The 57,671-nt window shown below is 33.3% G+C and carries 53 protein-coding genes (2 of these 53 cut by a window edge); 24 read left to right on the plus strand and 29 right to left on the minus strand.

The window, feature by feature from the left end; translation table 11 throughout:
- Positions 1 to 202: the end of a hypothetical protein gene (locus RM519_RS13065; protein ID WP_311594267.1), read on the plus strand. It extends 836 nt beyond the left edge of the window; the window shows 202 of its 1,038 coding nt (coding positions 837–1,038); its start codon lies beyond the left edge, outside the window; its stop codon occupies positions 200 to 202.
- Positions 203 to 229: 27 nt separating this feature from the next.
- Here RM519_RS13065 and RM519_RS13070 read toward each other — a convergent pair whose 3' ends face one another.
- Both RM519_RS13070 and mfd read right to left on the minus strand, forming a co-directional pair.
- Positions 230 to 1,087: a DMT family transporter gene (locus RM519_RS13070; RefSeq protein WP_311594268.1), complete on the minus strand. Its 858-nt coding sequence runs from the start codon at positions 1,085 to 1,087 to the stop codon at positions 230 to 232.
- Between the two features lie 4 nt (positions 1,088 to 1,091).
- Complete coding sequence (gene mfd / locus RM519_RS13075; protein WP_311594269.1) at positions 1,092 to 4,424, minus strand: transcription-repair coupling factor; 3,333 nt, start codon at positions 4,422 to 4,424, stop codon at positions 1,092 to 1,094.
- 110 nt (positions 4,425 to 4,534) lie between these two features.
- Between mfd and RM519_RS13080 the strand changes: the two genes are divergently transcribed.
- The 3 genes from RM519_RS13080 (at position 4,535) to RM519_RS13090 (ending at position 9,760) form a co-directional block, all read left to right on the plus strand.
- Positions 4,535 to 4,963: a tellurite resistance TerB family protein gene (locus RM519_RS13080; RefSeq protein WP_311594270.1), complete on the plus strand. Its 429-nt coding sequence runs from the start codon at positions 4,535 to 4,537 to the stop codon at positions 4,961 to 4,963.
- A 61-nt stretch (positions 4,964 to 5,024) separates the two neighbouring features.
- On the plus strand, positions 5,025 to 8,180 hold the full coding sequence (locus RM519_RS13085; RefSeq protein ID WP_311594271.1) for a UvrD-helicase domain-containing protein: 3,156 nt from the start codon (positions 5,025 to 5,027) through the stop codon (positions 8,178 to 8,180).
- Between the two features lie 179 nt (positions 8,181 to 8,359).
- Complete coding sequence (locus RM519_RS13090) at positions 8,360 to 9,760, plus strand: OmpA family protein (RefSeq protein WP_311594272.1); 1,401 nt, start codon at positions 8,360 to 8,362, stop codon at positions 9,758 to 9,760.
- 400 nt (positions 9,761 to 10,160) lie between these two features.
- On the opposite strand, the gene RM519_RS13095 is transcribed toward RM519_RS13090, so the two are convergent.
- Genes RM519_RS13095 through RM519_RS13110 form a run of 4 tightly spaced genes read right to left on the minus strand, consistent with a single transcriptional unit; the run spans position 10,161 to position 12,419 of the window.
- The gene (locus tag RM519_RS13095; protein ID WP_311594273.1) at positions 10,161 to 11,093 is read right to left on the minus strand and encodes a DUF3078 domain-containing protein; all 933 of its coding nucleotides are present in this window, start codon (positions 11,091 to 11,093) and stop codon (positions 10,161 to 10,163) included.
- Between the two features lie 57 nt (positions 11,094 to 11,150).
- Positions 11,151 to 11,660: a DUF2480 family protein gene (locus RM519_RS13100; protein ID WP_311594351.1), complete on the minus strand. Its 510-nt coding sequence runs from the start codon at positions 11,658 to 11,660 to the stop codon at positions 11,151 to 11,153.
- 1 nt (position 11,661) lies between these two features.
- Positions 11,662 to 11,982, minus strand: a complete 321-nt coding sequence (locus RM519_RS13105) for an SUF system Fe-S cluster assembly protein (RefSeq protein WP_311594274.1) — start codon at positions 11,980 to 11,982, stop codon at positions 11,662 to 11,664.
- Between the two features lie 11 nt (positions 11,983 to 11,993).
- Positions 11,994 to 12,419: a SufE family protein gene (locus tag RM519_RS13110; RefSeq protein WP_311594275.1), complete on the minus strand. Its 426-nt coding sequence runs from the start codon at positions 12,417 to 12,419 to the stop codon at positions 11,994 to 11,996.
- 95 nt (positions 12,420 to 12,514) lie between these two features.
- Here RM519_RS13110 and RM519_RS13115 point away from each other — a divergent pair, with 95 nt between their 5' ends.
- The 4 genes from RM519_RS13115 to RM519_RS13130 all read left to right on the plus strand — a co-directional run bounded on the left by RM519_RS13115 (position 12,515) and on the right by RM519_RS13130 (position 17,151).
- Positions 12,515 to 13,438, plus strand: a complete 924-nt coding sequence (locus RM519_RS13115; protein ID WP_311594276.1) for a PfkB family carbohydrate kinase — start codon at positions 12,515 to 12,517, stop codon at positions 13,436 to 13,438.
- 79 nt (positions 13,439 to 13,517) lie between these two features.
- Entirely contained in the window at positions 13,518 to 15,416 is a 1,899-nt protein-coding gene (locus RM519_RS13120; protein WP_311594277.1) for an amidophosphoribosyltransferase, read from the plus strand.
- 207 nt (positions 15,417 to 15,623) lie between these two features.
- Positions 15,624 to 16,187 (plus strand): LemA family protein, encoded by a 564-nt coding sequence (locus RM519_RS13125; RefSeq protein WP_311594278.1) that lies wholly within the window; start codon positions 15,624 to 15,626, stop codon positions 16,185 to 16,187.
- 4 nt (positions 16,188 to 16,191) lie between these two features.
- Positions 16,192 to 17,151: a M48 family metallopeptidase gene (locus RM519_RS13130; RefSeq protein WP_311594279.1), complete on the plus strand. Its 960-nt coding sequence runs from the start codon at positions 16,192 to 16,194 to the stop codon at positions 17,149 to 17,151.
- Positions 17,152 to 17,276: 125 nt separating this feature from the next.
- Here RM519_RS13130 and RM519_RS13135 read toward each other — a convergent pair whose 3' ends face one another.
- Both RM519_RS13135 and fbp read right to left on the minus strand, forming a co-directional pair.
- Positions 17,277 to 17,885, minus strand: a complete 609-nt coding sequence (locus RM519_RS13135; RefSeq protein WP_311594280.1) for a superoxide dismutase — start codon at positions 17,883 to 17,885, stop codon at positions 17,277 to 17,279.
- 114 nt (positions 17,886 to 17,999) lie between these two features.
- Positions 18,000 to 19,022, minus strand: coding sequence for a class 1 fructose-bisphosphatase (gene fbp / locus RM519_RS13140; RefSeq protein ID WP_311594281.1), 1,023 nt, complete (start codon positions 19,020 to 19,022; stop codon positions 18,000 to 18,002).
- Positions 19,023 to 19,088: 66 nt separating this feature from the next.
- Between fbp and RM519_RS13145 the strand changes: the two genes are divergently transcribed.
- Genes RM519_RS13145 through RM519_RS13155 form a run of 3 tightly spaced genes read left to right on the plus strand, consistent with a single transcriptional unit; the run spans position 19,089 to position 22,654 of the window.
- On the plus strand, positions 19,089 to 19,565 hold the full coding sequence (locus RM519_RS13145) for a GNAT family N-acetyltransferase (protein WP_432280190.1): 477 nt from the start codon (positions 19,089 to 19,091) through the stop codon (positions 19,563 to 19,565).
- On the plus strand, positions 19,566 to 20,813 hold the full coding sequence (locus RM519_RS13150; RefSeq protein WP_311594283.1) for an aspartate kinase: 1,248 nt from the start codon (positions 19,566 to 19,568) through the stop codon (positions 20,811 to 20,813).
- Positions 20,814 to 20,851: 38 nt separating this feature from the next.
- Positions 20,852 to 22,654, plus strand: a complete 1,803-nt coding sequence (locus RM519_RS13155) for a GNAT family N-acyltransferase (protein WP_311594284.1) — start codon at positions 20,852 to 20,854, stop codon at positions 22,652 to 22,654.
- A 31-nt stretch (positions 22,655 to 22,685) separates the two neighbouring features.
- Here RM519_RS13155 and RM519_RS13160 read toward each other — a convergent pair whose 3' ends face one another.
- The 8 genes from RM519_RS13160 to panB form a co-directional block, all read right to left on the minus strand.
- The gene (locus RM519_RS13160; RefSeq protein WP_311594285.1) at positions 22,686 to 22,964 is read right to left on the minus strand and encodes a TM2 domain-containing protein; all 279 of its coding nucleotides are present in this window, start codon (positions 22,962 to 22,964) and stop codon (positions 22,686 to 22,688) included.
- Positions 22,965 to 23,005: 41 nt separating this feature from the next.
- Positions 23,006 to 23,392 (minus strand): VOC family protein, encoded by a 387-nt coding sequence (locus tag RM519_RS13165; RefSeq protein WP_311594286.1) that lies wholly within the window; start codon positions 23,390 to 23,392, stop codon positions 23,006 to 23,008.
- Positions 23,393 to 23,396: 4 nt separating this feature from the next.
- Positions 23,397 to 23,852 carry a DUF1801 domain-containing protein gene (locus tag RM519_RS13170; RefSeq protein WP_311594287.1) on the minus strand — a complete coding sequence of 152 codons (456 nt, stop codon included), beginning with the start codon at positions 23,850 to 23,852 and terminating at the stop codon, positions 23,397 to 23,399.
- A gap of 4 nt (positions 23,853 to 23,856) precedes the next feature.
- Positions 23,857 to 24,366, minus strand: a complete 510-nt coding sequence (locus tag RM519_RS13175; RefSeq protein WP_311594288.1) for a DUF4199 domain-containing protein — start codon at positions 24,364 to 24,366, stop codon at positions 23,857 to 23,859.
- A gap of 83 nt (positions 24,367 to 24,449) precedes the next feature.
- Entirely contained in the window at positions 24,450 to 24,863 is a 414-nt protein-coding gene (locus tag RM519_RS13180) for a response regulator transcription factor (protein ID WP_311594289.1), read from the minus strand.
- Between the two features lie 9 nt (positions 24,864 to 24,872).
- Positions 24,873 to 25,811 (minus strand): 2-hydroxyacid dehydrogenase, encoded by a 939-nt coding sequence (locus RM519_RS13185; RefSeq protein ID WP_311594290.1) that lies wholly within the window; start codon positions 25,809 to 25,811, stop codon positions 24,873 to 24,875.
- A 3-nt stretch (positions 25,812 to 25,814) separates the two neighbouring features.
- Positions 25,815 to 26,180 carry a cupin domain-containing protein gene (locus tag RM519_RS13190; RefSeq protein WP_311594291.1) on the minus strand — a complete coding sequence of 122 codons (366 nt, stop codon included), beginning with the start codon at positions 26,178 to 26,180 and terminating at the stop codon, positions 25,815 to 25,817.
- Positions 26,181 to 26,191: 11 nt separating this feature from the next.
- Entirely contained in the window at positions 26,192 to 27,010 is an 819-nt protein-coding gene (panB, locus tag RM519_RS13195; protein ID WP_311594292.1) for a 3-methyl-2-oxobutanoate hydroxymethyltransferase, read from the minus strand.
- A 124-nt stretch (positions 27,011 to 27,134) separates the two neighbouring features.
- Between panB and RM519_RS13200 the strand changes: the two genes are divergently transcribed.
- The 3 genes from RM519_RS13200 to RM519_RS13210 all read left to right on the plus strand — a co-directional run bounded on the left by RM519_RS13200 (position 27,135) and on the right by RM519_RS13210 (position 29,652).
- Positions 27,135 to 28,082, plus strand: a complete 948-nt coding sequence (locus RM519_RS13200; RefSeq protein ID WP_311594293.1) for a TolB family protein — start codon at positions 27,135 to 27,137, stop codon at positions 28,080 to 28,082.
- Positions 28,083 to 28,123: 41 nt separating this feature from the next.
- Positions 28,124 to 28,693, plus strand: coding sequence for a sigma-70 family RNA polymerase sigma factor (locus tag RM519_RS13205; protein WP_311594294.1), 570 nt, complete (start codon positions 28,124 to 28,126; stop codon positions 28,691 to 28,693).
- Positions 28,694 to 29,010: 317 nt separating this feature from the next.
- The gene (locus RM519_RS13210; RefSeq protein WP_311594295.1) at positions 29,011 to 29,652 is read left to right on the plus strand and encodes an O-methyltransferase; all 642 of its coding nucleotides are present in this window, start codon (positions 29,011 to 29,013) and stop codon (positions 29,650 to 29,652) included.
- Between the two features lie 17 nt (positions 29,653 to 29,669).
- On the opposite strand, the gene RM519_RS13215 is transcribed toward RM519_RS13210, so the two are convergent.
- Positions 29,670 to 29,948: a Sec-independent protein translocase subunit TatA/TatB gene (locus RM519_RS13215; RefSeq protein WP_311594296.1), complete on the minus strand. Its 279-nt coding sequence runs from the start codon at positions 29,946 to 29,948 to the stop codon at positions 29,670 to 29,672.
- A 95-nt stretch (positions 29,949 to 30,043) separates the two neighbouring features.
- Here RM519_RS13215 and RM519_RS13220 point away from each other — a divergent pair, with 95 nt between their 5' ends.
- Positions 30,044 to 31,312, plus strand: coding sequence for a D-alanyl-D-alanine carboxypeptidase/D-alanyl-D-alanine-endopeptidase (locus tag RM519_RS13220; protein ID WP_311594297.1), 1,269 nt, complete (start codon positions 30,044 to 30,046; stop codon positions 31,310 to 31,312).
- Here the strand turns inward: RM519_RS13220 and RM519_RS13225 are convergent.
- Together RM519_RS13225 and mutS are read right to left on the minus strand one after the other, a co-directional pair.
- Entirely contained in the window at positions 31,309 to 31,770 is a 462-nt protein-coding gene (locus RM519_RS13225) for an RNA methyltransferase (RefSeq protein WP_311594298.1), read from the minus strand. The two genes, RM519_RS13220 and RM519_RS13225, sit on opposite strands and share 4 nt — an antisense overlap.
- A complete protein-coding gene (mutS, locus tag RM519_RS13230; protein WP_311594352.1) occupies positions 31,770 to 34,346 on the minus strand; it encodes a DNA mismatch repair protein MutS in 2,577 nt (858 codons plus the stop codon). Before mutS ends, RM519_RS13225 begins: the two co-directional genes overlap by 1 nt.
- A gap of 259 nt (positions 34,347 to 34,605) precedes the next feature.
- Here mutS and RM519_RS13235 point away from each other — a divergent pair, with 259 nt between their 5' ends.
- Both RM519_RS13235 and RM519_RS13240 read left to right on the plus strand, forming a co-directional pair.
- Positions 34,606 to 35,136, plus strand: coding sequence for an RNA methyltransferase (locus RM519_RS13235; protein ID WP_311594299.1), 531 nt, complete (start codon positions 34,606 to 34,608; stop codon positions 35,134 to 35,136).
- A gap of 27 nt (positions 35,137 to 35,163) precedes the next feature.
- Positions 35,164 to 35,547 (plus strand): hypothetical protein, encoded by a 384-nt coding sequence (locus RM519_RS13240; protein ID WP_311594300.1) that lies wholly within the window; start codon positions 35,164 to 35,166, stop codon positions 35,545 to 35,547.
- A 2-nt stretch (positions 35,548 to 35,549) separates the two neighbouring features.
- Here RM519_RS13240 and RM519_RS13245 read toward each other — a convergent pair whose 3' ends face one another.
- From RM519_RS13245 to RM519_RS13280, 8 genes are all read right to left on the minus strand, one after another.
- Entirely contained in the window at positions 35,550 to 36,299 is a 750-nt protein-coding gene (locus RM519_RS13245; RefSeq protein ID WP_311594301.1) for a pseudouridylate synthase, read from the minus strand.
- A 68-nt stretch (positions 36,300 to 36,367) separates the two neighbouring features.
- A complete protein-coding gene (locus RM519_RS13250) occupies positions 36,368 to 37,537 on the minus strand; it encodes an ABC transporter permease (RefSeq protein ID WP_311594302.1) in 1,170 nt (389 codons plus the stop codon).
- A gap of 9 nt (positions 37,538 to 37,546) precedes the next feature.
- Positions 37,547 to 38,497, minus strand: a complete 951-nt coding sequence (locus tag RM519_RS13255; protein WP_311594303.1) for an HlyD family secretion protein — start codon at positions 38,495 to 38,497, stop codon at positions 37,547 to 37,549.
- An 11-nt stretch (positions 38,498 to 38,508) separates the two neighbouring features.
- Positions 38,509 to 39,930, minus strand: coding sequence for a TolC family protein (locus tag RM519_RS13260; protein ID WP_311594304.1), 1,422 nt, complete (start codon positions 39,928 to 39,930; stop codon positions 38,509 to 38,511).
- A 78-nt stretch (positions 39,931 to 40,008) separates the two neighbouring features.
- Positions 40,009 to 41,361: a magnesium transporter gene (gene mgtE / locus RM519_RS13265; RefSeq protein ID WP_311594305.1), complete on the minus strand. Its 1,353-nt coding sequence runs from the start codon at positions 41,359 to 41,361 to the stop codon at positions 40,009 to 40,011.
- Complete coding sequence (rsmA, locus tag RM519_RS13270) at positions 41,345 to 42,133, minus strand: 16S rRNA (adenine(1518)-N(6)/adenine(1519)-N(6))-dimethyltransferase RsmA (protein ID WP_311594306.1); 789 nt, start codon at positions 42,131 to 42,133, stop codon at positions 41,345 to 41,347. Before rsmA ends, mgtE begins: the two co-directional genes overlap by 17 nt.
- Before the next feature lie 8 nt (positions 42,134 to 42,141).
- Positions 42,142 to 42,459 carry a DUF4286 family protein gene (locus tag RM519_RS13275; protein WP_311594307.1) on the minus strand — a complete coding sequence of 106 codons (318 nt, stop codon included), beginning with the start codon at positions 42,457 to 42,459 and terminating at the stop codon, positions 42,142 to 42,144.
- Between the two features lie 12 nt (positions 42,460 to 42,471).
- The gene (locus RM519_RS13280) at positions 42,472 to 44,250 is read right to left on the minus strand and encodes a tetratricopeptide repeat protein (RefSeq protein WP_311594308.1); all 1,779 of its coding nucleotides are present in this window, start codon (positions 44,248 to 44,250) and stop codon (positions 42,472 to 42,474) included.
- A gap of 137 nt (positions 44,251 to 44,387) precedes the next feature.
- On the opposite strand from RM519_RS13280, the gene RM519_RS13285 reads away from it, so the two are divergent.
- Positions 44,388 to 44,531: a hypothetical protein gene (locus RM519_RS13285; RefSeq protein ID WP_311594309.1), complete on the plus strand. Its 144-nt coding sequence runs from the start codon at positions 44,388 to 44,390 to the stop codon at positions 44,529 to 44,531.
- Here RM519_RS13285 and serS read toward each other — a convergent pair.
- Complete coding sequence (serS, locus tag RM519_RS13290; RefSeq protein WP_311594310.1) at positions 44,524 to 45,798, minus strand: serine--tRNA ligase; 1,275 nt, start codon at positions 45,796 to 45,798, stop codon at positions 44,524 to 44,526. The two genes, RM519_RS13285 and serS, sit on opposite strands and share 8 nt — an antisense overlap.
- Before the next feature lie 34 nt (positions 45,799 to 45,832).
- A complete protein-coding gene (locus RM519_RS13295) occupies positions 45,833 to 46,774 on the minus strand; it encodes a bifunctional riboflavin kinase/FAD synthetase (protein WP_311594311.1) in 942 nt (313 codons plus the stop codon).
- Positions 46,775 to 46,909: 135 nt separating this feature from the next.
- Here RM519_RS13295 and RM519_RS13300 point away from each other — a divergent pair, with 135 nt between their 5' ends.
- From RM519_RS13300 to RM519_RS13325, 6 genes are all read left to right on the plus strand, one after another.
- Entirely contained in the window at positions 46,910 to 49,585 is a 2,676-nt protein-coding gene (locus RM519_RS13300) for a zinc-dependent metalloprotease (RefSeq protein WP_311594312.1), read from the plus strand.
- Positions 49,586 to 49,754: 169 nt separating this feature from the next.
- Entirely contained in the window at positions 49,755 to 52,610 is a 2,856-nt protein-coding gene (locus RM519_RS13305) for a TonB-dependent receptor (RefSeq protein ID WP_311594313.1), read from the plus strand.
- Positions 52,611 to 52,802: 192 nt separating this feature from the next.
- Positions 52,803 to 54,311, plus strand: a complete 1,509-nt coding sequence (atpD, locus tag RM519_RS13310; RefSeq protein WP_311594314.1) for a F0F1 ATP synthase subunit beta — start codon at positions 52,803 to 52,805, stop codon at positions 54,309 to 54,311.
- Positions 54,312 to 54,379: 68 nt separating this feature from the next.
- Entirely contained in the window at positions 54,380 to 54,658 is a 279-nt protein-coding gene (locus tag RM519_RS13315) for a FoF1 ATP synthase subunit delta/epsilon (RefSeq protein ID WP_311594315.1), read from the plus strand.
- 132 nt (positions 54,659 to 54,790) lie between these two features.
- Complete coding sequence (locus RM519_RS13320) at positions 54,791 to 57,313, plus strand: S9 family peptidase (protein WP_311594316.1); 2,523 nt, start codon at positions 54,791 to 54,793, stop codon at positions 57,311 to 57,313.
- Positions 57,314 to 57,613: 300 nt separating this feature from the next.
- Positions 57,614 to 57,671, plus strand: the 5' end (the start) of a protein-coding gene (locus RM519_RS13325) for a fasciclin domain-containing protein (RefSeq protein ID WP_311594317.1). It continues 515 nt past the right edge of the window; only the first 58 of its 573 coding nucleotides appear in the window; its start codon is at positions 57,614 to 57,616; its stop codon lies off the right edge, out of view.

The raw sequence follows: 57,671 nt of genomic DNA on the forward strand, positions 1-57,671 counted from the left end.
TTCGGAAACGAGAATTAATCACTTGTTAGATTGTATGAAAAAGGATTCCATCTCTACGGAGGCAAATATTGATTTATTACGTCAGCAAGTTTTTCGATTCACCAGTGATATTGCATTTAAAAAGAGCAATAACATGGGTGAGATTTTAGAAACAGCAATGGATTTTGTTACGCGTAATTACGAGAGTCTTCGAACCTATTAGATTTATTAATAGTAAGACAATTTCGAATTACTTTTTGGACAGGACACTTTCAACAATTACGGTACCTAGAATTAGTCCGCCACCAATTGCAGTGTTGATAGATGGAATTTCATTCAAAAATAAAAAGGCAATGATAATTCCGAAGATGGGTTGCACACTGCCTATAATACTTGCGGTTGCAGCGCTAAAATTCTTCAAACTTTTTACGAACAAAGTATGCCCTAATGCTGTAGTCATTAATGCGAGTATTAAAACGTAAGGATATTGAGTCGCCAAATTACTATTACTATAAAGAAATAGAGCCGGTAGTGTTACTACTGTTATTATTGCCAACTGATACGTCATGATCATAGATTCGTTGTATTTGGCCGTATATTGTTTGGTTATAAGATTTCTGATAGCATAAAAGAATGCAGATAATAGCCCGAATAGAATGCCTTTTACATGTGAGTTTTCAAAATCTAAATCTGGAGCTAAAATGTAGATTCCTACCAAAATCATACACCCCAATAATACATGAATAGGTTTAAATTTTTCTTTTCCAAATAACGGCTCAAGAAAAGCGGTTATTACAGGAAAGGTAAATAATGAGAGCATTCCAATTGCAACATTTGACATCTTTAAAGCTAAAAAATAAGTTATCCAATGTGCGCCTAAAAAGACTCCTGCAATGAAGAAGGGAAGTCGTTCTTTTTTAGGAAATCGGATTAGAGTTATTTTATTGTATTTACAAAATAAAAACATGGCAATTCCGCCAATGAAGCTTCGCCACCAAATTATCAATGGAATTGGCATCGCAATAAATTTTCCTAAAGGACCTGAGGTGCCAATAAAAAAAGCGGCCATTACAAGAATTAATAAGTTTTTGAGGTGTTGATTTTTCATAATTCTAAATGGAACTAAGCACTTTATATGCTTTTTGTACAGAATCTATATAGATAAATGTGATTAATAATCGAAGGCCATTTTTGGTTTCCTTTTCTTTCATTACACAAGTTTTAGGGTTCTTTTGAACATATTTTAAAACTCGTGTAAAGTATTCTGTTTGATAAAAATCACTTTGTTGATCTGATACAAAATAACCGACCAATCGTTTTCTTTTTAAAATGATACGTTCCAAGCCAATTTCTTTCGCAATCCATTTTATACGAACGCTATTCAATAAATCTTCAACTTGTGATGGAATAGACCCAAAGCGATCGATTAATTGTTTTTCAAAATTTTGAAGCCTTTCTTCTGTATTTATTTCACTTAATGAATTGTATAAACTCAATCTTTCTGAAACAACATCGCAATAATCATCTGGAATTAAAATTTCAAAATCGGTATCAATTTGAACCTCTTTTACAAATTCTTTCGGCTTTTGATCATCTTTATAAAGCGATTTGAATTCATTTTCTTTTAATTCTTCTATAGCTTCATTTAGGATTTTTTGGTAGGTGTCGAATCCAATATCATTCATAAAACCACTTTGTTCACCACCTAATAGGTCTCCAGCACCTCTAATTTCTAAATCTTTCATGGCTATATTGATACCGCTTCCTAAATCTGAGAATAACACTAAGGCCTCAATTCTTTTTCTGGCATCATCGGTCATCATATGGTATGGCGGTGTAATAAAATAACAAAATGCTTTTTTGTTAGAACGTCCGACTCTACCTCGCATTTGGTGTAGGTCCGATAAACCAAAATTGTTTGCGTTATTTATAAAGATAGTGTTAGCGTTTGGAACATCTAAACCACTTTCTATGATAGTTGTAGAGACTAATACATCGAATTCATTATTCATGAATGACAGCATTAATTGTTCTAATTTTTTACCATCCATTTGTCCATGACCGATTCCAATTTTTGCATCAGGAACAAGGCGCTGTAGCATACCGGCAACTTCTTTTATATTTTCTATTCTATTGTGGATAAAGAATATTTGTCCACCACGTGAGATTTCATACTGTACGGCATCTCTAATTGTTTCTTCGTTAAATCGAATTACCTGCGTGTCAATAGGGTGTCGGTTAGGAGGGGGGGTGCTAATAACGGATAAATCTCTAGCAGCCATTAGGCTAAATTGTAAGGTCCTCGGAATTGGTGTTGCCGTTAGTGTTAGGGTATCAACGTTTTCTTTCAGTGTTTTTAATTTATCCTTTACCGCAACTCCAAATTTTTGTTCTTCATCCACAATTAGTAATCCGAGATCTTTAAAAATCACTTTGTTACTAGCCAACTGATGTGTTCCGATTACAATGTCTATTTGGCTATTTTTTAGCCCTTCTAACACTCCATTTCGTTGTTTGGTAGATCTAAACCTGTTAAGGTAATCAATCGTAACTGGAAAGTTTTTTAATCGTTCACTAAAAGTTTTAAAATGTTGAAATGCTAAAATGGTAGTTGGTACTAATATTGCAACTTGCTTTCCGTTATCTACTGCTTTAAATGCCGCTCTTATAGCTACTTCTGTTTTACCAAACCCAACATCACCACAAACTAAGCGATCCATGGGTTGTTCTTTTTCCATGTCTAATTTTACAGCTTCTGTTGCGCTGGACTGGTCTGGAGTATCTTCAAATAAGAAACTAGCCTCCAGTTCGTGTTGCATAAAAGTATCAGGTTGATATTGGAACCCTTTTTGCATTTTTCGTTTTGCATATAATTGAATTAAGTCATACGCAATTTGTTTGACCTTCGTTTTGGTCTTTTGCTTCAATTTTTTCCAAGCACCAGAACCCAATTTGTACATTTTGGGAGCCTTTCCATCCTTACCATTATATTTGGAAATTTTGTGGAGTGAATGGATACTTATGTACAGAACATCTCTGTCTCCATAAATTAATTTTATGGCTTCTTGTTTTTTTCCTTCTACATCAATTTTCTGCAAGCCGCCAAACTTACCTATTCCATGATCTATATGAGTTACAAAATCTCCAATTTCTAAATTGGTCAATTCTTTTAGGGAAATTGCTTGCTTTTTTGCATAACCATTTTTTAATCTAAATTTATGGTAACGTTCAAAAATTTGATGATCTGTATAGCATGCAACTTTGTTGTCGTGATCAACAAAACCTTGGTATAGAGGGAAAACAATAGTGGAGTAATTTACTTCTTCATCTACATCCGCAAAAATATCATCAAATCTTTTTGCTTGCTTTTCGTTGTCGCATAACAAGTAATTTTTGATTCCGACTTTGGTGTTATATTGTAAATTTTCAATAAGTAAGTCGAATTGTTTGTTAAATGCTGGTTGAGGTACTGTATTAAATAAAATTGATTTCTCAAGCGAATTTCCTTTTGAAATTTTAAACTCTCCTAAAACAAAATCTGACAATTGATTTTTTAATAAATAGCCATTTGCAAATAGCACATCTGGTTCTGCATGGTTTATTTCTTTAGATAGATTATCAAAAGCTTCAATGGATTTATTAAATAATTTGTTTAGCCTATCATATAGCAGGTCTAGATCTTTGGTGAAAACTACAGTTTTGGAAGAAATATACTTTAAGAAACTTTCTCTTTGTTCCTCCAGCATTTTATTTTCAACATTTGGCATTATGCTGATTTTCTTTAGTTTTTCGGAAGATAATTGAGTTTCTACATCAAAGGATCTAATGCTATCCACCTCGTCACCAAAAAATTCTATTCTAAAGGGTTCGTCATTAGAAAAAGAAAAAACATCTATTATTCCACCTCGTACAGAAAACTCACCAGGTTCTGTTACAAAATCTGAGCGTTTAAAATTGTATTCATGTAGCATTTCATTTACAAAGTCTAATGATATCTGCTCTCCAACATTTAATTTTAGGGTGCTTTTATCCAATTCCTTTTTAGTAATTACTTTTTCAAATAAGGCATCCGGATAGGTAACAATTACTGCTGGTTTTTTACGCGAATTTATTCTGTTCAAAACTTCTGCTCGTAACAACACATTTGCATTGTCAGTTTCTTCGATTTGATATGGTCTTCGGTATGATCCAGGGTAAAAAAGGACGTTCTTTTCTCCTATTAATTGCTCTAAATCATTTAAATAATAGGCTGCTTCTTCCTTGTCGGAAAAAATAAGAAGTAATGGCTTATCAGCCTTTTTAAATACCGTTGAAATAACAAAAGACAATGAAGATCCGACCAAATTCGCAATCTGAAAATGGTTTTTAGTCGAAGTTATTTGTTGAACAATCTCATTAATTTTTGCAGATTGATCGAGGTTCGAAACAAGTTGTTGTTTGCTCAAAAAAATAGATTTTTTACAAAGATACTTTTTCAATTAAAAATTGACGGCATTCCTAGTAAAATTTATGCCTTTTCATTATATTTGTGTATAACCCTCAAAATAGTTTAATTATGTCAATTTCAGATTTATATTCCAGCGGAATACACAAAAGAGAATTAGGTCATTTTGCTAATATTGTAAAGATGGCTCAATCTGACAATATTGTAACTAATGAGGAGCAAGCTTTAATTGAAAGGATGAAGAGAAGGTTAAATATTACCGACTCCGAGTATGTAAAAGTGATCGAAAATCCGCAAGATTATCCCATGGTTCCTCCATTAGATTATAAAAACAGAATAGAGCATTTGTATAATTTGGTGAAGATGGTATTTGCAGACAGTGAAGTGACGGATGATCAAGTTGGCTTGCTGAATAAAATTACGATTGGTCTTGGTTTTTCAAAAGAGAATTATCAAGAAATAACAAAAGTGGCTATTGAGCAGTTTATGACCAATACCGAGTTAAAAGACTTTAGAACTGCTATTAAAGCAGTAAATTAGAAATAGAATTATTGAGTTGAATGCCGAACGTATGTTCGGCATTTTTTTTAATCAGAATAAATTGATAGAAGGAAAGCAATTTCAAGTATACAATGCTTCGGCGGGAAGTGGTAAAACCTTTACCCTAGTTAAAGAATATCTTAGAATATTATTGACTACCGATGATAAATATAGATTTCAAAATATATTAGCAATTACCTTTACTAATAAAGCCGCTGCAGAAATGAAAGAGCGTGTTTTAGAAAGCCTAAAGGGTATTTCTAGATCCGATACATATTTTATGCTTCAAATAATTGGAGAGGAATCTAATATTCCAAATTCAATTTTAAGAAATAGAGCGAAAAATGTGTTGCAAACTATTTTGCAGAATTACGGGGGGTTTAACATTACTACCATAGATAGTTTTACACATAAAATAATTAGAAGTTTTGCGTTCGATTTAGGTTTGTCTCTAAATTTTGAAGTAGAAATGGATGCTATTGGATTGTTAGATGAAGCTGTTGATGTTCTTATTTCTAAAATTGGAGAAGACAAATCTCTTACGGATGTTTTGATAAATTATTCTTTAGACAAAACGAATGATGATAAATCTTGGGATATTTCTAGAGATTTAAAAGAATTTGCGCGAATATTATTAAATGAAGATCATGCTAAGCAGTTAAGCGCCTTAGAAGAAAAAACGTTAGATGATTATACCAGTTTAAAAGAAAACCTTAGAAAAGAGCAACAAAGAATTCAAAAAAGAGGTGAGGAGATTGGGAATTCAGGGTTGGAGATCATTAATAATATGGGATTAGATTATAAAGATTTTTACTATAGTCTTATCCCTAAGCACTTTTTAAGTTTGGAACGGGACCTTGGAGCCACAAAGTTTTTCGATCAATCTAAATTAAAGGAACGAATTGAGGAGAGAAATTTTTATTCCAAATCAAAACCGGATGATATTAAAACTGCAATTGAATCGATTTTACAACCTTTGCTTGAATTGTATTCAGAATCAGAAGTTTTATATCAGAAATATGTTTTGAATGAATTGGTTTTAAAAAGTTTAATACCAATGGCTGTATTAAAACAAATAAACACTTCTCTAAATGAAATAAAAGATCAGAATAATATTAGATTGAATGCAGAGTTTAATCGATTGATTTCAGATCAGTTAAAAGATGAACCAGCACCTTTCATTTACGAGCGAATTGGAGAAAAATTCAGGTATTACTTTATTGATGAAATGCAGGATACTTCCGAATTGCAATGGCAGAATCTCATTCCGTTAATTGAGAACTCTCTGAGTTCTGAAACAATGGAAGGGTATCCTGGAAAATTGATGCTGGTAGGTGATGCAAAACAGGCTATTTATAGATGGCGAGGAGGAAAGGCTGAACAATTTATTCAATTGACGGAGCAGGATGAGGTTACTGTGTTTCCAGTAGAAAAAGAAGTAAAAAACCTAGCATATAATTATAGAAGTTCTGCGGAGATAGTTCAGTTTAACAATGCTTTCTTTACACATGTTTCTAATTTTTTTAAAAAGGACTCCTACAAACAATTATATGTGTCAGGAAATAATCAAAAGATTACGGATAAAGAAGGAGGATATGTTCAAGTATCTTTTGTAGATGAAACAGTATCTGAAGAAAAGGAGTTGGTGTATCCGAAAAAAGTACTTGAAATAATTGAAAAGTTAAAGTTAGAGATTGAACTTAGTGACATTTGTATTTTGGTTAGGACTAAAAAACAAGGAGTCGCTGTTTCAAAATTCTTGTTAGAGAATGAGGTTCCAATAATCTCTTCTGAAACAATGTTACTAAAGAACAATTCGTTAATCAGTTTTGTAATTGACGTTTTTACGTTTATAAATGAAAGTTTCAATAAAGAGGCTTTAGCTAATGCGCTTTGTTTCTTGAACAATGAACATCTTAATGTAGAAAATACACATTTGTTTTTGTCAGAAAGAATCGAATTATCTGGACAAGATTTATTTGATTCTCTTTTGAAATATAATATCAATTTTAATTTGAAGGAATTCGTAGGGTTGCCATTTTATGATGCTACAGAATATTTAATTCGTTCATTTAATCTGATGGATTATGATTTGGTTTTTATGCAATCTTTGCTAGATATTATTTTAGAATTTAAACAAAATAAAAATTCAGGAATTGGAGATTTCTTGGAATTTTGGAATCGAAAAAAAGATAGTTTTAGCGTCGTGATGCCAGAAGGGCAAAAAGCAGTGCAAATTATGACAATTCACAAGTCAAAGGGCTTAGAATTTCCAGTAGTGATTTTACCGTATGACTTAAACATTTATAGGGAAATTAACCCTAAAATTTGGTATAATAATCTTAGTTCAACTAGCTATTCAGATCTGGAATCTTCGTTAGTAGATTATTCTAAAAAAGTTAGGTATACCAGTACGTATGGGGCTCAGATTTATGAAGACCACCAAAATGAATTAGAATTAGATAATTTAAATTTACTTTATGTTGCCTTAACAAGACCGCAAGAGCGATTATATGTCATTACAAATGCTCAGAAAACATCGAGAGCGTTAAGGGATTCAAAATCATACTCCGATTTGTTTAACGACTTTTTACAAAACCATACAGAAAAGCAGTTAGATAGCAATGAAAGCAATTATGAATTTGGAGAGAAAACAAAGATTCAAATAGAAAACGAAAAAAATAAGGTATCTATTGTTTATCAAGATGAATTAATTTCTTCAAATTGGAAGAATCAAAACATATCCATCGTTACCAAGGCCTCTAATTTGTGGGATACGAAGCAAGAAGCATCTATTGAATATGGAAATTTAATTCACGAAATTTTATCAAAAATTAAAACGGAATCAGATATAGAAGATGTGCTTAAAACATATGCTAGAGAAGGGTTTTTAGATGATGAGTTTGGAGAAAAAGTAAAAGATATAATTGAAGCAGTGGTTAAGCATACTGAATTAAAGAAATACTATTCCGATGATTATGAAATTAAAAATGAACAAGAACTTCTTTCAAATGTGGGAGAGATACAAATTCCGGACAGACTTTGTGTTAAGGGTGGAAATGTTGTAGTTATCGATTATAAAACAGGGGAGCAACTATCAAAACATGAACAGCAAATAAGTAAATATGCATTAACACTCAGGTCATTAGGTTTTGAAATTGAAAGAGAAATATTAGTGTATTTAGGAAAAGAAATAACCGTTAAAGTAGTTTTGTAGTTTTTTAAGACTCTTAAAAAGAGCCTCTTAATTAAGTTAAAAAATTATGAAATCTATAGAATAGCCCTAGTTTTGTTAGATTTTGTTATATAATTTTTTATATTTGTTTTTGATTGTAGGCTTTTAGAGCTTATCTTTGTATTAAAATTAGGAAACAATTAAATTAAAATTTTTTTAAAATGAAACATTTAAGAATAGCTTTATTAGCTTTACTTGTGGTTGCTGGTTTTAGCAACGTAAATGCCCAGGATGAGGACAATCCTTGGGTGATTGGTTTCGGTATTAATGCCGTAGACTTTTATTCTGTTAACAATGCAGATTTAAAGAATATGAATATACCGACAGAAGGTCCTGCGGGAGGAAGTTGGTATGACCAATTCTTCAATGCTGAAGATAATTATAACGTTATCCCTTCATTATCTAGATTGTCTGTTGCTAAGCACCTAAACGGAAACTTTTCATTGGAGTTTGCAGGGTCATTAAACAAAATTTCTAAAATTGGAAAGTATGAGGTAGATGACTTGTCTTATTACGGTGTTGATGCTGGTATTAAGTATAGTTTTGCTGAATTATTAGGTCTTGAAAAATTAGAGCCTTACGGAACAGTTGGTGGAGGTTACACTTGGATGGATTCAAATGGTGCAGGAACTTTAAATGGTGGAGCTGGTTTAAACTACTGGTTTAATGACCATTTAGGTTTAAATGCTCAGGCTAATTATAAGCATGCTTTTGATGATGCTAATGTAGCACAACACTGGCAACATTCTTTTGGATTATTAGTTAAATTCGGAGGTAAAGATGCTGACGGTGACGGAGTATATGATAAGAATGACGCTTGTCCAGATGTATTTGGTTTAGAGGAGTTCAACGGATGCCCTGACACTGACGGTGACGGAATCATTGATTCTGAAGATGCTTGTCCTGACGCTGCAGGAGATGCTGCAAATGATGGTTGTCCAGATTCTGATGGCGACGGTGTAGCTGATAATAAAGATGCATGTCCTGATGCTGCCGGTCCTACTGCAAACAACGGATGCCCATGGGGTGACGCTGATGAAGATGGAATCAACGATAACGAAGATAAGTGTCCAAATGAAGCAGGTCCTGCTTCAAACAACGGATGTCCATTTACGGATACTGATGGCGATGGTATAGCTGATAAAGATGATAATTGTCCAGAGGATGCTGGTTCTGCAGCAAACAACGGATGTCCTGAAGTTCCAGAATCTGTTAAAGAGGCGTTAAGAGCTTATGCTAAGACAATTGTATTTGATACAGGGAAAGAAACAATTAAGGATACTTCTGCGGATGTTTTAGAAAAGATTGTTGCTGTAATGAAAGATTACCCACAAGAGAAGTTTGTTGTTGAAGGTCATACTGACAATGTTGGATCTGAAGCAAACAACCAAAAGTTATCTGAAAGAAGAGCAGAATCTGTTTTAGCTTACTTGCTTTCTAAAGGAGTAAGTAGCGATAATTTAAGTTCTAAGGGTTACGGAGAATCTAACCCTATTCATTCTAATGATACTAGAGAAGGAAGAAGAGCGAACAGAAGAGTTGAAATCAAACACTTCAAATAAGAAAGAATCAATTAGAATTATTCTATAAATAATAAAAGCCGACTGTTTTCAGTCGGCTTTTTTATTTTAACAATAGAGGTCTTTTTAGAGACTCTAATTACCCCCATTAGCTAGTTAGTATTGAATCGGAGATGTTGACTTGTAAGTGTACTATTCTATTTTTATTAAATGGTGTCTTATAAAGAACTGATAAACTTAAACACCAGAGTAAGGTTTTGTTTATATACAGAAATTGAGTGGCCTGTTTGATTTAATCTAGGATGATATTTAGTTCAGTAGAATAATCAGGATGTAGTATTTTTAGATGTTGTTAGAAACTTATATATTATATAAATAGCAAGAGCCCTAGAAACGAGTCTAGGACTCTTTTTACTTTAATGACGTTTCTCTGTCTAAATAATTATAAATTCAAATTAAATCCTAACCCGAAAACTTCTCTAACTTGAAAGCCTTCAAATGAATTATCATCATAAATTGTTTGAACAGTGAAATCAGTAGATAGCCAGTCATTAATTTTCATTTCAATATCTAAAGTGTAATCAATATCAATATTTTGAGGATCTTCCAAATAGTTAGAATATAGCATTATTAAATTTTCCACAGTAATATTTTTGGCAAGAGTAAATGTGTATCCAACTCTAATATTCATACCTAACTCATATAATAAATTGTCTCCAGGGTCTACACCAAAAGTTTCGACATCGTTACTAGATTCATAAAAAACATTGGAAGAATCATCATCATTATATGTCCATATTTCACTAGTTAAGAAGGTTAATTTAGAAGTAATAGGCGCAATATTAACATAAAATCTATCACTTTTTTTCCACAAGAAACCTGGACCAAATTGCCAATACGCAGGTTTAAACAATCCAGATGTCGGATAGTTTTCGTTGTCTTCACCAGGGTTTTGATCTAAAAAATCATCTTCATAATCATATCCATCTGTAAATTGAGTTTTAAAGTTCATAAAAAATGAAAAATTCCAATACTCTTTTTTCATCGCTCTACTTAAAATTGAATTCAATTCAATTCTGTCATCCGATTTCCTAGTACCGTCGTCTTCAGTATTGGTTAAGCCATATCCTAATAACAATTTGTTGTCTAAACTCCAAACATCTTTGGTATAGTTAAAGTTATAATTAACCTTTAAGTTCCCAGCAAAACTGTTATCTCCACCTGCTTGCCAATTAGAAAAAGCAGATTGGTTTATCAATAAAGAAATTTTTCCTGAAGTTCTCCATCCTTGTAGAGAATCAATAGCTTGGTCCGATTGGCTATATCCAATTGCAGAAATACCCATTACTAGAATAAGAGTAATTAGTCGTTTCATTTTAATAGAAATTTTTTTGTTATTACAAATATAACTAATCTATAAAAATAATAAGAACTATTTTTTTGCTTTAAATAAGGGTACAGTAGAGCAAGCTTCACCAAACATAATTGACCTCGCAACGTGTGTTAATCTTGACATTAGTAAAGTATAGGCTGAATCTGGAATAGGTTTGTTAGAACACCCTTTAATAATAACTGGCTTGCCTGTGAATTGTTCTATGGGTAAATTCGAAATTACATTCTGAAAAATACTTGTTTCTAATTGTATTAAATCACCAACAACTACCAATGGTGAATACCTAGAAAGATTAGAAGTAATTAATAAATATGCCCATGATGGTATGATGGCATCAGCGCTACAAGTTAGTGCTACATAACTGTTCTTATATTGACTCCAATCATGACTTTTAACATATGCTCTAAAGTCTTTCTCTTTTAAAATAAGTTCCTCAAAAAGCCAATCTTTAATATCAAAAACAACGCGCTTTCCTTCAGGATAATATTCCTCTAAATCAATAGTAATTAAACTGCTTTCAGTAACTTTGTTTCTAATTTCGCTCATAATTTTACAAAAAACCTAATTCTAACTTGGCTTCTTCGCTCATCATATCTTGAGTCCATGTAGGATCAAAAGTAATTTCTACTTCGCAGTTTTTTACTTCTTCTAAAGTCTTCACTTTTTCTTCTACCTCTACAGGTAAGGTTTCGGCAACCGGGCAGTTAGGAGAAGTTAAAGTCATTAAGATTTTAACATCATTATCTTCGTTAACCATAACATCATAAATTAATCCCAATTCGTAGATGTCTACTGGAATTTCTGGATCAAAAATGCTTTTTAATACAACTACAATCTTATCTCCTAAATCTTGTACATCTTCTTGATTCATACTCTTTATTCTTATTTTGTTAATTTGCTTTGATAGCCTAAAGCATATAGTTTTATTTTTTTAATCATAGAAACCAATCCATTAGCTCTAGTTGGAGATAAATGTTCCTTTAAACCAATAACATTTATAAATTCGGTATCAGCACTTAAAATGTCTGCAGGTTCTTGGTCGGAAAAAACACGCAATAATAACGCTACTATTCCTTTTGTTAGAATGGCATCACTATCTGCTTTAAATACAACTTTATCGCCTTCTAATTGTCCATCAATCCAAACTTTAGATTGGCAACCTTTTATGATATTTTCATCAATTTTTTTTGAAGGATCAATAAGTTGCAAAGATTTTCCTAAATCAATAATATATTCATAGCGTTCCATCCAATCATCAAACACTGAGAATTCATCAATAATTTCTTCTTGTATTTCTTTGATAGTCATTTTTTAAACTTAATTTTGCAAGATTAAATATCGGCACAAAAATAGTCTTTATAATTAATAAAAAAGGTCTTTAGTAGTGCAGAATTAAAAGAAGTATGACAAAATTATTAGCAGTTGGTACAGTGGCGTTTGACGCTATAGAAACACCATTTGGAAAGACGGATAAAATATTAGGCGGCTCAGGAACTTTTGTCGGTTTGGCAGCTTCTAAATTTGGTGTAGAAACAGGAGTCGTTTCTGTTGTTGGAGGAGATTTTCCGCAATCGTATTTGGATATGATGAATACCAACGGTATAAATACTGACGGAGTTGAAATTGTTAAAGAAGGAAAGACATTTTTTTGGAGTGGTAAGTATCATAATGATATGAACTCTAGAGATACTTTGGTAACAGAGTTGAATGTATTGGAGTATTTCCAACCTGTAGTTCCTTCAACTTTTAAAGATTCGGAAATTGTAATGTTAGGTAATTTGCATCCGTTGACACAAGCATCAGTGTTAGATCAGTTAAATGGAACTCCAAAACTAGTTGTATTAGATACCATGAATTTTTGGATGGATATTGCTTTAGATGATTTGCATTCAGTTTTAAAACGTGTGGATGTAATTACTATTAATGATGAAGAAGCACGTCAATTAAGTGGAGAATATTCTTTAGTAAACGCAGCAAAGAAGATTCATACTATGGGTCCTAAATATGTGGTTATTAAAAAAGGAGAGCACGGAGCTTTACTATTTAGCGAAGATTCAATGTTCTATGCACCAGCTTTACCATTAGCAGAGGTTTTTGACCCAACAGGGGCAGGAGATACCTTTGCAGGAGGTTTTTGTGGTTATTTGGCAAAAACGAGAAACATCTCTTTTGAGAATATGAAAAATGCCATAATATACGGTTCTAATTTAGCATCATTCTGTGTTGAAAAATTCGGGACAGAGCGTATGGTAGACTTGAAGAACGAAGAAATTGAAACGCGTTTGCATGCCTTTAAGGAGCTGACGCAGTTCGAAATAGAATCATAATAATTATTTAAAATTCCGCCGCGCGCGGAATTTTTATTTTGAAAAAATATTAAAATACAACAAACACAATACAACAAAAATGAGTGACGCTATTAAACATGAATGTGGAATTGCCGTTTTAAGATTGTTAAAACCTCTTGAATTTTATAAGAAAAAATACGGGAGTTCTTTCTACGGAATTAACAAGATGTATTTATTGATGGAAAAACAGCATAACCGTGGACAGGATGGTGCTGGTTTTGCAAGTGTAAAATTTGATATGGAACCGGGGCAACGTTATATTAGTAGAGTACGTTCTAATCAGCCACAACCGATACAAGATATTTTTGCTCAAATAAATGACCGACTTAATAATGTAATGTTGGAGTACCCTGAAAAGAAGGATGACATTGCATGGCAAAAAGAGAATATGCCGTATTTGGCCGAATTGAATTTAGGGCACGTACGTTATGGAACTTTTGGTAAGAATAGTATTGAGAGCGTTCATCCATTTTTGCGTCAGAATAACTGGAAGCATAAAAATCTAATTGTAGCAGGTAATTTTAACTTGACGAATTCTAACCAAATCATGCAAGAATTGATTGAGTTAGGGCAGCATCCAAAAGAAAATACGGATACTGTTACGGTAATGGAAAAAATTGGTCATTTCTTAGATGATGAGGTGGAGCAAATGTACCAGGAATATAAAAGTAAAGGGGTAGATAAAAAAGCAGCGACCGATTTAATTGCGGCGAACTTAAACGTAGAAAACGTTTTACAACGTGCGGCTAAAAGTTGGGATGGTGGTTATGCAATGGCTGGACTAATTGGACATGGAGATGCATTTGTATTGCGTGATCCAGCGGGAATCAGACCTTGTTATTTTTATAAAGATGATGAAGTTGTTGTTGTGGCATCAGAAAGACCCGTGATTCAGACTGTATTTAATGTTGATATTGAAAATATCAAAGAGCTAGATAGAGGACATGCACTCATCATTAAAAAGAACGGAGACACAAGTGTAAAACCTGTTTTAGAGCAATTACCTAAGAAATCTTGTTCTTTTGAACGTATTTATTTCTCTAGGGGATCTGATGCTGATATTTATCAGGAGCGTAAGAACCTTGGTAAAAATGTATTTCCTCAAATTTTAAAATCGATTAATGATGATGTAGAAAACTCTGTATTTTCATTTATACCGAATACTGCAGAAACATCTTTTTACGGAATGTTTGAAGCAGCTGAAGATTTTTTAAATCAACAAAAAACAAAGACTTTATTAGATGGAAATCATAATTTATCTGCTCAAAAGGTAACAGAAGTTTTATCTGTTAGACCAAGAATGGAAAAGATTGCCGTTAAGGATGTTAAATTGAGAACTTTTATTGCTGATGACAATTCTCGTGACGATTTAGTAGCACACGTATATGATGTTACCTACGGAGTAGTAAAACCAACAGATAACCTTGTTATTATTGATGATAGTATTGTAAGGGGAACGACTTTAAAGAAAAGTATTATTAGAATATTGGATAGATTAAGTCCAAAGAAAATCGTAATTGTTTCTTCTGCTCCTCAAATTCGTTATCCAGATTGTTATGGAATTGACATGGCAAAAATTGGTGATTTTATTGCATTTAAGGCGGCTGTTGAATTGTTAAAAGAAACAAATCAAAGTAATATTATAGATGAGGTTTACGCTAAATGTAAGCAGCAGAAGGAATTAGGGGATGCCGAAATTCAAAATTTTGTAAAAGAAATCTATGTACCATTTACGGATCAGCAGATTTCGGATAAAATTGCAGAGATGCTGAAAACAGAAGAAATCACTTCCGATGTTGAGGTTATTTATCAAACGGTTGATAATTTACACAAGGCATGTCCAGATCATACCGGAGATTGGTATTTTACAGGAGATTATCCGACACCTGGAGGAAATAGAGTTGTAAATTCAGCCTTTATAAATTACTATGAGGGATCTGATGCGCGAGCTTATTAGTTAAAAGAGTAATTAAAAATAAAAAACCCGAACGCATTGTTCGGGTTTTTTATTTTCGAAGAATCATGAATTGAAAAAACATCTAGAAATCAACTCATCATTTCAAATCAACACTTCATCATTCTTATAAATCAATACGGTAAATATTTGCACAAACATTATTTAGAATAAAGTATATTTGAAGAAACAAAATCAAAAATTACTATCATGACTTCAACAATTATTATCATAGCCGTTATTGCAGTAGTGCTTTTAATGCTCATTTCATTTTACAACAAGCTTGTAAAATTACGCAACAACAGAGAAAACGCTTTTGCAGATATCGATGTGCAATTAAAGCAGCGACATGACCTTATTCCGCAGTTAGTTGAAACTGTAAAAGGTTATATGAAACACGAAGAAAAAGTATTAACAAATGTTACTGCTGCAAGAGCAGGTGCCTTAAATGCGGGATCTATCAATGAGAAAATTGCGGCAGAGAATCAATTATCGACTGCTTTAAGCGGTTTGAATATTGCTGTTGAGGCCTATCCGGATTTAAAAGCAAGCACTAATTTTATGCAGTTACAAGAAGAGATTTCTGACGTAGAAAATAAATTATCTGCGGTAAGAAGATTCTTTAATTCTGCTACCAAAGAATACAATAATGCGGTTCAAACATTCCCATCTAATATTATTGCTGGTATGTTCTCATTCAACAAAGAATCTATGTTTGATGTTGGTATTGCAGAAAGAGCAAAATTAGACGAAGCACCTAAAGTTAGTTTTTAATTAAATGAAGTACGTTGGGTTACAATCTCAAATAAGTAGTAATAATTTTAAATCAGTTCTACTACTTATCGCTTTTCCTTTGCTTTTACTGGGACTCGTTTGGTTGTTCTTTTTCTTTACCAATTTTTACTTTGTAGAGGAAGGAAGTGCTACGAGTATTGATACAGTAAATAATGGATTTATCCACACGATTCCTTTTGTTTCAATTGGAGTTTCTATTTGGTTTTTAATTGCTTGGTTTTCACACTCGGCCATGATTCGAAAAGCAACGGGGTCAAAACCATTAGAACGAAAAAACAATAAGCGCATCTATAATTTGGTAGAGAACCTAGCCATGTCTAGGGGAATGAAAACTCCGAAGATCTATATCATAGAAGACGATTCTTTAAATGCTTTTGCTAGTGGGTTAAGTGAAAAAACTTTTGCAGTCACTTTTTCGAGAGGGTTGATTGATAAATTAGATGATGATGAACTGGAAGGAGTTATCGCACATGAATTAACTCATATCATCAATAGAGATGTACGCTTATTAATTATCTCCATCATTTTTGTAGGAATCTTTTCATTTATTACCGAAATCGCTTTTAGAACAGTTTTATATGGCGGTGGAAGAAGTAGTGGTAAAAAAGAAGGAGGCGGTGCTGTATTTATCATTTTGGCATTAGGAGTAGTAGGAATGATATTATCATCTTTTTTCAGGTTTGCATTGTCTAGAAAAAGGGAATATTTAGCCGATGCAGGTGCTGCGGAAATGACTAAAAAACCCTTAGCCTTGGCAAGTGCCTTACGCAAAATTTCTAATGATCCATGGATTGAGGCAGTGAAACGAGAAGATGTAGCACAAATGTTTATAGATCATCCTTCTAAGAAACATAAGAATCGTGGATTGGCAAATGCATTTAATGGCTTGTTTGCAACACATCCGCCAATTAAAAAACGAATTGATATTTTAGAACAATTTTAAACACCCACCTTTTTCCTCCCTGAAGGAAGGATTAATTAGTTATTACCCCCTTGAGGGGATTATAGTGGTGTTTATAACAAAAAACCCGAAGCAATGCTCCGGGTTTTTATTATTTCAACAAGAAATTATTTTCCCGCAGCGTAATTTGCTGATACCTTAGCCCAATCAATTACATTAAAAAATGCATTGATATAGTCTGGTCTACGGTTTTGATAGTTTAGGTAGTAAGCATGCTCCCAAACATCCAATCCTAAAATTGGTTGGTTACCGCAAGTAACTCCTGGCATTGTTGGGTTGTCTTGGTTTGGTGTAGAACAAACTGTAACTCCACCTCCTTTAACAACGCATAACCAAGCCCATCCTGAACCGAATTGGGTAGCAGCAGCGCTTGAAAAAGCATCTTTAAAGGCTTCAAAAGAACCAAACTCAGCATTGATAGCCTCAGCTAACTCTCCTGTTGGCTCTCCTCCTCCATTTGAAGACATTACTTCCCAAAACAAACGGTGATTATAAAATCCTCCTCCATTATTTCTAACAGCTCCATTGCTCATATCTAAGTTAGATAAAATTTCTTCGATAGATTTTCCTTCTAAGTCAGTTCCTGCGACTGCAGCATTTAATTTACTTGTATATCCAGCATGGTGTTTTCCATGGTGAATCTCCATTGTTCTTGCATCTATATGTGGTTCTAACGCATCATAAGCGTATCCTAATTCTGGTAATTCAAAAGCCATAATTTTTGTTTTTTAATGTTGTAAAAAATTTTCTAGGCCAAAGGTACGCAACAAAACTCAATCGTGGAAATTGATTGTTTTTATAAAACTATTAATAAAGTCTATACATAATTATTAATAGTTGGCATCCTCAGGATACATTGCCATAAAGCCTTCAGCATCAGCAACCATATTTTTACTACCACAGAAAAATGGTACTCTTTGGTGTAATTCAGTTGGTTTAATTTCCATGATACGCTTATAACCATCCGTTGCTACTCCATTTGCCTGTTCTGCTAAAAAGGCCATTGGATTACATTCGTATAACAAACGTAACTTTCCTTTTGGAGCTTTAGAACTTGTTGGATATAAATAAACACCTCCTTTAATCATATTTCTATGAAAATCCGATACAAGAGATCCAATATATCTTGATGTATATGGACGATTATCTACTTCTTCTTGACAAAATTTTAAGTAATCTTTTACGCCCTGTGGAAAATGAACATAATTTCCTTCGTTGATAGAATAAATGTTCCCGTCATCAGGAAAGGACATATTTGGATGTGATAAATAGAAAGTTCCTATTGCAGGGTTTAGTGTAAATCCATTAACTCCATGCCCTGTTGTATATACCAACATGGTTGAAGTACCATAAACCACATAACCCGCTGCTACTTGTTTGGTGCCTTCTTGTAAAAAATCTTCTAACTGTACCGGAGTTCCTATCGGTGTAACTCTATGATAAATTGAGAAAATAGTTCCAACAGACACATTTACATCAACATTTGATGATCCATCTAATGGATCAATCAATACTACATATTTATTATTATGCCCTCCATTATTACTTTCAATGGCAACAAAATCATCTTCTTCTTCACTTGCAACACCACAAACAATTTGTCTATTTGTAAGGGTTTGCATAAAGATATCATTGGCGTATACATCTAGTTTTTGTTGGTCTTCTCCTTGAATGTTAGTTTCACCCACAGCACCTAAAATATCAACCAAACCGGCTTTATTTACTTCGTGATTTACTACTTTTGCTGCTAATCGGATCGAATTTATCAATCTGGAAAGTTCCCCAGAAGAGTATTGAAAATGCTTTTGATTGTCAATTATGAATTCTCCTAGCGTGGTGTGTTTTTGAGACATAGCTGCGTTCAAATTTTTTACAAATATCGTTTTTTAGTAAAACATAAAGCTATTTTAAATATGAAAATATCAATACGAAAAGCAATTAAATCTGATGCTGGCTCAATTCTAGATTTAATTCAACATTTAGCCGATTTTGAGAATGAGCCAGATGAAGTAGAAGTAACAAAAGAGGATATTGAAAGAGATGGTTTTGGAACGACCCCTTTATTTAATGTGTTTGTTGCAGAAGTTGACAATGAAGTTGTTGGAATGGCGTTCTATTACTACAGATATTCTACATGGAAGGGGAAAACGATTCATTTAGAAGACTTGATTGTAAGAGAAGATATGCGTAAGAAAAATATAGGAGGTCTTTTGTATCAATCTATAATGAAACAGGCTTTTAATGAAAATGTGAGAAGAGTTGAATGGGTGGTGCTAGATTGGAATACACCAGCGCGAAATTTCTATTTAAACTCTGGTGCAAAAATTTTAGAAGGTTGGGAAACCGTTCAAATGGATAAAAACGGTATTGTAAATTTTGTTGAAGGACTAAATTAAATGAAGGTATTTAAATTTGGAGGCGCATCAGTTAAAGATGCAGATTCTGTTAAAAATGTTGCGAATGTTTTAAAACATGAAAACGCTACTGATGTGTTGATTGTCATTTCAGCAATGGGAAAAATGACCAATGCTTTTGAAAAAGTTGTATTGACCTTTTTTAATGATCCTCCAAAACTTGCGCAAGAAATAGCCTTTGTAAAAGCGTTTCATCAAACGATTATTTCAAATTTATTTGAAAATGAATCACATCCCATTTTTGAAGTATTAGAGGCTGAATTTAAAACACTGAATAATTTTCTTGATGAGAATACATCGAAAGATTACAGTTATGTTTATGATCAGGTTGTAAGTTACGGAGAGGTGTTATCCACCAAAATTGTAAGTGCATATTTAAATGAAATAGGGATAAAGAATAATTGGCTAGATGCTAGATTATTAGTTAGAACAGATACCTATTACCGCTCTGCGAAAGTAAATTGGGAAGAAACGGAATCAGCAATTATAACAAGTGTTTCAACAAATTCAATTAGTATTACACAAGGATTTATTGCAGGAAACAATGGAACAACGACAACTTTAGGAAGAGAAGGTTCCGATTTTACGGCTGCTATTTTTGCCTATTGCTTAAATGCAAAAAGCGTCACCATATGGAAGGACGTGGAAGGAATTTTAAATGCGCATCCGAAGTATTTTTCAAATACTGTATTGTTGAATCAAGTCTCTTATAAGGAAGCAACTGAAATGGCGTTTTACGGAGCATCTGTAATCCATCCTAAAACTTTAAAGCCATTGGAGAATAAATTAATCCCGTTGGTGGTTCGTTCTTTTGACAATTTAAATTCAAATGGAACAACTGTGCAGAAAGGAGAAGACATAGTGCCTAAAACACCTTGCTTTATTCAAAAGAAGCAGCAGATATTGGTATCTATTTCGGCAAAGGATTTCTCGTTTATGGTAGAACATAACATTAGAGATATTTTTCAACAACTACATGGTCATAAGTTAAAAGTAAGCCTGATTCAAAATTCTGCATTGAGTTTCTCGGTATGTTTAGAAGATAAATACGACACGTTCAAACAGTTTTATGAGGAATTAAAAAATGAATTTAAAATCTCCTATAATTCAGATGTAACTTTGTACACCATTCGTCATTTTGATGATGCTTCCATTCATAGAATTGTAAACGGAAAGAAAGTCTATTTAAAGCAGAGTAGCAGGGAAACCATTCAAATTATTACAGAATAAAGTATATATTTGTTATTCGCTCAAATTTTAAGGAATACATGGGTTTAGTTACCGCAAAAGAAGTTTCAAAAGCAGTTAATCTTGACAAATATGGTTTTATCGGAACTTTTTTTGGCTGGTTATTAATGAAGGTGTTGCGTATTTCTACACTTAATAAAATTTATAATAAGCACAAGCATTTATCCGATTTAAAATTTTTCGATGCGCTTTTAGACGACCTTCAGATTCAATTTGAAATACCTGATGAAGATTTAAATAGGATTCCAAAAGATGGTGCTTTTATTACTATTTCAAATCATCCTTTAGGGGGTATTGATGGGATTTTATTGTTAAAATTACTGGTAAAAAAACGTCCAGATTATAGAATCATCGCCAACTTTTTACTGCACAGAATTGAGCCCATGAAACCTTATATAATGCCGGTGAATCCGTTTGAAGACCGTAAGGATGTGAAGTCGAGCATGGCAGGAATTAAAGAGGCATTGATGCATTTGAGAGAAGAAAGGCCGTTAGGAATTTTTCCGGCAGGTGAAGTGTCGACTTACAAGGATGGTAAATTAATGGTGGATAAACCATGGGAAGAAGGGGCTGTTAAATTGATTAAGAAGGCCAATGTTTCAATAATTCCAATTTATTTTCATGCTAAAAATAGCCGTTTATTTTACTGGCTATCTAAAATTAATGACACGTTAAGAACCGCTAAATTGCCTTCTGAATTACTATCGCAAAAGCAGCGTGTAATTAAAGTTAGAATTGGGAAACCTATTTCTGTTAAAGATCAAAATCAGTTCGAGAATATCGATGATTTTCATGAGTTTATTCGAAAGAAAACGTACATGTTGGCAAATCCGTTTGAGCCTGAAAAAATTATTCAAACACCAACATTAAAATTTCCAAAAGAACCCAAAGTTATTGTTTCTCAAGGAAACGTAGAAGCCATGATTGAAGAGGTTTCTGCCCTAAGAGAAAATGACTCTAGAATGATGGAGAGCAAAAATTATGAAGTTTTTTTTGCAAGTGCTGATAAGATTCCAAATTTACTACAAGAAATAGGGAGATTACGTGAGATAACATTTAGAGATGTGGGAGAAGGAACCAATAACGCCATAGATTTAGATGAATTTGACAATACTTACCACCATTTATTTTTATGGGATAACAATTCAAAAAAATTGGTAGGCGCCTATAGAATGGGTCTTGGTGTGGATATTTATGAGAAAAGCGGAATAGAGGGGTTTTATGTGCAAACGCTCTTTAAGTTTGAACCAGAATTGTATTCCATGATGAGTAAGACCATAGATATTGGTCGTGCTTTTATTGTGAATGAATACCAGCAAAAACCGATGCCTTTGTTCTTTTTATGGAAGGGGATAATTCATGTTACGTTGCGTTACCCTAAACATAAATATTTAACGGGAGGTGTTAGTATTTCCAATCAGTTTTCAAACTTTTCGAAATCGTTGATGATTGAATTTATGAAGTCGCATTATTACGACCCATATATTGCTCAATATATACACCCGAAGAAAGAATATAAAGTAAAATTGAAAGATGCAGATAGAGATTTTGTCTTTGACGCAACACAGGCTGATTTGAAAAAGTTTGATAAAGTAATTGATGAATTGGAGCCTGGGAGTTTACGTTTACCGGTTTTGATTAAAAAGTATATTAAGCAAAACGCCAAATTAGTTGCATTTAATGTAGATCCAAAATTTAACAATGCAATTGATGGGCTTATTTTTCTCCGTATTTCAGATATACCGCAAAGTACCGTTGGACCGGTAATGGAAGAATTCCAAGCAGAATTGGAACGAAAGATGGTAGATGAAAATTCAAAATAAAAGGGGGCTCAAATGAGCCCCCTTTTTATATTTAAAACCAACCTTTATAATTGTTTTGATACATTTCAACAAACTCTTCATCAGATTTTGTTAAATAGATAATCCCTTCAATAAGGCCAAGGATTCCTAATATTCCACAACTAACGAATGAAATTAGAATTTGAATTAATCCTTCTTTGGTGTAGCCAAGTACAAACTTGTGTATTCCTAATGAACCAAAAAGGATACCCAATACACCAGCGATTACTCTTTTACTATCCTGTACTGAATAATGCATTTTTGTTTGCCCATTTTCATCAACTATTTCCATGTAATTTTAAAATTTTGTTAGTCCTGCTAAAATATCGAATTTTATTGAAAAGCGGCATCAATCGGTTCCCACAATTCAATTTTATTTCCATCATTGTCTAATATCCATCCAAATTTACCGTAGTCATATGTTTGCATTTCACCAACAATTGTAACGCCTTCTTCTTTTAATACCTTTAATAAATCTTCTAGGTTTTCAACCCTATAGTTAAACATAAAATCTTTTTTAGAAGGCTCATAGTAATCCGTATCCTTAGCAAATGGACTCCATTGTGTAGAACAATCTTTACCCTTTTGATCTTTCCACCAAAAAGTACATCCCCAATCATCCGTATTAAATCCTAAATGCTTTTTATACCAATCTTTTGTGTCCGTTGGGTTATTCGTTTTAAAAAACAATCCACCTATACCAGTAACTCGTTTTTTCATAAATCTATCGTTTTATATTTTTCTCGTAGGTCGCAATCCATGCTTCGGGAGTAATTTTAGTTACCAATTCCGCAATTAAATCATACGGAATATCATTCATTTTTTTAAATCGAACACAACTTTTACCCATATCTAATTTGTATTTACAATGTTTTGGATATTCGTTTACGAACCAATCGTGTATTTTTTGGTTCGCATATATTCCAGAATGATATAATGCAACAAAGTTTTTTTGTGATGCCAAATTCATGAACGGTAAAGGAACAGAATTATCACAATGATATCCACTTGGGTAGGTGCTAAACGGAACATGCCAACTAAGCATTCCATAGCCCAATCCTGCTTCGAAACCTTCTGGGATATTTTGAGAAATAACTTCTCTGATTTTTAGAATTACTTCTTTTCTATCTTCAGGTAATTGATTTATATATTCATCCGGTGTGTTTGCTTCGTATTTCATAATATTATTTTTTTCGTTGAAGAATAAATGAAGATATAACCGTGATGATGATTCCGATGTTAAATACAATCCCGAACATAAACAAACCTGCAAATGTTGGATTGTCAAAGGCCTCCATGTCAGTTATCAATTTTTCTTTTTGTATCTCAAACTCGGCCGGAGGTAGTGTTTCTTTAAGGTCATTTAAGGTGTATTGAATATATTCGGCTGAAAAGTCAGGATTAATTACCGTTACATAAACAATATCTAAAAGCCCAATTACAATACCGACAATAGCAGAAATTGCCAAACCAATGACCAATGCTTTTCCAAATGAAACGATCCCTCCGTTTGTTTTATCTCTGAAATGTTTAATTCCAAAAAAAACGAAAGACAAGGATGCAAAAATGGATAAATATCCAAATATTTCTAATAGACTAAAATCTATTAAATCGGTAAAAAAATGACTTCCAGCAAAAATACTTCCACCGATAAGTGCACCATATCCACCAAATCTTAAAATTGAATTTTTCATAATTTGAAGTTTAAAAGTTTGAAACAAAACTAGCCTCACAGATTCAAATTCTAGTCATACTAAAGTACGAATTCCATCCTACTTTAGTCTATTATGTGCATTTCTTTGGCTTTTTGAACAGCCTGTGTCCTCCTTTTAGCGTTTAGTTTTTGCAATAAACTAGACACATGAGATTTAATAGTGCTTTCTGAAACAAACAATTTTTCTGCAATTTCTTTGTTAGATAAGCCATCCGAAATCTTGCGTAAGACTTCATATTCTCTTGTGCTTATTTGAAGTTCTTCAATTTTACTGTGATCAACTTTTCGAGCTGTTGATTTTTCTTTATGGAGTGTTTTCTTATTGATATAAATACCTACAATTAGAAAAACCGTTGCAACGATTGTGGTAATTAGTTCAACGGAGGTTTTGCCAACAAAAAGGGCATATTTACTCAATTGGAACAGCGTAAGAAGTGCAATAATGAGTAATGAAAAAGCAATAATAGTTTTTTTCATTTCATAAAATTACAAAAAATGTGTCTTGATTTTATCCACGATTGTTTGAGCTAGTTTAATTTTAGATTCAGCTGTCCAACCCGCAACATGAGGAGATAATAATACGTTTTCGGCATTAATTAAGTATTCAAATGCATCTGGTAAGGTTGCATTTTCAAATAAATTTTCGAATGAAGACTTTTCATATTCTAAAACATCTAATCCTGCACCAAGTATCTTTTTAGACTTTAAAGCACTCACAAGATCTTCCGTTTTTACCGCAGTACCTCTAGCTGTATTTATTAGCCAAAATGGTTTTTTAAAACAGTTGATGAGTTCAGAATTTACCATGTGATGCGATAATTCATTAAACGGCGTATGCAAACTTAAAACATCCGATTTTTTTTGTAATTCCTCCAAAGAAACTTGCTTACAATTGCAATCTCCAATACCGTCTAAAATATCATAACAGAGCACCTCAACATCAAACCCTTTTAGCTTTTTAGCAAAGGATTTTCCCATATTTCCATATCCAATCAATCCTACCGTTAAACCGTCTAATTCAATACCGCGATTTGCTTCCCGTAGCCATTTACCTGTTCTTATTTCTCTATCAGCTTTGTTAAGCTTGTTGAATAAGGATAATAACATTCCTAAGGCATGTTCTCCAACAGCATTTCTATTTCCTTCAGGCGCAGCAATTAATTTAATGCCTTTTGATTCGGCATAAGTACAATCAATACTTTCCAATCCTGCTCCAACCCGTGCAATGAACTTTAGACTTGTCGCAGCATCAATAAATTGTTTGTCAATTTTAAATCGACTGCGAATTACAATTCCGTCGTATTTAGAGATTTTCGCTTCAACTTCGGCTTTCGTAGCAACATAATCTTCGTGATTGGTACAACCCAAATCATTCAGTTGATTTAAAAGTAAGGGGTGGTTGGTATCGAGATGTAGAATTAACAAAACCTAAATTTTTGGGTAGTTAGTTACAGTTTTTTTGTGTTTCGTATTTCCCGTATGTGCGGTAGAAAGTTTCTCAAATAATAAGACTTGAACTTCTTCGCCATTCTTTGTTTTCGGACAATGCTCAACACCTTTTGGAACAATAATAATTTCACCTTCAGCAACAATTTCTACACTGTTTCTAAAATGCATTTCTAAAGTTCCTTTCTGAACAAAAAAGAGTTCATCTTCCTCGTCATGTTTGTGCCAAACAAATTCATCTTTAATTTTTGCAAGAAGCACTTGCATATTATCAACAATTCCTATTTGGTGAGGGTGCCAGTGCTGATTGAATGTGCTAAATTTTTGATTGATATTTATCGTTTTCAACTTTCAACTTTTTAATACTGTTCCTTATCATTCGGAAAATCAACACTTTTCACATCTTTTATATAACTTTTAAAAGCTCCAGTCATATCATCATATAAATTCAAATAACGTCTCAAAAAACGAGGATTGAATTCATGTGTCATTCCTATCATATCATGCGTAACCAAAACTTGCCCGTCAACACCTGCTCCAGCTCCAATTCCGATTACAGGAATCGTTAAGCTCTCCGCAACTTCTTGCGCTAGTTTTGCTGGAACTTTTTCCAATACAATGGCGAAACATCCTAGTTTCTCAAGCAGTTTAGCGTCACTTTTAAGTTTTATTGCCTCTTCCTCCTCTTTTGCTCTTACCGTATACGTTCCAAATTTATAAATAGATTGTGGCGTTAATCCTAAATGTCCCATAACTGGAATTCCTGCATTTAAAATTCGTTTAATCGAATCTTTCACCTCTTTACCGCCTTCTAATTTTACAGAATGTGCGCCACTTTCTTTCATAATTCTAATGGCAGAACGCAATGCTTCTTTAGGATCTGACTGGTAACTACCAAAAGGTAAATCAACCACAACTAAACTGCGTTCAGCGGCTCTAATTACTGAACCTGCATGATAAATCATTTGATCCAATGTAATTGGTACCGTTGTTTCATGCCCTGCCATTACGTTTGATGCAGAATCGCCAACTAGAATTACGTCTACTCCGGCACTATCTACAATTTTTGCCATGGTATAATCATACGCAGTTAACATGGAGATTTTTTCTCCTTTCTGTTTCATATCTACCAAGGATTTAACCGTTACTCTTTTATAGGTACTTTTTGCTACTGACATTTGGTTTTGGTTTAGATGGTAAAAATAGTGAAAATTAAAAGGATTAAGCCTCGTTAAATTTTTCACAATAGTTTTATAATAATCTAATTTGAGATTATTTTTATGAGTACTAAACTACTTTAAAATGAAAAAGATTACGCAATTATTTTTTCTAATAACATCTCTGACTTTCGCTCAAACAAACAATTCAGAACAACAAACAGAAGTCTTTTTACCCGAATTCTTTAAGGAATTTCCACATGTAAGAGATATTTCAATTTCTAACAATCAACAAGAAATGTATTTTACGGTTTTGGGCTATAAAAAAGAGTTTTCATTTATTGCTGTTTCGTTTTTTAAAAAAGGAAAATGGTTAAAACCCGCTGTTGCTCCGTTTTCGGGACTTGATAAAGATTTGGAGCCATTCTTATCTCCAGATAATTTAAAGTTGTTTTTTGCATCAAATAGATCTTTAGAAAATGAAGAAAAAACAGATTTTGATATTTGGATGGTGCAACGTGAAACGTTGACTTCTAATTGGAGCAACCCAATAAACGTGGGGCCTGAAATAAATACCTTAAAAGATGAATTTTATCCGGCGGTTACAAATTCAGGGAATTTATATTTCACCGCAACTATTGATGAAGACACAAAAGGGAAAGAAGACATTTACTTAAGTACGTATGAAAACGGAAAATACACTAAACCAAAATCAATCAGTGATGCCATAAATTCTAAAACTTACGAGTTTAATGCTTACGTTTCGCCAGATGAAAGTGTTATTGTATTTTCTTCTTATAATAGACCAGATGGTTTTGGAGGAGGTGATTTATATATGAGCACAAAAGACAATAACGGACAATGGATGCCTGCAAAGAATTTAGGTCCAGAAATAAATTCGAGTAAGATTGATTATTGTCCGTTCGTAGATTTTAGTACAAACAGTCTTTATTTTACTTCAGAAAAAAGCACGCAAAAAAGTCAATTTGAAAAGTTCATGGAGTTAGAAGACTATTTAAAATATTTTAATTCTGCCCCTAATGGATTGAGTAGAATTTATAAAACGAAATTCATTCAAAATCATATTGACTAATTTTCATATATTCGTAATCGAATAAATTTCCTAATTAATATATGTCAACAGAAAAAAAGCACACTTTACATCCAGAAAAATGGGTGCAACTGTATTCTGATTATTTGTATAATTATACAATTACCAGGGTTAGTAGTGATGAGTTGGCTAAAGATTTGGTTCAGGAAACTTTTTTTGCGGGTCTAAAATCCATGAAAAATTTTCAGGGAAAAGCAAGTGAGCGCACCTGGTTAGTCTCTATTTTAAAGAGAAAAATTATCGACCATTACCGAAAAATAAATTCAAACAAAGGAAAAGCCGAAGTTCGAATGAATTTTTATAAAGACGGTGATAATGCAGGTGAATGGATAGAAGAACGCGTTCCAAACCTATGGTCTAGTGATGCTGATAAGGATATTCAGAATGATGAGTTGAAGGAGACATTGGAAAAATGTATAGAAAAATTACCCGAAAAATATAAGATGGTTTTTAAAATGAAAACCATTCAAGGATTTGAAACAGAAGAAATTTGTAAGGAGTTAGACATCACATCGTCAAACTTATGGGTTATTATCCATAGAGCAAGAACACAGTTAAGAAGTTGTATGGAAAGTAATTGGTTTAATAATTAAAAGTATGAGTAAATTTAAGATCTCGTGCGATGAAGCAACCACGATTTGCGACAAAAATCAATATAGAAGCGCAAGTTTTGGTGAGAGATTAAGGTTAACATTACATCTATTGAAATGCAAGGTTTGTAAATGTTACACTATTCAAAATAACCTTATGACAAAGGTTTATGATGAATATGCTGAAAAGCAATGCAAACAAACAAAATGTATGCCTGAAGAAGCCAAAATTGAATTACAAAAGGCTTTAGAAGAACAAATGAAGTAGTGAAACGGGACTTATTAAGTCCCGTTTTTTATTTTTGTATTAAATTTTTGTAATGGACTTTTTACCGGAAAAAATAGACAACTATGTTGTTGGTCATTCTGAGAATGAACCTCAATTACTTCAAGAATTAAATAGAGAAACTTGGCAAAAGATAATGGTTCCAAGAATGCTCACTGGACATTTTCAAGGGCGTGTTTTGTCTATGATTTCTAAATTAGTTAATCCTAAAAACATTCTTGAAATAGGAACGTATACAGGTTATTCTGCGCTTTGTTTAATTGAAGGTATGCATGAAAATGGTGAGTTGCATACCATTGATAAAAATGAAGAGTTGGCCGATATTCAGCGAAAATATTTTGATAAAAGCGGCCATGGTACTCAAATGAAACAGCATGTGGGCATGGCTTTAGATATCATTCCACAAATAGATTTAAAATTTGATTTGGTATTTATTGATGCAGATAAAAGCAACTATTCCAACTATTTTCATGCAATAATTGATAAAATGAATCCGGGAGGTATTATTCTTTCTGACAATGTGCTATGGAGTGGAAAAGTGGTGGAGAAAATACTTCCAAAAGATATTGATACTCCTGCTTTAATCAAATACAATAAGTTATTAAAAGAAGACCCTAGAGTTGAAACTGTTTTGCTTCCAATTAGAGATGGATTAACAATTTCTAGAGTGAAATAAATATAAACTAATAAAAGTTAAAGCCTTTTTATTGGCCCAGTCATATCGTCAATATTATCCTTAACTTTAGAGATGCCATCTTTAATATCACGTGTAAATTCGGTATCAATACCCTGCTTTTCAGCACTGTCCTTAATTTCCTTTTTAATGTCGTTGGTAGCATCTTTTACCTGACGCATTGTTTTACCCAAACCACGAGCAATTTCAGGGATTTTATCCGCACCAAATAACATCACTACAATTAAAATAATTATAAAAATTTCCGGACCGCTGATAAATAAGAATTGTGTACTCATAAGAATCGCAAAGGTAAAAGATTTCTGATATAATTCAACTTCACATACTTAAAAAATTGTACTTTAGAATTTCCAAGTAAAACGAAACACAAATAATGGTTTTTAGAATATTTTGTTGTGGTCTTTTGGCAATACTTTTAACGAACTGTAAGACAGCAAAACTAAATAGAACACTTTCGAGCAGTTTGGAATCTTCATTTTATAGCGAGCAATTTACCGGCCTTTATATTTATGATATTGCTAAAGACAAAGTCTTACTAAATCATAATGGGAACAAATATTTTACCCCCGCTAGTAACACTAAAATTTTTACGTTATATACTGGACTTACATTGCTTCCAGATTCTATTCCTTCGTTTTATTATGAATCGCCAAATGATTCAACAATAACAATTCAAGGGAATGGAGATCCAACATTGTTTCATCCTTACTTTAAAGATAGTACCGCTTATAATTTAGTTAAAGATTATAAGCATGTGAATCTAGTCTTAGATAATATTGAAGATAGAAGATACGCGCCAGGTTGGGCTTGGGAAGATTTTGATTCCTACTTTAGCCCAGAACGGAGTGCACTTCCAATTTATGGAAATGTGGTGACAGTTAGCAATGAGAATTCTTTAAAAGTCGCTCCGGGTTATTTTAAAGAACACATGAAAATTGCAGATGATTTTTATGGAAGAAAAGAATTTGAAAACACTTTTTATTACAAAAAAGGAAGAACTAAAGAAACCGAAATACCTATGATTATGAAGCCTTCTTTAGTGAAGGTTTTATTAGAAGATGTTATTGAAGGAGAAGTAACAATAGTAAAACAAGGACCTTCAAAACCTTCTGAACTGCAATACAGTATTCCGTCTGATTCTTTGTATAGAAGAATGATGGAAGTAAGCGATAATTTTTTAGCCGAGCAGATTTTAATTTTAGCCTCTTCAACAATTTCGGACACCTTAAGTTCTGATAAGGCAAGAGATTATATGCTCAAAAACGAATTAAAAGATTTAAAACAAGTGCCTAGATGGGTTGATGGTTCTGGATTGAGTCGATATAATTTATTTTCTCCCGCATCTTTTGTACAAGTTTTATCTAGAATGTATCAAGAAATTGACCGAGATAGACTGTTACAGTTCTTTCCGGTGGGAGGAGAATTTGGTACTATCGAAAATTGGTATGCTGGTAAGGATAAACCATATGTTTATGCCAAGACTGGATCCTTAGGAAACAATCACAATTTAAGTGGTTTTTTAATTACAGATTCAGGAAAAGTATTGGTATTTAGCTTTATGAATAATCACTACAAGCATTCGAACAACGCTATAAAGGAGCGTATGGAAACTATGTTCGAATGGCTTCGAGATAATTACTAGTTGCTAAAATTAATTTTTGCTTGTCTATCGTACATAATAATACTACCAGCTACAGAAACATTCAAACTTAACTCGGACTTAAATTTCACTAAATAATGTGACTTATCTATGGCTGTTTTAGACAATCCATGGTCTTCTGCTCCCAATAAATACACGCAGCGTCTTGGATGTGAAAAAGTTTCTAAATGTTCTGCTTTTTCATTTAGTTCTACGCCAACCAACATGGCACCTTTTGGTAAGTTTTTGTAAAAATCATCGAATGTATTGTAATGAAAATAAGGCATCGCTCCAACGGCCTTATGAGTGTCACAGGCCTGTTTTGCATAACGATTTCCAATAGTAAAAATAAAACTAGCACCCATGTTTTGTGCCGAACGCCAAAGTACGCCTAAGTTTTCAGGAGTTTTACCATTCTGAATTCCAATTCCAAAAAAGCCTTGCTCTAAATTGTTAATCATTACTTTTTTGTTAACATTCGTTTGATTTCATTCAATTTCATCAAGGCTTCAATAGGAGTAAGAGTATCTATGTTTGTTGCTAATATTTCATCTTTAATGTCGTCTAACAAAGGATCATCTAACTTAAAGAAACTTAACTGTACTTCCTCTTCTTGCTGTGCTTGTTTCAGTTTATCTTTAATATCATCACTAGAATGACTTTTTTCTAACTTTTTCAACATTTTATTGGCTCTGTGAATTACAGGACTCGGCATACCTGCTAATTTAGCCACGTGAATACCAAAACTGTGTTCAGAACCTCCTGCCACTAATTTTCGTAAGAAAATAACATTGTCTTTCAATTCTTTTACAGAAACATTAAAGTTTTTAATACGCTCAAAACTTTCAGTCATATCATTCAACTCATGATAATGCGTTGCAAACAATGTTTTTGCCTTGGTTGGATGCTCATGAATATATTCCGCTATTGCCCATGCAATCGAAATTCCGTCATAGGTACTTGTACCGCGGCCAATTTCATCGAGTAAAATCAAACTTCGATCAGAAAGGTTGTTCAAAATACTTGAAGTCTCATTCATTTCTACCATAAAAGTAGATTCACCCATAGAGATATTATCACTGGCTCCAACCCTGGTAAATATTTTATCAACTACACCAATTGTAGCATTTTGCGCAGGAACATAACTTCCCATTTGTGCCAACAAAGTAATTAAAGCGGTTTGCCTAAGAATGGCTGATTTACCACTCATATTTGGCCCCGTAATCATTATTATTTGTTGCTGATTACGATTCAGAACTACATCATTGGCAATATATTCTTCACCAATTGGTAATTGTTTTTCAATTACTGGATGGCGTCCATTTTTAATCGAAATATCTGTACTTTCATCAACTGTAGGGCAAACATAATCATTGTCTTTGGCAGTCTGAACAAAAGAACAAAGGCAATCTAATTGTGCAATTAATTGCGCGTTTTTCTGAACTTGTTGAATGTAATTAATGAGATACTGAACCAAATTTTCAAAAATTTCTTGTTCTATTTGCCCAATTTTATCTTCGGCACTTATAATTTTTGATTCATATTCTTTAAGTTCTTCCGTAATATATCGTTCGGCATTTACTAAGGTTTGTTTTCGAATCCACTCTTCAGGAACTTTATCCTTATGTGTATTCCGAACTTCAATATAATAGCCAAATACATTGTTAAACGCAATCTTTAAAGACGTAATACCAGTCCGCTCACTTTCGCGTGCCAACATTTCATCTAAGTAGTTTTTTCCTGAAGTTGAAATTGCTCGTAATTCATCTAATTCTTCAGATACTCCCGAAGCAATTGCATTACCCTTATTGATATTTACCGGCGCATCTTCGTTTATGGTCTGAATAACCTTTTCAATCAATAAATTGCAATCATCTAGTTCGTTACCTATCTGCTGTAACGCCTTGTTTTTACTTTTTGAAGCATCTTCTTTAATCGGTAAAATAGCCTTTAAAGAGTTCTTTAAAAGCACTACTTCTTTTGGACTGATTTTGCCTGTGGCCACTTTTGAAATCAAACGTTCAATATCACTAATCTGTTTGATTTGATAGGTAAACACTTCAAATAAATCATCGTTATGAATCAATTCTTTTACCACTTCTTGACGTTGCTGAATCTGCTCCACATTTTTAAGTGGTAACGCTAACCAGCGTTTTAATAAACGGCCTCCCATCGGCGAGATGGTTTTATCGATAACATCTAATAAAGTAACAGCATCCGGAGAGTTAGGAATATACAACTCAAGGTTTCGAATTGTAAATCGATCCATCCACACATAATTATCCTCAGCAATTCTATTAATTCGGGTAATGTGTTCTAGTTTATTGTGTTGCGTTTCTGATAAATAATACAGCACGGCTCCAGCGGCAATGATACCTTCAGGTAGGCTGTCAATTCCAAAACCTTTTAATGTAGAAACCTTAAAATGATTTGTTAAGTTCTCTTGTGCATAATCCGATTGAAACACCCAGTCATCTAAATAGAAAGTATTGAAACGTTCGCCATAATGTTCTAGGAATTTCACTTTGTGTTGTTTTTGGACCAAAACTTCACTCGGACTAAAATTCTGCAGTAATTTATCAATATACTCAACATTTCCCTGAGCCGTTAAATATTCGCCCGTAGAAACGTCTAAAAACGAAACACCCAATTGTTTCTTCCCAAAGTGTACTGCCGCTAAAAAGTTATTTGTTTTAGCATTTAATACTTCATCATTTAAGGCAACACCAGGCGTAACCAATTCGGTTACTCCACGTTTTACAATAGTCTTGGTTTTTTTTGGATCTTCTAATTGATCACAAATTGCAACTCTACAACCAGCCTTTACCAACTTTGGCAAATAGGTGTTCATAGAATGGTGAGGAAATCCGGCTAATGCAGTTTCTGACTCACTTCCTGCTCCACGTTTGGTTAAAACAATTCCTAATATTTTTGCGGCTTTAATAGCGTCTTCACCAAAAGTTTCGTAGAAATCACCAACTCTAAATAACAACATCGCATCAGGATATTTTACCTTGATAGCGTTGTATTGTTTCATTAAAGGGGTGACTTTTTTTGCTTTTGCCAAGGTGTTTTTGTTTAGATGATAACTGCGAATTTACATTAATTTTTTAGGTTAATAAAGAGAGTAAACCGGAATTGGTAAATTTATTTTTATAAATAAATACTGTATTTTTGCTCCGAAATTTCATTTTAATTTGTTATCCTATTACGATAACGATCTGGGTTATTAAAGAAGATTATTAGATTCTTCAATGCGTTTCACTCCTTTCAGAATGACTATAGAATAAAAGATTATGCGTAAATTAAAGAATAACGAACTCAAGAGATTGGATGTTGCGGGGTTTAAGGAAACAGAGAAAATTCCGTTGATTGTTATTTTAGACAACATTAGAAGTTTGAATAATGTTGGGTCGGTATTTAGAACTAGCGATGCATTTGTAGTCGAAAAAGTATACCTCTGTGGAATCACTGCACAACCACCACACAAAGAAATTCATAAAACGGCCTTGGGCGCTACCGAATCTGTTGAATGGGAGTTTGTTGAAGACACGATAGCACTAGTTGAAGCTTTGAAAAAAGAAGGGGTAAGAGTGGCGAGTATAGAGCAGGCTGATAATGCGACAATGTTACAGAATTTTGAAGTTGAACCGAACCAAAAATATGCTGTTGTTTTTGGAAACGAGGTAAAAGGCGTGCAACAAGAAGTGGTAACTGCTTCAGATTATTGTATTGAAATTCCACAATTTGGAACTAAACATTCTTTAAATATTTCTGTGAGTTGTGGTGTTGTGCTTTGGGATTTTTTCAAGAAGATGAAATATTAAACAAATAATTTTTTACGTTTTTAATTTATGGAATATCAAAGGGTTTTTATTGATTTTTGGAGTGAGGTAGAACAAAGTGTCCAAGAAAATCGTTTTGCTAAATTAACCATGGCAAAAACCATTGGTAAGCCTAATTTAAAAAATATATTTCTAAGGCCTATTTATGCTGAAGATGGATTTAAAGTTTTATTGAAAATTCATTACAGATCAAAAGATTCGGAAGATGAGGAAAAAGAAATGACCTTAAAACAGGCTTTTGGTATCTTAGAACCACATTTAAAAAAATCGTTTTTATCCGTTCTTTTATTTACCACTTCAAAAGACGTTGTTTTCAAAATAAATAAAAAAGGTGCGGGAAGCATTACTGAGAATCCACCAACATTTCGAGACATTACTCAGGCTAAAAAGTAATTTTATTGACAAGAATCGAATAAGGTTGTGTCTTCTAACATATATTCCAAAATAGGTCTGCATCTGTCTTTGCAAGCTGGATAATATGCTTTGTGTTTTTTTCCATTCTTCTTTATAGGACTTCCCCACCAAAACTCAGCTATTGCAATTGGTTTTAATTCGTGTTCTATAGCATATTGAAGTAGTTTCGGAGCAGTACAATCTCCTGCAGCAACAGGAGGGTTTCCATGTGATGAATTTTTAAAAATATGAATCAGGTTTTCTTCTTTTCCTGAAAGATTCACAAAATTATAATTCTCGAAAAGTTGTTTCTGTAAAGCAATAGATTTCAGTCGACTTTTTTCTTTCAACTTATATATCTCAGATGGGTTCTCGGTTTTTTTTATTTGATCCCCAATTCGAGTTAATTCAGTCATGCCTCGATTTATAAAGAAATCATCAATTGAATCATCAAATACAGAAGGAATAAATCTTTCGCAATACAATCTACCTGGTAATTTCCCAGATACAGTGCCTAAATAACTGTACGTTTTATCTTGGTTTTGAACCACTAAAACTCCAAACATTTTCCCTTTTTGAGTATGAAAATTATAGTTCCATTTATCAGATTCGATAGCAATAAAATCTTGAAATTCTTCTGCCGCTATTTTTGCAATTTCAGGAACATTTACTCCAAATGGATTGTTGAGTTCCGAAGGAATATCAAAACTAGAAATATCCGTTTTAAAATTAAAAAGAAGTTGTTTTTTCATTCCGTTAGACCAATATTATTTTGAGGTCGTTAAAAGTTTCAAACACAAATTAAATAAACAGACGTAAATTATGCTGTTAATTTACTTTTTTTCTTAAAACGGTAACGCTTTAACTTAAGTAAACCATAACTCAATAATATAAAAATGACCGATAGAATAATTAATCCGTTAATTTCTGATTGTATATCTGAAATTTCGGCCTGATACAGCATGACCTTTCTTAAGGCTTTTAAAAAATGAGTAAGCGGAATAATATCTGCTAGTGCAACAATAAATGAAGGCATTTGGCTTAAAGGCCAAGTAAACCCACTTAATATAAAACTTGGCGTAGCAATAACCATTAAAAATTCTGTGGCTTTTAATTGATTTGGAATTGCAATACTAAACAAGATTCCTAAAAATGTAACAGAAATTACAAATATGGCCAGCAAACTGAGCATCGCAAATCCATCAACTTCCAGAGGTACTTGAAATAACGGAAACATCATTCTTAAAAGAAAAATGATGCCAACACCCATAATCCAAAATGGCAATGATTTTAATAGCATGGCATTCCACAGATTCTTTGCCTTAGGCATAAATTCGGTATGAAAGGTGCGTTCTTCGAACTCTCTTGCGAAACTCAACGCGAGTGCCAACATAAAAACCTGTTGAATAATAGTTCCTAATACACCTGGCCAGAGAAATGTCATATAATTGGCAGAAGAGTTAAAAAAACGCGCATAATTAACACCGAACATTTCATATTGTTCTTTTGCAGTAACTTCTGGAATTCCTTGCTTTTTAATACCTTCTATCTCCATACCTGCATTCAAAGTACCTAGTATAATTTGAATGGCTTTTGCTGAATAATTTGCGGTAAGAATATTTGCCGTATTGATTTCGACTTGTATTTCTGGATGTCGTTTCTGTAGTATTTGTGCTTCGAATCTATCTGGTATAGTTATGATTGCGGCGTAATCATTATTAATAATTTGAGATTTTAAATTTTCTTGATTGTACGCTATTACCCCATCAATTACTTCATTATCATCAATCATTTCTATAATTGTATTACTCATAGGAGTAGCGTCTAAATCAATAACCAAAACGGGTAAATGATTTACTTTCCCTTTTTTATAAACAGCACCTAATAGCAAACCATAAAGCAATGGCGCCCCAATAAAAATAGCAAGTATTACAGAGTTACTTGCAAATAATTTAAACTCTCTTTTAAGTAAGTAAAACCAATTTTTCATATAATATAGTTAACGAAGTACCACTGAAATATTGGCATATAACTCGTTGGATTTCGCAATATCATTTGGAATTAGTTTCAACTCGTAAATGGCCTCTCCTAACTCATAGTCAGGAAATGCAGTCGTTATATCTGCATAACTATTTAGCTGTTTAATTGCAATTAATGTTCCTTGATATTCAGTGTCGGTAAATGGAGATTCTATTGTGTAAATCGCTCCTTTTTTGTAGTTTTTAATCTCTTTTTCAGTTACAGTAAACCTAAAGAATGTACTGTTTAAATCGTAACCAGTAAATAGGCCATATCCAGGTAAAGCAAGCTCACCTTCTTTTAAAGTAATAGTTTCAATCGTCATTTTTTGTGGCGCAATAATGTATCGTTCATCGTATGCTACATTTGCCTCCATAAGAGCTCCTTTGGCTTGTTCATATGTTCCTAGCGCCATTCTAATTTTTTCATTTCTTACCCCTGTTTTTACTTGGTTGTATTTTGCTAAAACTCCTTCGTATTGAGATTTTGCACTTTGAAGTTTCATCGAGACTTCGTCATATTTTTGATCAGAAACCAAACTGTCTTTGTGCATAGCATCAATTCTATCGAACGACTTTTGTGCAAAATGATATTGTTCTGTTACCGCATCTAATTTTGCAGAAACTTGTGCTAATTCATCTGAAGTGGCGCCTTTCAATGCCATTTCATATTGCGCTTTTGCTGCGCTTACGGCCCCTTCAGCCTGACTAAGTTTGGCTTCAACTTCTGGGAAATCAAGTTTCATTAGGGTGTCTCCAGGGTTTACAACATCACCCTCATTTATATATTTTTCGATTACCTTACCAGGGTATTTACTCGCTAAGGTTAACACATCTCTTTTTACTTTTCCATTAACGTTATCTGTAATGGTAACTTCTGAACAACCGAAAGCGAATAGGAGTATAGCAATTAAATGGAATTCTTTTTTCATTGTTTCAATTTTTATAATTTTTGAATATCTATACTACCCGTCGCATTAAGAAGGTCTAGAGCACTTCTTCTTTGACTACAAACTGTCTGGTAATATTCTAATATTGTCGTGGTTAAATCTGCTTGTGCTTCTAAATAATCAGAAAGTTTAATTAAACCGTTTGTATATTCTTTGTAACTAATTTCTAAAGATTTCTCCGCAGATTTTTGTTGTTTTCTTTTCAACTCTACTTGGGCACTTAAAGTTCGGTATCTAGAAATACAATTCTGATAATTCAACGCTAACAATTCTTGAACCTCTTCTTTTTTATTCGTTAATTGTTCTAAATCAATTTTTGCCTTTAAGCGCTGCCCTCTAGAATGCAAGCCATCAAATATTTCCCATTTCATTCCTACACCCAATGCATTTAGTGGATAAGCGCTAACTTCTTCAAAACCTAAAATTCCAAGTTCGCCATTTGTCATTCCTGCGTATTGGTGTGTATAAAAAGCTTGTACCTTAGGTAAATATCCGCTCACTTCAGATTTATATTTGTACTCGGAAGCAATGATTGATTCATCTAAAGCCGTTATTTCTGGTCTGTCTAAATATGTTTTTTCTAATTCTTGATTTAATCTTGGAGTCAATTCAACCTCTAAAAGTTCTAATTGAATAATTGGAATACCCGTTAGTTGTTCTAATTTTAACATTAATAACTCTTTAGCACCTTCATATTCTAATTGCTTTGAATCTAATTCTAGTTGAAATATTTCCGTTTTCTGCAATTCATGTCTTGTAATTAAACCTTGTTCAAATGCTTTTTTCGCAACTAAAGTTTCCTTGTTTAAACGCTCTCTTTGAATATTTAATACAAGTTTTGTTTTCTCAAGCAAAGCAATTTTGTCGTAATATTCAGAAACTTCTATGATAAGATCTGCTTCTCTCTGAATATATTGTTGTTCTTGAGCTTTAATTTTATGCTCCATAGCTTTGGATAAATATGGAGCCTTTAAACCTGTAAATAAGGTCCATTTGGCGGTCAATCCTCCCATCCATAAATTACCATTAAAATCTATATTTTGATCTATTGGCGGAATTTCTAGACCCGTACTTGGGACTGTGATAGGCGGAAATCCTGGAATAATTGGAGGAAGATTGAATCCAGGAACATCTATCGGAATGGATGTTGTTTCAAGGTTTAATTCTCCTTGTGTATAGGCATATTTCCCTCCAAGTTCAACGGTTGGAATATAAGTATGCAATATACTTTTTTTGGTTTCTTCAGATTTTTCAATTTCAAGCGCGCTATTTTTTAAAGCAGCATTATTTTCAATAGCCTTAGATAATATTGTTTGAAGGTTTAAAGAATCTATACTGTTTTGAGCAGAGCCTTGTGAAAAATAAAAGAAGACAAATCCATAATAGCAGAATTTGCTAAAAAGCGATAATTTCATTAAGCAATTTTTAAAAAATCAGATTAGTTATAAATATAGGAAACTAATCTGAGTAAGCAAAAGGATTCAAAAGATCAATTAAAATCCCCCCAACATCATTTTGGCAATGATAAAGAATAAGTAGATACCAAATATATCATTACTAGTAGTTATAAATGGCCCCGTAGCAATAGCTGGATCAATACCCCGTTTGTCTAATACTATAGGAACGAAAGTACCAACCAACGCTGCTACTATTATTACACATAACATGGATAAAGCAATAGTTAAGCCGAACTGAAAGGATAAGCCAATTAACGGAGAAACCGCAAGAATAATTAGTCCAAGTACTATTCCGTTTATAAGGCTTAATCCTACTTCTTTAAGTAAACGATTTAGTAGACTTCCTTTTACGATATCATTGGCCAAACCTTGTACAATAATTGCGCTAGATTGTACCCCAACATTTCCAGCCATGGCCGCTATAAGTGGAGTAAAGAAAAATAGATGCTTATAACTGCTTAAGGCATCTTCAAAACCTTCCATAATAAATACGGCTCCAAGCCCTCCGAATAAACCTAGAATTAACCAAGGCAAACGTGCTTTTACCAATTCTTTTATGCTGTCATCCGCTTCTACATCTTGTGAAATACCTGCTGCTAATTGATAATCTTTTTCCGCCTCTTCCTTTATTACATCTACAATATCATCAATCGTAATTCTACCAACAAGTACTTGGTTGTCATCAACAACCGGAATAGCTTCCAAATCATACTTCTGCATGACTTTGGCAACTTCTTCAGCGTCTAAATTTACATTTACAAAATCTACTTTTGGACGAACGATTTTTGAAATGTTTCCTCTTGCAGGAGCCATTAAAAGATCTTTTAATGATAGCCTACCAATTAGTTGGCCTTCATCGTTTACCACATAAATTGAGTGTACACGGGTAACTTCTTCTGCTTGGGTACGCATTTCTTTAACACACCTAGTAACGGTCCAGTTTTCATTAACCATTACCATTTCTTTTGCCATTAAACCACCAGCCGAATCTTCGTCATAGGCTAATAGTTCTTGTATATCTGCCTTAAACTCTTCATCTTCAATCTCAGAAATTACTTTTTCTTGACGTTCTTCTGGTAACTCGGCAATAATATCCGCCGCATCATCAGAATCTAATTCATCAATCTCTTCTGCAATTTCTTTTACCGATAAGTTTTTCAGAATTTTTTCACGAACATCTTCGTCCAATTCCATCAAAATATCAGAAGTCTTTTCACTATCTAATAATTTGATGATATAGGTGGCTTCATCAAAATTAACCTCGTCTAAAATCTCAGCAACATCAGCAAAGTGTTCCTCGGCTAGTAATTCTTGAATAGCAACATCCGATTGGGTTGCTACCAAGGCTGCTATTTGTGTGATTAAATCTTTGTTAATTTCTATTGCCATCTTCCTCAATTTTGGCAGTTAAGTCAAAAAATTGATTGACTGATAATTGCTCTGGACGCATGGCAAATATAGCATCTTCTCGTAATTTATCTGAAAGATTGAAAGATTTTAAACTTCCGCGCAACATTTTACGACGTTGATTGAAAGCAGTTTTAACAACTCGAAAGAATAATTTTTCATTAACAGGAAGTGTGTAATTTTCTTTTCTGATTAATCTAATAACTCCAGAATCTACTTTTGGTGGAGGATTAAAAACTGAAGGAGGTACTGTAAAAAGATATTCAACATCATAAAATGCCTGTGTTAAAACAGAAAGAATTCCATACACCTTACTGCCTTCTTTTTCAGCAATACGTTTTGCAACTTCCTTTTGAAACATGCCCGAAAACTCGGGAATCATATTTCTATTTTCAATCGCTTTAAAAACGATTTGAGAAGAAATATTATAAGGAAAATTACCAATTATGGCGATTTGCTTATTCTGAAATTCAGTTCGCAAGTCTATTTTTAAAAAGTCCGCTTCTAAAATTTCAAAATCTAATTTTTGAACTTCTCTGGCTGTTTTTAAATATTCAACAGATTCCGTATCAATTTCTATAACATGTACATTTACATCTTTAGGAATTACATACTTGGTAAGAACCCCCATTCCTGGACCAATTTCTAGCACATCTTTATAACCACTCAATGTTAATGAATCTGCTATTTTTTTGGCAATATCTTCATCTTTTAAAAAATGTTGCCCTAGATGTTTTTTTGCTTTAACGGTCATAAAAAATCTTATTTACTGATCTCAGAAATCACCTTTAATTGTGTCGCAAAGGTCCCAAATTTCCCGCTAAATAATCTCATTTCTGCTTCTTTGAATTTATAAGACTCCTCCGCTAAAAACTGCTGTAAATCCGTTTTATTTGCGGCAGTGTATTGTACAGCATATGTTATACCTCCCATATCTTCTTCAACCAAAACATGGCATAATTTTATACTTATAAATTTCCCTGTTTCTAATATTGCAGGAATATTTACATCATGCATCCAGGTTAGCCATTTTTCATTGATACTCTCATCTACATTAATCGTTTCGTTGTGTATAAACATGTGTTTTATTTTTTATTGAAGATCATCTCCTCTTAAAGTTCTAAATTTCTTTCGTGCCTCTACCAAATGAATGCTAGAAGGAAAGTCAAAAATAATCTTTTGGTAGTATTCTTTAGCCTTTTCAGTATTGTTTTGTTTAAAATAAAGTTCTGCCAATTTAAAATAAGCATCATCAACAAGAATGTCTTCTGTATTGATTTCGATTAGTTTTAAATAGTTGCTTTCCGCACTTGTTAGGTCGCCAATTTTTTCGAAGATCTCCGCTTGTTTAAACAAAGTTTCGTCTTCTATGGCGTGTCCTTTGTGTTCGGTTAAAATCACAGACAAGGAATCTATAGCGGCTTTGTCTTTATTTTGAAACGCTAATAAATCTGATTTTGCATACAATTTTAAGGCTGTCTTTAAAGAATCCTGAACCGTATTGTCATCAATAATCAAACTTAAATCCAATGCATCGTTTGCTATTAATTGCGAGGTTGATCCTTTTAAAACCTTCAATTGAGTTTGCGCCCATTTAAAATCGCCTTTATAAAAACTTGTTTGTGCTACTTTAAAACGTGCCTCTTGCGCCAAAACATGATTTTTTAGTTTTGTTTGCACTTGAGAATAATAGATTAAGGCTTCGTTAAAACTACCTTTAAACACAAGTACATCTCCAAGTTTTAATTTTATATTTCCTTTCTCAAAATCATCACTTCTAAAGTTCAATGCGTTTTTTAGAATGTCAATACTTTTATCGGATTGGTTTCTTTTAAAGGTTAAAAAATCGGCATATGCAACTTGAATATCAATGGTGTTGGAGTTGATTCCATACTCTGAAAAAAGTTCTTGAAATTTTTCATCTACAATTTCCAAATCGGACTCGGTTTCAATAAAAACATACAATAAATAGAGTTTAGCATCTATAGATTCTATTGGGTTTTCTGCATGCTCTAGAACATAGGTAAAGCAGTTTTTAGAGGTGTTAAAATCTTCATTCCTAAATGCAATTTCTCCCAAGGTTTTAATGCCAATTAATCCAATGCTATCTGCGTCTCTCATGTGCAGTGCTTTTTCTTGAATAAATGCACGTCCATATTGTTTCTGTTGCATGAATAACCAACTTAATAATTGATTCCAAGAATTTAATTGATTGCTTTGTAATCTTTTTAAAAGCAGATTTTTAAATAGAATATTGTATTCATTTTCGCTATCATCCGTAATGTATTTTCCAACATACCGTAGAATTGTGGTTCGGTATTTTTCATTTTTTTCAACCATGTCTAAGTAGGCATTGAACATATTGTCAATCTCTCCTTTCTCACCGTATATGGTTGCAATTTGAATATTGAAATTAGAATTAGGGTTGGCATCCATCACAATTTGATACGATTGTAAAGCATAGTCTAATAAATGATTATTTTGAAAAGCCCTCCCTACCGAATATCCGTAACTTTGTTTTTCTTGAAGGCCATTAATTGCTTTATCGTAATTTTCTTTTGCTCTTACATGGTCATATTGCAATTCATAGTTGTACCCTAACTCAACATAAAATTGTATTTGATTAGGGTATTTTTTAAGATGATTTGTAATGATTTCCTCAGTTTTAGTATAATCTTCTAATTGTCTGTAGCAATAAATTAAGCGTGTAAAATAATTTGAATTAAAATTATTTTCCTCGTATAGGACTTTATAAATGCTTGCGGACTTTTCATACTCACCTTTTCTAAAATAATCATATGCCAATTGCTGATCTTGCCCATATAATAAGGCAGAACAAAACAAAACAAGTATGATGATAAGGTTTTTCATTTGCTAATAGGTACTCTTCAAAGATACCAAAGAAACTGTTAAAATTTTCGTAAAAGAAGACATTTCGAACGATACGTTGTAACATTTTGGCATGAAACTTGTCTTAAAGGTATACAATCAAATTAAACTAATCTATTATGAAAGAATTAATCAAACAATACGAGAATGCAAAGTCTAGATCTAAAGACTTTATGAAAAAAGGAAATTTAAGCGCTTATTTCGAAACTTTAGTAGAAATGAACAACTATAAAAAATTAATGGTAGCAGTTGCTGCTAATTAATCATATCAAACCCACAATAAGGTATTAAAACTTCCGGAATTTTAATTCCTTCTGGTGTTTGGCAATTTTCCAAAATCCCAGCAAGTACTCTTGGCAATGCCAAAGAACTTCCATTTAGCGTGTGCGCCAATTCGCTCTTACCATTTTCATTTTTAAAACGCAATTTTAGGCGATTTGCTTGAAATGTTTCAAAATTAGAAACAGAACTAATTTCTAACCATCTGTCTTGTGCTGTAGAAAAGACTTCAAAGTCAAAGGTTAGTGTTGCGGTAAATCCTAAATCGCCTCCGCAGAGTCTTAAAATTCTGTACGGTAATTTCAATTCTTGTAAAATTCCTTTTACGTGTTCTACCATACCATCTAAAGCAGTGTATGAATTTGAAGGGTGTTCTAATCGTATTATTTCTACCTTATCAAATTGATGCAAACGATTTAAGCCACGAACGTGGGCTCCATAACTACCTGCTTCACGTCTAAAACATGGGGTATAGGCGGTGTTTGTAATTGGGAAGTCAGACTCCTTTAGCAAAACATCTCTATAAATATTTGTTACTGGAACCTCTCCAGTTGGAATCAAATACAAATTATCCAATCCAACATGATACATTTGGCCTTCCTTGTCTGGCAATTGCCCAGTTCCTTTTCCAGACTCTTCGTTTACCAAATGAGGAACTTGGACTTCATTATATCCTGCTGCCGCATTTTTATCTAAAAAGTAATTGATCAAAGCACGTTGCAAACGCGCTCCTTTACCTTTGTAAACCGGAAACCCAGCACCTGTAATTTTATTACCTAATTCAAAGTCAATGATGTCATACTTCTTCGCTAATTCCCAATGTGGTAAGGCTCCTTCGTGTAAGTTAGGAATACTCCCTTCTTCAAATATAGTTTCATTATCCTCTTCTGAAGTGCCTGCAGGAACAGAAGCATGAGGAACATTTGGAATTTGATAAAGCAATTCTTGTAACTCTTCTGCTAACGCGTTTAACTTTTCAATTAAGATTTTAGAATCTTCCTTAAGGCGCCCTGTTTTTGCTTTTAATTCATTCGCTTTTTTAACTTCTCCAGTTCTAAAAAGCATGCCTATTTCTTTCGATAATTTATTAGATTCAGCTAGGGTGTTGTCTAATTCTGTTTGCGCATTTCTTCTGCCATCATCTGTAGATACCACCTTGTTAAGGATTGTTTCAGCATCAGCAAAATTTCTCTTGGCCAATCCTTTTAAAACAGTATCCTTGTTTTCTCTAATAAATGCTACTTGTAACATAGGTCTAAATTTGTACGTATTTAAAAGCGCAAATTTAGGAAATAGAAGTCAGATTATTAATAAACTCCGTTGATTTACTTTTATCTATTTGCAATTGCTCTTTAAGCGAATCTAAAGAGTCAAATTTTTGTTCATCTCTAAGGAATTCTAATAATTCAACCGTGATTTCTTTACCGTATAAATTGGTGTTTAATTTGAAAAAATGAATTTCAATTGTTTGATTTTTTCCATTAACTGTAGGTCGGTTGCCAATGTTCATCATGCCAAAATATTCCTTGTTTTCAATTGTAGACTTTACTACATAAACTCCTGTCTTGGGAATGATTTTATAATTTTCTGCAATTTTAATATTTGCTGTTGGAAAACCTAATGATGTTCCTAGATTTTCACCTTTAGAGACAACACCTGTTAAGTTAAAATTATATCCTAAAAATTTATTTGCCTTTATAATATTTCCTTTCGAAATAGCAGTTCTAATTTTTGTAGAACTTATGGCAATATCATTTAAATTTTGAGCTGGAATTTCTTCTAATTCAAAATCGAACATTTCACCGTATTCTTTTAATTGTTCAAAATTACCCTCTCTGTTTTTCCCAAAATGGTGATCGTAACCAATAATTAGTTTCGATATATTTAATTTATTGACCAATACATCTCTCACAAATTCAAAAGCAGTCAATCTCGAAAATTCTTTATCAAATGGATGAATTATCAATTCATCTAAACCTAATTTGTCTAGTAGATTGCTTTTCTCCCGAAGCGTATTTATCAGTTTTATTTCTTGATCTTTTTGCAACACCATTCTAGGGTGTGGAAAAAAAGTAAGCAGCACTGAGGTTTCGTTTTTATTTCTAGAAGCATTTAATAATTGTTCAATTATTTTTTTATGCCCTAAATGAACCCCGTCAAAAGTTCCTATGGTAACAACCGTTCTTTTTGAAGTTGAAAAATTTGAAAAATTATGCGTGGTGTTCAACGATTAGAAATAATAAATTATCAAAAGCAAAAGTAAATAAAATATAGGTTTCTAAACGAAGAAGCGCTTGTAAAAAGCTATTTTTGTTAATTATAAAATAAAGGCTAATTTTACAAAAGCCCCAATTATGCTATTATGAAAAGAAGGTACTTTATAGGAATTTGTTTGGGATTCCTTTTTTTATTCAATACTCAATATTTTCTCGCACAGAATAAATCGGTTTTATGGGGAGAAGTAGGGCAATTAAATAGGGCGAAGCTTATAGAGTTAAAGGTGCCATCGGAAGGTGACTTTTACACTTTGAATACTCAAAAATTATCTCAAGAATTAAGTTTTTTACCTTTAAATTCAAACTTAGGGTCTAAACTTACTGTCGTTATAAATTTACCAACACCAAATGGGACAATAGAAGAATTTGTTGTTAGAGATGCTTCCGTTTTTTCTGAAGAATTACAATCAGAATACCCATTGATAAGATCCTATACTGGGCAAAGTAAAAACTTTGGAGTTCGTTTCAGTTTTTCTCCTCAAAAAGGTTTAAGTGTAACCTATATTTCAGGAGAAGAATTAGGCTTTCTAGAGTTTGTTGAAGATGATTCCTATATTCTTTATGATAGATCAAATAAAAATAATATTACTGGCAAATTTGAATGTTTAACCGATGATGTTCAAAATAATGTTTCGAAATCAGTTTCGACTTTAAAAGATGCGAACGACGGAGTTTTACGAACTTTTAGATTGGCACTTTCTGTTACTGCGGAATATACAGAGTATTTTCATGGAGGATCGGTTGGAGTAGGCGAAGAAGATGTGGCAAAAGCGGCCGCGTTAGCTGCAATGAATGCTACCTTAACTAGGGTTAATGGAGTTTTTGAACGCGATTTTGCGGTTCGATTGCAATTAATATCTAATGTAAATGACATTATATATACAGATCCGGCAACGGATCCTTATTCAGATTACACTTCTAACGATAATTGGAATACAGAATTGCAAACAAATTTAACTGCTACTATTGGTGAGCCGAACTATGATATTGGACATCTTTTTGGTCATGATGGTGGTGGTGGTAACGCAGGTTGTATTGGTTGTGTTTGTACAGATAACTTAAAAGGAAGCGCTTATACATCTCCGGCAGATGGAGTGCCGTCTGGCGATTATTTTGATTTAGATTATGTGGCACATGAATTAGGACATCAATTCGGAGCAAATCATACATGGACTACGGATACGAGTGGACCAAATAATGAAGGAACTGGTGCTAATTTGGAACCCGGTAGCGGTTCAACGATTATGGGATATGCTGGAATTACCACTTCAAATGTACAAGGTAGAGGAGATGATTACTTCCATTTTAAAAGTATAGAACAGGTAACAGATTTTGTGCAATCTTTAAATTGTGATACAGAATCGAATTTAGGTCAAATTACACCGACTGCCAATGCCGGTTCAGATTATACCATTCCTGTTTCAACGGCTTTCGTATTAAGTGGTCTAGGAACTTCTGATGGACCAACGTCTTATTGTTGGGAGCAAAATGATGAAGGAGGAAATGGGGGAGTTGAGACCTCTAATCCAAGCCCGACTAATGCTACTGGACCAACATTTAGATCGCTAAAACCTACTTCAAACCCGGACAGATATATGCCTTCTTTTGCTTCGGTAATTAACGGAACTCTTTCAACTACTTGGGAAACAGTTTCTGATGTAGGGAGAGATTTAGATTTTAAATTAACGGTAAGAGATAATTTAGTTGGAGGAGGCCAAAATGCAATTGACGCAATGAAAGTTACTGTTGATGGCACGGCAGAACCTTTCACGATTACATCACAAAACGAAGAAGGAATAATTTGGAGTAGAGGAGGAAGTGAAATAATAACATGGAATGTGTCGACTACTAATTCAGCACCAATCAACACATCGCATGTTAACATTTTATTGTCTTTAGATAATGGAGAGACATTCACGACATTAATAGAGAACACACCTAATGATGGGTCTCAGGAAATAGCGGTTCCATTTTCAGCAGCACCCTATTGTAGATTGCTTATTGAAGCGGTTGATAACATTTACTATGCAGTAAATAGCCATGCGTTTGCAATAGATTATTTGGTAGAAAAGACTTGTGAAGAATACTCCGATGATCCTAACATGCCAATAACTGATGACTCTACGGATTTTGATGAAACAACAATTACCATCCCAGGAGATTTTATGTTGTCTGAAATTGAAGTTGCGGTAGATGTATCTCACACCTATTTAAATGATTTGTTAATTTCATTAGTAAGCCCTTCTGGAACAGAGATTAAATTAATTGAAAGATCTTGTAGTAGTAATGAAGATTTAATGGTGAATTTTAGCGATTCGGGTGATTTTTTGCAATGCCAAACACCTACAACAGGCGTTTTTATTCCAGTAGATCCATTGGCAGATTTAAATGGAGAAGTAGGTAATGGAGATTGGACTCTTAGAATTAACGATAACGCTGCCGATGACACAGGGGTTTTGAATTCATGGACCATCAATATTTGCTCAACTGAAGAAACAGCCATAAATACGGGTGAATTTGTGAATGTTTACCCCAATCCTTCAAGTGAATTTGTAAATATTTTTATGGTAACTAAATCAGAGGGAGATGCTGCAGTTTCTATTATAGATGCGGCAGGTAGAGCTATTTATTGGTCCTCTTATCCAATAAATAATGAAATTCTGAATGTTGAGGTTAATTATGGCTCCATTGCTCAAGGAATGTATGTTTTAAAAATAGAGCAAGGAGGAAATGTAACCTCAAAAAGAATCATTGTAAAATAGAAACTCCACTTTTCAATAAAATTTATAATTGAGTTAATGTATTGAATTAACAATTATATGGTAAAAATTTGACTGATTTTTAGTATATTAGGATTTAATTGTCCTTTTTTATTGCAAAACCAAAAATAATTGTATTTTGCATCGTTGATAACTATTATTACTGAAATTTATGAAAAAACTACTCTACGCCATTGTTGTGCTTTTTAGCACAACAGCCCTAATGGCACAAACAACCGTTACTGGAACGGTCACGGACAGCGAATCGCAACAGCCAATTCCAGGTGCTAATGTGAAAGTTGTTGGAAAATCTCTAGGAACTTCTGCTGATTTTGATGGAAAATTCACCTTAGAAGTTAGTGAAAACCCGCCATTTTCAATTGAAATTTCTATTATTGGATATTCACCTACAACCGTTGAGATTACACAAAATTCTCAAGATGTAAATGTATCCCTAACAGAAATTGCCACATCTTTAGATGAGGTTGTTATTTCTGCTTCAAGAACTCCAGAACGTATTATGGAATCTCCAGTTACCATTGAAAGAATGGATGTGAGAGCAATTAAAAATTCTTCATCTCCTACTTTTTATGATGGGTTAGAGAATTTAAAAGGTGTAGATGTAAACACAAACAGTTTAACTAATAAAAGTGTAAATACTAGAGGTTTTGCAACATTTGCAAATACAAGATTTATGCAATTGGTAGACGGTATGGACAACTCTTCGCCAGCCTTAAATTTTGCTTTAGGAAATTTATTAGGAATGAGTGAATTGGATGTAAAAACTGTTGAAGTACTTCCTGGTGCGGCATCTGCATTATATGGTGCAAATGCATTTAACGGAATCCTATTTATGGAGAGTAAAAACCCATTCGATAGCCAAGGGTTTAGTGTATACGGAAAAACAGGATTAACATCTTCTACAAATGCAGGAGACAATCAGTTTGTTGACGCTGGATTTAGAGCGGCGTTTGCGTTTAGCGAAAAATTTGCAGCAAAGGCATCTTTCTCTTTCTTAAATGGAACAGAGTGGCATGCAACAGATTATAATCAATATATAGATAATGGTGCTGGTAACCCAGATACCGTATTGCCAGTGCAACCGGGTCAAACAGCATTTAATCAACTAAATGTATATGGTGATGAAGTTGCCATTGAATTGGATTATGATGCTTTGGCAGGAACACCGGCAGGAACATTTGGCAAATCTACTGTATCTAGGACAGGATATAACGAAGAAGATTTAACAGATTATGAAGCCCAAAGTATTAAAACGGATATATCATTGAATTTTCGTCCAATGGGTGATGACTTTGAAATCATTTGGAATTCTAAAATAGGTAAAGGAAATACCATTTATCAAGGAGCGAATAGGTACAATATCAAGAACTTCTTTATGCAACAACATAAATTAGAAATTAGAAACAATAATTTCTTTGTACGTGCTTATATGACTGATGAAGATGCAGGAGATTCGTATGACATGCTTTTTACAGGTGTTAATATGAATTTAGAGACAGCACCACAATGGTACCAAACCTATGCTACAACTTATATTGGGGCTATATCAGGTATGATACCTGGAGTACCTGCAGGTAATCCTGATGTTGCAAACAATTTAGCAAGACAAAATTCTGATGCACAACACACTCCGCAACCGGGATCTGCAGCATTTAACACCTTATTTGAAAAAATTACAAATGACCCTGATTTAGTAACTGGGTCTAAATTTCAAGATGAAACGAAATTATACCATGCAGATGGAAATTATAATTTTGCACACCTTTGGGATTGGGCAGATGTTCAAGTAGGTGGATCTTGGAGACAATATTCATTGAATTCAAACGGAACTATTTTTACAGATTATGATGGACCAATCGATTATAATGAATACGGTGCATATATGCAATTACAAAAGAAGTTTGCTGATGATCGTTTAAAATTTACAGGGTCTATTCGTTATGACAAATCTCAAAATTTTGATGGAAATGTATCTCCAAGAATTTCATTTGCATATAGCGCAGGAGAAGATAGAAACCACAATTTAAGAGCCTCATTTCAAACCGGATTTAGAAATCCAACTACGCAAGATCAATATATTGGTTTAGATGCAGGACAAGCGATATTAGTTGGATCTGCTCCAGACAATTTAGATAGATATACATCAAAGCCCTTAGAATTGAGTCCTCTTGGACAATTGATTGTGAGTGCACCTACTGTGCAATTATCTGGTAGAGCAGCTTATGACAATTCATACACATTGGCTTCATTATATGCATTTGCAGCAAGTGCAGGTGCCGGTGCTCCTGATCCTTCATTATTAGAAATTGCTGATTTTGCTTATGTAAAACCAGAGCAAGTAACTGCGTTTGAAGTGGGTTATAGAGGATTGATAGGAAAAGTAACGGTTGATATGAGTGCATATTACAATACGTACCAAGACTTTATTGGAAACAAAACAGTTGTTTCTCCTTTATATGGTAATGTAGATTTCTCTGATGTTATTCCTTCACCTCCACTACCTACACCAACACCAGCGGCTTTGGTAGCAATAAGTCAAGGAGATTATCAACCATTTCAAGTGTACACTAATTCCGAAGCAGATATTTCTTCTTACGGTATGGGCTTAGGTTTAAATACAAAGATCTGGAATGGGTATAATGTTGGATTAAATTATACATGGTCTAAGTTTGATTTTGATCAATCTTCTGACCCAGATTATGAAGCTGGATTTAATACACCTGAACATAGAGTTAAGTTTCAATTTGGAAACCCTAATGTGTTTCAAAACTTTGGATTTAACGTGAACTTAAGGTGGAATGATGAATATTTATGGGAATCTACTTTTGCAGATGCAATTATTGATGCCAGAACAGTTGTAGATTTACAAGTTAATTATACGGTACCTAGTATAAAATCAACGTTTAAAGTTGGTGCAGCAAACTTATTAGGTCAGGAATATTTAACTGCGCCTGGTAACGGATTAATAGGGTCTCAATTCTTTGCTTCTTGGACTATCAATCCATAATAAAAGGACACTAAATATTTAGTTACAGATAGATTAAACTCCTCGTTTCAAGTACTTGAAAACGAGGAGTTTTTTTATAAAAAAAATTAGAGAATTTCCTTTATTATTTCAAATCAAATAGACTATCTTTGCACCTTGAAAAAAGGAGCTTTGGCTTCAAAACAAAAAAGTTAACAATTAAGAGTTAAGGTAATGGCTAAGATTACAGGTAAAGTAGCAACAATTATAGGTCCAGTTATCGATGTTGAATTTGCATCAGGTTCTGAACTTCCAAAAATTTATGATTCGTTAGAAGTTACAAAACATGACGGTTCAATATTAGTATTAGAAGTACAATCTCACATTGGTGAAAATACAGTACGTACAATCTCTATGGATTCTACAGATGGTTTGAGTAGAGGTGTAGAGGCTGTTGCAACAGGGGCTCCTATTCAAGTACCAATTGGTGGTGATATCTACGGACGTCTTTTTAACGTAACAGGTGATGCTATTGATGGTTTAGGAAACTTACCAAAATCTGGTGAAAATGGTTTACCAATTCACCGTCAAGCACCAAAATTCGAAGATTTATCAACTGCAACAGAAGTATTATTTACAGGTATTAAAGTAATCGACTTAATAGAGCCTTATGCAAAAGGAGGTAAAATTGGATTATTTGGTGGTGCCGGAGTAGGTAAAACAGTATTGATTCAAGAGTTGATTAACAATATAGCAAAAGGTCACGGTGGTTTATCTGTATTTGCAGGAGTAGGAGAAAGAACACGTGAAGGAAATGACTTAATGCGTGAGATGTTAGAGTCTGGAATTATCAAGTATGGTGATGACTTTATGCACTCTATGGAAGAAGGTGGATGGGATTTATCTAAAGTAGATAAAGCCGGAATGAAAGAATCGAAAGCAACATTTGTATTCGGTCAAATGAATGAGCCTCCAGGAGCACGTGCACGTGTTGCCTTATCTGGTTTAACTATTGCAGAATATTTCCGTGATGGAGCAGGAGAAGGACAAGGAAAGGATGTATTATTCTTCGTAGATAATATTTTCCGTTTTACACAAGCAGGTTCTGAGGTGTCAGCCTTATTAGGTCGTATGCCATCAGCGGTAGGTTACCAACCAACATTAGCGACAGAGATGGGTGTTATGCAAGAGCGTATTACATCTACTAAAAATGGTTCTATTACATCTGTACAAGCGGTTTACGTGCCTGCAGATGATTTAACGGATCCAGCACCAGCAACAACCTTTGCTCACTTAGATGCTACTACGGTATTATCTCGTAAAATTGCAGAGTTAGGTATTTATCCTGCAGTAGATCCATTGGATTCTACTTCAAGAATTTTATCTGCTGATATTTTAGGTGATGAACACTACAATACTGCACAAGCGGTAAAAGAGTTGTTACAACGTTATAAAGAATTACAAGATATTATTGCCATCTTAGGTATGGAAGAATTATCTGAAGAGGATAAATTAGTCGTTCACAGAGCACGTCGTGTACAACGTTTCTTATCACAGCCATTCCACGTTGCAGAGCAATTTACAGGGATCCCAGGTGTATTAGTAGATATTAAAGACACTATCAAAGGATTCAACATGATTATGGATGGTGAATTAGATAAATATCCTGAAGCAGCATTTAACTTAAGAGGATCAATTCAAGATGCAATTGATGCTGGAGAGAAAATGTTAGCAGAAGCATAATTGGTTAATAGTTGTTTGAAACTGGTTCACAAGACCATCTACAAATAACAAAGAATAAAGAACTAAATATGAAGTTAGAAATCGTAACACCTGAAGCAACACTTTTAAACTCTGAAGTTATTTCGGTATCAGTACCTGGAGTAAACGGAGCGTTTCAAATGTTAAATAATCACGCACCTATTGTGTCTTTATTAATAAAAGGAAATGTAGCATTTAAAGGTGGTGCAATTACAATTGAAGAAGAATTTCAAGACAGATTCACAAAACAAGATGGTGAGTATATTTTACCAATTAATAGTGGAACTATTGAAATGAAAGATAATAAAGTAATTATTCTAGCAGATTAATTATTTTAGAATTTATAGATATTTAAAAGCCGAGCAAATTGCTCGGCTTTTTTTTTAATATTGATTAAAAGAGTTTGATTTCTTATAATTAATAAAGACATTTGGTACAAACTTATTCCTAAACTTTATCAAATGAAAAAAATACTACCAGTTGCGGTTTTGTTCTTCACCGTAAATACACTATTTGCTCAATTACATGTTCGTAACCAAGAGAATTCTGAATCAATTGTGCCAAATTATCGATTGGCCGAAAAATTCTCTTCAGAAAATATTGCTAAAATGGTACATTCCACATCAGTTCAACCAAAATGGTTGGAAAATGGAGATCGTTTTTGGTACCAATATAAAACTTCTGAAGGATCGCGTTATTATTTAGTAGATCCAATAAAAAAATCAAAAACTCAACTTTTCGACCCGGTTTTAATGGCAAAATGGTTATCAGAAATTACGCGAGACCCCTATTCATCAAAACATTTACCGAAGTTTGATTTCGAATTTGTAAAAAACGAATCAGCGATTCGCTTTCGAGTAGAATCGAATGAAATGGTGAAAGTAGAAGAAGAAGACAAGGTTAAGAAAGATTCTTCTGAAACTAAAATGAAGTCTAAAAAGCCAAAGATGGAAAAAAAAGTATATCATCTGGAGTATGTATTAGGTGGCAATGGACTTAGAATTTTAGATAACACTAAGAAAGAAAAAACCAACAAGTCTTGGGCTAATATTGCTCCAGATAGTTCAATTGTTTTGTTCTCAAAAAAGCATAATATGTTTTGGATGGATAAGGAGAATTATTTAAAGGCTTTAAAAGATGAAAAAGATTCTACAATTGTTGAACATCAGTGGACAAAAGATGGTGTAGAAAATTTTGGTTATGGAGGTTCAGGAAGAGGTAAAAACAATGAAGATTTAAAAAAAGAAAAAGATGATCGTAAATCGATTCGTGGTTTTTGGTCGCATGACTCGAAGAAATTTGTATATGAGAAATCAGATTCACGCCACATTGGCGATTTATGGGTAATCAATTCTGTAAAAAAAGGTCGACCTAAGTTAGAAACATATAAATATCATATGGCAGGAGAACAAGAGTTTTATAAAAGAGCACTTGAAGTATTTGATATCAGCAACAAATCTAAAATTGAAGTGGAATTGGATTCTACAGTCCAACAAACCATTAGTATTTTAGCGCATAAATACGCAAAGAATGACCCTGCAAAACATAAGCCTAGAATGTTGCTTTCTAAAAAAGGTAAAATCTATTTTAATACTGTTAGTAGAGACCGTAAAAGATTGGATGTACATGTTGCAGACTTAGAATCGGGTGCAGTTAAAACTTTAATAAAGGAACATTCTAATACATACATAGAACATCGTGGAAAAGAAATGCGCTTGTTTAATAATGAATCTGAAATTTTGTTTTGGTCTGAGCGCGATGGATGGGGTCATTATTATTTATATGACGCACAGGGAAACCTAAAACAACAAGTTACAAATGGAGAGTTTCATGTACATAATTTTCAAGGGATAGATGAAGGCACAAGGACTGTTTATTTTACGGCAAATGGTGTAAATAAAAACATAGATCCATATTATGAGCACTTGTATAAAATTAACCTTAATGGTTCAGGAATGAAAAGTTTGAATTCAGGAAATTTTAATTCAAGTACAAATCTGTCAGAATCAAAGAAGTTTTTTATTAGTAATTTTTCAAGGGTAAATACAGCGCCGAAATCAGAATTAAGATCAAATTCAGGTGCTAAGATCTTAGATTTAGAAGAAGCCGATTTATCTCAATTATTCGCGGCAGGATATCAATTTCCGGAGCCATTTAAAATGAAAGCAGACGATGGAATAACGGATATCTATGGGGTAATATACAAGCCTTTTGATATGGATTCAACTAAGGTGTATCCAATGCTTCAATACGTATATCCTGGACCACAAACCGAAGCGGTGAATAAATCCTTTTCAGTAAGAATGAATAGGACCGACCGTATGGCCCAAGTTGGATTTGTAGTTGTAACTTTAGGAAATAGAGGAGGACATCCAGCACGGTCAAAGTGGTATCATACTTACGGGTACGGTAACTTAAGAGATTATGGATTAGCCGACAAAAAATACGTTGCTGAACAATTGGCAGATAAACATTCATTTATAGATATTGATAAGGTTGGGATTTTTGGGCATTCAGGAGGCGGATTTATGTCTACTGCAGCTATGTTGGTATATCCAGACTTCTTTAAGGCGGCAGTTTCTTCTTCAGGAAACCATGACAATACTATCTATAATAGTTGGTGGAGTGAAACTCATCATGGAATTAAAGAAGAAAAAGCGGATGATGGAAGTATTAAATATGAATATATGATTGATAACAATCAATCATTAGTAGAAAACTTAAAAGGACATTTAATGTTAACTACAGGTGATGTTGATAATAATGTGCATCCTGGAGGTACCATAAGAATGGTAGATGCCTTAATTAAAGCAAACAAACGATTCGATTATAAAGTATTGCCTGGGCAACGACATGGCTATGGTAAAATGACGGAGTATTTCTTTTGGATGAAAGCCGATTATTTCAGTGAACATTTATTAGGAGCGAAACCCGATGGAGTTGATTATGTTGAAATGAACAGATCCAAACCCAAAAATAAATAGATTTAAAAGCCGAGCAAATTGCTCGGCTTTTTTATTAAATACCACCTTTGGTAAATTTTCAAATCAATTTCTATTCTTAATAGATATTTACCCAATTTTGTTTTTTTAATTCTAAAATTGGTCAAATATAGTATTGCTGCTATTCAAATTTAAAAGGATATAACAGTTGCATTAGTTTAAATCATATTAAAAGACAAAAAAGTATTTTAATATGATAAAAGTCATATTTTAAGCTCTCTTTAGTATTTAATTTTGTGTTCAGCAATAAAGATAATTAGTTCTAACTAAAATTAACTTACGATGAAAACCAAAATTATTATAGCCATAATGGCATTTGCAATGTTTGCTTGTACCCAAA

Source organism: Urechidicola vernalis, assembly GCF_031846385.1.
Lineage (GTDB): Bacteria > Bacteroidota > Bacteroidia > Flavobacteriales > Flavobacteriaceae > Urechidicola > Urechidicola vernalis.

Coding starts and splice junctions, on each gene's coding strand:
- RM519_RS13255 (WP_311594303.1), bottom strand. CDS start 38,497: ATGAAAAAAGAATTCCATTTAATTGCTATACTCCTATTCGCTTTCGGT.
- serS (WP_311594310.1), bottom strand. CDS start 45,798: ATGTTACAAGTAGCATTTATTAGAGAAAACAAGGATACTGTTTTAAAA.
- RM519_RS13300 (WP_311594312.1), top strand. CDS start 46,910: ATGAAAAGAAGGTACTTTATAGGAATTTGTTTGGGATTCCTTTTTTTA.
- RM519_RS13285 (WP_311594309.1), top strand. CDS start 44,388: ATGAAAGAATTAATCAAACAATACGAGAATGCAAAGTCTAGATCTAAA.
- RM519_RS13175 (WP_311594288.1), bottom strand. CDS start 24,366: ATGAAAAATTCAATTTTAAGATTTGGTGGATATGGTGCACTTATCGGT.
- mgtE (WP_311594305.1), bottom strand. CDS start 41,361: ATGGCAATAGAAATTAACAAAGATTTAATCACACAAATAGCAGCCTTG.
- RM519_RS13305 (WP_311594313.1), top strand. CDS start 49,755: ATGAAAAAACTACTCTACGCCATTGTTGTGCTTTTTAGCACAACAGCC.
- RM519_RS13225 (WP_311594298.1), bottom strand. CDS start 31,770: ATGATTAACAATTTAGAGCAAGGCTTTTTTGGAATTGGAATTCAGAAT.
- RM519_RS13250 (WP_311594302.1), bottom strand. CDS start 37,537: ATGAAAAATTGGTTTTACTTACTTAAAAGAGAGTTTAAATTATTTGCA.
- RM519_RS13125 (WP_311594278.1), top strand. CDS start 15,624: ATGACTTCAACAATTATTATCATAGCCGTTATTGCAGTAGTGCTTTTA.
- RM519_RS13205 (WP_311594294.1), top strand. CDS start 28,124: ATGTCAACAGAAAAAAAGCACACTTTACATCCAGAAAAATGGGTGCAA.
- RM519_RS13165 (WP_311594286.1), bottom strand. CDS start 23,392: ATGAAAAAACGAGTTACTGGTATAGGTGGATTGTTTTTTAAAACGAAT.
- RM519_RS13135 (WP_311594280.1), bottom strand. CDS start 17,885: ATGGCTTTTGAATTACCAGAATTAGGATACGCTTATGATGCGTTAGAA.
- RM519_RS13215 (WP_311594296.1), bottom strand. CDS start 29,948: ATGAGTACACAATTCTTATTTATCAGCGGTCCGGAAATTTTTATAATT.
- RM519_RS13110 (WP_311594275.1), bottom strand. CDS start 12,419: ATGACTATCAAAGAAATACAAGAAGAAATTATTGATGAATTCTCAGTG.
- RM519_RS13320 (WP_311594316.1), top strand. CDS start 54,791: ATGAAAAAAATACTACCAGTTGCGGTTTTGTTCTTCACCGTAAATACA.
- RM519_RS13090 (WP_311594272.1), top strand. CDS start 8,360: ATGAAACATTTAAGAATAGCTTTATTAGCTTTACTTGTGGTTGCTGGT.
- RM519_RS13240 (WP_311594300.1), top strand. CDS start 35,164: ATGGAATATCAAAGGGTTTTTATTGATTTTTGGAGTGAGGTAGAACAA.
- RM519_RS13235 (WP_311594299.1), top strand. CDS start 34,606: ATGCGTAAATTAAAGAATAACGAACTCAAGAGATTGGATGTTGCGGGG.
- RM519_RS13180 (WP_311594289.1), bottom strand. CDS start 24,863: ATGAAAAAAACTATTATTGCTTTTTCATTACTCATTATTGCACTTCTT.
- RM519_RS13260 (WP_311594304.1), bottom strand. CDS start 39,930: ATGAAATTATCGCTTTTTAGCAAATTCTGCTATTATGGATTTGTCTTC.
- atpD (WP_311594314.1), top strand. CDS start 52,803: ATGGCTAAGATTACAGGTAAAGTAGCAACAATTATAGGTCCAGTTATC.
- RM519_RS13115 (WP_311594276.1), top strand. CDS start 12,515: ATGACAAAATTATTAGCAGTTGGTACAGTGGCGTTTGACGCTATAGAA.
- RM519_RS13130 (WP_311594279.1), top strand. CDS start 16,192: ATGAAGTACGTTGGGTTACAATCTCAAATAAGTAGTAATAATTTTAAA.
- RM519_RS13315 (WP_311594315.1), top strand. CDS start 54,380: ATGAAGTTAGAAATCGTAACACCTGAAGCAACACTTTTAAACTCTGAA.
- RM519_RS13220 (WP_311594297.1), top strand. CDS start 30,044: ATGGTTTTTAGAATATTTTGTTGTGGTCTTTTGGCAATACTTTTAACG.
- RM519_RS13275 (WP_311594307.1), bottom strand. CDS start 42,459: ATGTTTATACACAACGAAACGATTAATGTAGATGAGAGTATCAATGAA.
- RM519_RS13155 (WP_311594284.1), top strand. CDS start 20,852: ATGGGTTTAGTTACCGCAAAAGAAGTTTCAAAAGCAGTTAATCTTGAC.
- fbp (WP_311594281.1), bottom strand. CDS start 19,022: ATGTCTCAAAAACACACCACGCTAGGAGAATTCATAATTGACAATCAA.
- RM519_RS13160 (WP_311594285.1), bottom strand. CDS start 22,964: ATGGAAATAGTTGATGAAAATGGGCAAACAAAAATGCATTATTCAGTA.
- panB (WP_311594292.1), bottom strand. CDS start 27,010: ATGTCAGTAGCAAAAAGTACCTATAAAAGAGTAACGGTTAAATCCTTG.
- RM519_RS13070 (WP_311594268.1), bottom strand. CDS start 1,087: ATGAAAAATCAACACCTCAAAAACTTATTAATTCTTGTAATGGCCGCT.
- RM519_RS13200 (WP_311594293.1), top strand. CDS start 27,135: ATGAAAAAGATTACGCAATTATTTTTTCTAATAACATCTCTGACTTTC.
- RM519_RS13105 (WP_311594274.1), bottom strand. CDS start 11,982: ATGAATCAAGAAGATGTACAAGATTTAGGAGATAAGATTGTAGTTGTA.
- RM519_RS13095 (WP_311594273.1), bottom strand. CDS start 11,093: ATGAAACGACTAATTACTCTTATTCTAGTAATGGGTATTTCTGCAATT.
- RM519_RS13280 (WP_311594308.1), bottom strand. CDS start 44,250: ATGAAAAACCTTATCATCATACTTGTTTTGTTTTGTTCTGCCTTATTA.
- rsmA (WP_311594306.1), bottom strand. CDS start 42,133: ATGACCGTTAAAGCAAAAAAACATCTAGGGCAACATTTTTTAAAAGAT.
- RM519_RS13245 (WP_311594301.1), bottom strand. CDS start 36,299: ATGAAAAAACAACTTCTTTTTAATTTTAAAACGGATATTTCTAGTTTT.
- RM519_RS13150 (WP_311594283.1), top strand. CDS start 19,566: ATGAAGGTATTTAAATTTGGAGGCGCATCAGTTAAAGATGCAGATTCT.
- RM519_RS13170 (WP_311594287.1), bottom strand. CDS start 23,852: ATGAAATACGAAGCAAACACACCGGATGAATATATAAATCAATTACCT.
- mutS (WP_311594352.1), bottom strand. CDS start 34,346: ATGAAACAATACAACGCTATCAAGGTAAAATATCCTGATGCGATGTTG.
- RM519_RS13210 (WP_311594295.1), top strand. CDS start 29,011: ATGGACTTTTTACCGGAAAAAATAGACAACTATGTTGTTGGTCATTCT.
- RM519_RS13080 (WP_311594270.1), top strand. CDS start 4,535: ATGTCAATTTCAGATTTATATTCCAGCGGAATACACAAAAGAGAATTA.
- RM519_RS13120 (WP_311594277.1), top strand. CDS start 13,518: ATGAGTGACGCTATTAAACATGAATGTGGAATTGCCGTTTTAAGATTG.